The following is a 57,671-nucleotide window of genomic DNA, read 5'->3' as shown; positions in this document are numbered from 1 at the left end:
CGGCGCTGCGGGAACTGGAGCGCCTCGGCGCCGTGTTCGCCATCTCGCATCTGTGGGCGGCCGGTGTCGGCGCCGAGCAGGTCGGCATCGGCCCGGACTTCCTGCGGGAGGTCGCCGCGGACATCACCTCACCGTGCTGCGACGGCGGCGACCGCACGGGGGTCGCCTTCGACGCCTCGCTGCCCCATCACACGGACGAGACTGGTGCCATGGAAGAGGTCAACGTCGTCGTCGCCCACTCCGAACGCGCGACCCTGCGCGTAGGTGACGTGTTCCTGAAGGTGGACGCCGATCAGGCCCGCGTCGACGTCGAGGTCGACGCGATGGCCCTCGCGCCGGTCCCGACTCCGGAGGTCCTGTGGCGCAAGCCGCCCGTGCTCGCGATCGCCGCGCTCCCGGGGACGACGCTCGGCCGCCTCGGCGAGCCGTCGACCGCGTCGCCGGCGGCGTGGTCCGCGGCGGGCGCCGCCATCCGTGAGTTGCACGACGCACCCTTGCCGCCCTGGCCCGGCCGGGCCGGCCGGGGCCGCGACGAGTTGACGGCGGAACTCGACGGCGAGTGCGAGTGGCTCGTGACGAACGGCGTCCTGCCCGCCGACCTGGTCACCCGCAACCGCCGGATCGCCGAGGCCGCGCTCCGGCCGTGGACTCCGGCGTTCACGCACGGCGACCTGCAGATCGCGCACGTATTCGTCGACGGCGACGACGCGATCACGGGCATCATCGACTGGTCCGAAGCGGGCCGGGGCGACGCCCTGTACGACCTCGCCACCTTCACACTCGGCCAGGAGGAACACCTCGGTGACGTCATCGCCGGCTACGGCACCGATGTCGACGTCGACATCGACGTGATCCGCGCGTGGTGGTCGTTGCGAAGCCTGCTGGCCGTCCGCTGGCTGGCCGAGCACGGCTTCGATCCGACCGCGCCGGGCTGTGAGGTCGACGTGCTGAGATCCCGGATGTGAGGCCGGCCGCACGGGCAACCGGAAGAGCCAAAGCCCTGCGACGGCGGGATCCGGACGAGCCCGCGGAATCGGAGGATCGGAGCCCAGAACGTCGCTGTAGTCGCTAGCGTGGCGGCACAGTGGAGGGAGGCAACCAAGCTGATGGCGACGCTGGTTGTGGGATTTCGGCTCGGCAATGACACGACCGGCCGGCAAGTGACGGTACTGGTGACCGAGTCAGGTGTCTTGCACCGCGCCCATGGCCCCTACGGGAAGGCTCCGAGACTGTCCCGGCCCGAACCGTCGAGCGCGCTGATCCACGAGAGCCCCGTACGCAGCGGCGAGAGCCCCTTGGCCCGCCCCATCCTCCACCTGCGGGAGCACCACGCCGACTACACCAAGAGGGGCTATACCCGCCCCCTCATCCCGCCGGGCGTCGTACGCCTCGACACCGAGGAGCACCCACCCCACCACAGGCTGCCGCACCCTGAGTTGATGGAGGCTTTCATCGGGGCGGCTCCCCACACGCCGCAGCCCCTTGAGTCCGCCATCACGGCCTTCCGCGCCAGTTGCCGGTGGGGTGGGCCGTCACCGGCGGGGGAGTGAGACTGCACGTCGGCAGAGCGGGCGAGACCCTCGACCGGGCAGCGGTGATCGAACTGCATGCGGCTCTCAGCGCGTGGTTGCGCTTCACAGAGAAGCCCGTCGGCGGTTAGTCGTTGGGGTTCCGGAACCTCGGCCTGAAGGTGCGGTTGCTGCCGCGGGGTTGGTCCTATCCGTGCTGTTCCGCGTAGTGCGCGCGGAGCAGGTCGATCCCCCAGTCGTGGCGCAGGTGGCGCCAGACCGAGTGGGCGTGGTTGCCGTTGTCCTGAGTGTTGTCGTACTCGATGAGGAAGTCGGGGGCTCGGACGCAGTAGTAGTGCTGATCGCCAGGCGCCCGGCCGCCTGCCCAGGCGAAGGTGAGGGCGTCCAGCCCCCTGGCCACGGTGTCGTCCCAGCACTGCCGCGCGTACGCCGTCGGCGCGCGGTCGAGGTAGCGGCGCACCAGGCGTTCCAGGAGCCGGCGTTGATCTGGCGTCATGTCGCCGTGCGTGAGTCCCGTCGGCAGCCGGGCGGGGTCGGCGAACGGGTCGTCGCGGGTCAGGATGTCGTCCGGCGCCACACTGTCGAAGACCGCGACCGCCTGCCGGTCGGGGTCGAGGTCCGTGACCAGTTCCCTGGCCAGGTCCTCCTCGGGCCCCAGCAACCGACGGCCCGCCAGCGGCCCCTGTGCGACACGCGCCGGCTCCGCACCGATGAAGTGCGGGGTCACCCGGACGCCCGTGCCCGTGACCAGTACGTGTACTGCGAGGTGGTGGCCGTTCATGCGCCACGCCCAAGGGGCGTCGCCGTCCGGGTCGCCGAGCAGCCGCAGCCAGTAGCGGTCGGGGGCTCCCGCGGCGCCGGCCATGGCACGGCGGTGCCGCTCCACCTCGATCGCGCCGCGGGCCAGCTCCGCTCCCGTCGCGCTGTGCGCCGCGGCGAGCAGCCCGTCCACCGCGGCGCGCTGCCCGGCGTCGAGTCCCTCGGTGGACAGCCCCGGACGCGCACCCGGCAGGTACGTCCACTCGCGCAGTTCGGGCGCGTCCAGCCGACCGGGGCCCGCCCGCAACTCACGTACCTGCTCCGGCTCCAGGACGGACAGGAACGCGTGCGCCGCCTCCCGCATGTCCGCGGCCGTCGCCACCCAGGAATCCCCGTCCACCGTGTCTCCTCCGCCTCGCCCGACGTGCGCGTACACGGGGCGGTGTCGCCCCTGTGACCCATGGTGCGTCATTCGGCGGCGACGGGCCCAGCTCTCGGGCGACGGGCCCCGTTCCGGGGCCACGGACCTCGTTCCCACCCATACCGGCGGGCCGGGCATGATGTCCGGCACAGGGCGGCGATCCGTCGCCTCGGCCGAGGAACATCCGAGAGGCGGCTGGCGTGTTCGTCCTGCTCATGTACGGTGCACTGCTTGCCGCGCCCCTCTGGGCCATCGCGGTCGCGGTCAAAGTGGTGTCCGTGGCCCTGCCCGGGCGTCGCCCGGACTGGGGCCGGGATCTGCTGTGCTGGAGCGCGGGCATGGCGGCGGCCGCGGCCGTCATCACCTACACGATCGGGCTCGGTTCGGTCCAGTGGGAGGCGAGCGAAGCCGAGTCGGGCGCGTCGTCGTCGCCGGCCGTTCCCTGCCGTTCGCTCCCGCCCGGCACCCTCGACCGGCTCGCCGGGCACGAACCGTCCTACGTCCCGCTGGGTTTCGACTGCCTACTGGACGACGGAAGCGTGGTCGCGGGAAGCGGCCCCTACACCTTGCTGAACGCCGTGGCGGCCGCCTTCGCCCTCGCGGCGGTGCTGGCGCTCATCACGGTGGGTTTCGTGGACGAGCACCGCGCGAGGTCAGCGCGGCGAGGGGGCGTCCCGGAGGGCGGAAGTACGGGCAGCCTCTCGGCGTGACACGGGTCGCGCGTCTTCGTCGTCTTCGCCGCTGCCCCTCCGGCCAGCATGGTGGCGATGACGTCGCGGCGCCGTCCGGTCTCAAGCTCAGAGGCGGCGACAGTGGAAGATGCCCCAGCGCAGCTGTCCTCGGTGCGCCGCGTCGACCCACAGGGACAGACTGTTCAGTAGCGTGTCGACGTAGTCGGGGCTGATGACCGTGCGCAGTTCCTGTTCGCGGTGGCGGGTCTCCTCGGTGAGGCGCTCGTAGTGGTTGCCGATCTGGTCGCTGAGATCGTCGAAGTCGACATCCGACATGCCGAGCGCCGCGAGCGAACTGCGGTAGAACTCCGGTGTGGCCAGCTCGTCCACCTGCAGCCGGGACACGACGGGGCGCAGCGTCCGGGCGGAAGTGCCCTCGTCGGCCATCAGGTCGGTGAAGACCAGGGCCCCTCCCGGTTTGAGGACACGCACGGCCTCGGCCAGGGTGCGAGTGCGGTCCGGGCTGTGGCAGAAGGCTTCCTGGGACCAGACGACATCGAAGCGGCCGTCCTCATGGGGGATGTCCTGGAACGATCCCGTGACCACGTCGATGAGGCCGTCCAGCCCACGCTCGGTGTTGACGGCGCGGTGGTGTCGGTTCTGTGTCTCGCTGATGTTCAGGGCGGTGACCGGGCAGCCGAAGGTGGCGGCCAGGCAGCGGGCCGGGCCGCCGTAACCGGACCCGATGTCCAGCACTGCGGCTTCGGGTGTGAGGAGGTCGGCGACCTTCTCGGCCACCCGTTCCACCGTGCGGCGGGAGGCGTCCGCGACCGCCTCGCCCGCATGCGTATAGATGCCGTTGTGAATGTCTTCGCCGCCCCATACGTAGGCGTAGAACGTGTCGACGTCGCTGCTCTCGTAATAGTCGCGGGCCACGTCCTCGCCACGCGAACCACCGTGGTACGGCATGGATTTGCCTCCAATGATCGCTGCTGCGGTCCGGTCGTCGGACTCAGTCTCGCGACTGCGCCGCCCGCCTGCACAGGAACCGAATGAGTGACCGGTTCAGGACGCGTGGACCCGGGGCCGGCCCGGCGCCGTCGCGGGGACCGAAACGTCCTGGTGCTCACGCACGGCCGCCTGTGGCGGTTTTCCGATCGAGACGTCTGTGGCCGGTGACAAGGCGCCACGCGTCGATGTCCTGATAGCGCCGCGGGCCCGAGTGGCCCTTTATCGTGCTGCCGACCAGGTGGAGGCGTTCGGTCTGCCAAGGGTGTCCGGTGAAGCCGTCGAGGCAGGCGGCCGCAGCCGTTACGGACGCGTTGTCGTAGCGGCGAGCGCGGGCCAGCGTGAGGTGGGGACGCAGCGGACGGTCGACGAAGGCGACGTCGCAGTCCCTGAGCCGTGCCCGTACCGCTTCGGTGAGCTCGTGCAGTCCGTCGAGATCGCCCTTGATGCCGCTCCACAGCACTCGCTCGTCGAAGTGCCCGCCACCCACCAGCGCCAGTTCGAGTGAGGGGCGGGCGGCTGCCAGGTCGGCGAGGGGTATACGAAGCCGCTGGACGGCCTGCACCGGCACCTCGCCCAGGAACGCCAGCGTGATGTGCCAGTCCTCGATGCGGTTCCAGCGGAGGTCGGGGTAGGCGGCGTAGGCCGGGTTCAGGGCTTGCGCCAGCTCGTTCTTCGCACGGTCGGGCGGGGCGAGGGCGATGAACGCGTGCTGGGTGGGGGACTGGGGCGGTTCGGTCACGCATGCCTTCCTACCTCATGCGCCCGCGGGGCTGAACCCGGACTGTGCCCGCAGCGCCCACAGCCTCAGCCTCAGGAAGCCCGGGCGGCGGGCAGCAGTACCGAGACGTCCGGCTCCGACCGGGTGGCGAAGCCGCCGGTGACGGTCAGGCGGTCGAGGTCGACGACGGCGATCCGGTCGACGTCGAGCAGGGACACGTACGCCACCGCCTCGTCGGGGTGGAGCGAGACGGCGGCCGGGATTCCGTCGAGCCGCAGGGTGCGCAGGGGCCGCAGGTCGGCGGTGGCGCACACCGTGAGGGTGTTCCCCACGATGTCCGTCACGAGCAGCCGGTCCTCGTCGAGGGTGTAGACCCGCAGCGGGTCACCGCCCACCTTCCGGCTCCGCCGCACCTTCATGGTGCGCGCGTCGACGGCGACCAGCGCGGAACTCCTGCGGGCGCCGACGAACAGCGTCTTCTCGTCCGTGCTCAGGCAACTGCTCTCCGGCAGTTGCCCCGGGGTCACGAGGACCGGGGGTACGGCAGCGTCGTACGGCCTGACCAAGCTCACCGTGTGCGACAACAGGCCCGTGACATAAGCCCGTTCGCCGTCGCGGGTGAGGGAGAAGAGGTGGGTCTTCACCCCGTGCGTCGGCACCGCCCTGGTGGGTGCCCGGTCGGTGGCCGGGTCGTCGAAACCGAGCAGCACCGCCTTCTCCTCGCTGAGCGCGTACAGCCGGTCCCGGTCGTCGATGCCCATGCCGTGGACGCGGTTGTAGGGGCGGATGTCGATGGTCCGGGCCAGGGCCCGCTGGTCGAGGTCGATCACGAAGACGGCGGCGCCGCCCTCGCCGACGGTGGAGGCCATGCGGACGCCGTAGTGCCCGACGTAGGCGAAGCGCCGCCGCGAGTCGACGACCATCTCGTGGGGGTAGTCGGGCAGTTGGACGGTCCCCAGAAGCCGGCCCGATGTGACGTCGTAGAAGCTGACCGCGTGGCTGCTCTTCTCCACCACCAGCAGCACGTCACCCCGCACGTCACCCCGCGCGTCACCCCGCGCGGCACCCCGGGAGGCGCTCACGGCGGACGCCGGGAGACCACTTGCGAGCGCGCCGCCGCCCGCTGCCTTGACCACCGTACGACGTGCCACCACGGCCCCACCTCGTTTCCTCGACTCCGAACACTGTGGCCCCAGGAGCCTCTGTAAGGATCCCGCCCCGCAAGGCGTGTGACGCAGGTCATGCATGCGGCTCGATCGGTTCGTGCCGCGCGGTCCAGCCGCGCGTCCCTCGGCCGGCGCTTCGTGCCCCCGCGGCCCACGCCCCGGAGCTCGGCGACGGGTATATAGGCTGATCACGTGGCACCTACCGAAGATCCGACGGACGAGAGCGGCACCGCGACGGACCTGCAGTCGTTCGCGGTCCAGCTGCGCCGCATGAACGGCGAGCTCAACCGCGTCGTGCACGCCTTCGCCGCCGGTCAGGACCTGCACGCCACCGATGTCCAGGCCCTGAGCGCCATCCTGGACGCCGACGAGCCGATGACCCCGGGGCGGCTGCGCACGCACCTGGGGCTGACCTCGGGCGCCGTCACCGCGTGCCTCGACCGGCTCGAACGGGCCGGGCACATCCGGCGCTCCCGGGAGAGCCAGGACCGCAGGGTCGTCCATCTGCACTACGAGGACAGCGCCCGTTCCGCGGCCCGCGCCTTCTTCCAGCCGCTCGCGGTCGCCACGGAGAGCACCCGGGCCCTCTTCGACACCGAGGAACTGGACGTCGTCATGCGGTTTCTGGCGGCGCTCAACGAGGAACTCGCGGACGTACGCCCTCCGTCCCCCTGATCCGAAGACGGCCACCCGACAGGGGCGGCCACCCGTCCCCTCCCGACATTTGGTTCAATCATTGAGATAGTTCATGGTTGAGTCACCTCTAGGAGCCACATGTCCGCCGGTGCACGCCTCGCCCGCTGGCTCGTCCCCGTCGTCCTCCTCGTCGCCTGGCTCGGCGTCGGCGGAGTGCTCGGTCCTTACGCAGGGAAGCTGGGTGAGGTCGCCACCAACGACCAGGCCGCCTTCCTCCCGCAGAACGCGGAATCGACCCAGGTCATCGAAGCGCAACGCGCCTTCGACCAGAAGGAGACCCTGCCCGCCGTCGTCGTGTGGACCGCCGCCGACGACGAGCGGACACAGCGTCTGACCGCCGCGCAGAAGGAGGCGGCTTCCCGGTCCCTGCGCTCGCTGGACGGCTCGCCCGGCACGACGGGCCGCGCCTCGCCGGCCCTGGCCGCCGAGGACGGCCGCGCACTGCAGGGCATCGTGCAGCTACGGCCCGATCTGGGCGACGAGCTGCCCAGGGCCCTGGAGCGGATCGAGAAGGCGGCGGCGAAGGTCCCCGGAACCACCGCGCGACTTGCGGGCCCGGCGGCGAGTCAGGCCGACCTGTCCGACGCCTTCGCCGGGATCGACGGCATCCTCCTGGGCGTCGCCCTGGTCACCGTCCTGCTGATCCTGCTGCTCGTCTACCGCAGTCTGCTGCTGCCCTTCGTCATCATCGTCGGCGCGGTGTTCGCTCTCGGACTCGCCTGCGCGATCGTCTACGCGCTGGCCGACCACGACGTCGTACGCGTCGACGGGCAGGTGCAAGGCATCCTGTCCATCCTCGTCATCGGCGCCGCCACCGACTACGCACTGCTGCTCACCGCCCGGTTCCGCGAGGAACTGGCGCTCGACGGCGACCGGGTGGCCGCCATGCGCTCGGCGCTGCGCCGCTCGACCGGCCCCATCGTTGCCAGCGGCGCGACCGTCGCCCTCGGCCTGCTCGCCCTGCTGCTCAGCGACCTGACGAACAACCGGGCACTCGGCCCGGTCGGCGCCATCGGCATCGCCTGTGCCGTCCTGAGCGCGCTGACCTTCCTGCCCGCGGCGCTGCTCCTGCTCGGGCGGGCCGCGTACTGGCCCGCCAAGCCCCGTGCCGCGCAGGAGGGCACGGCCGGGCACGGCGTGTGGCGCAAGGTGGCGAGGACCGTGGACCGGGCGCCGCGCAAGGTCTGGGCATGGACGCTCGCCGCACTGTGCGTGTGCGCCGCGTTCGCGCCGAACCTGCACTCCAAGGGCGTCCCACTGGACGAGATCTTCGTCAACGACGCGCCCTCCGTCGCGGCACAGAAGACCCTGGGCGAGCACTTCCCCGGCGGCTCGGGGAACCCGGCCGTTGTCATCGCCGACGCCTCCCGGCTCGACCGGGTCACCGCGGCGGTGAAGGGGACGGACGGGGTGGCCGAGGCCTCGGCCGTGACCGCGTCCGGCCGCCCCGGTGCGGGCGAACCCCTCGTGGTCGACGGCCGCGTACGCCTCGACGCCACACTGAAGGACCCCACCGACAGCGACGCCGCCAAGGAGACCGTGGTGCGGCTGCGCGACGCGGTCCACGCGGTGGACGGCGCCGACGGTCTCGTCGGCGGCTACACCGCTCAGCAGTACGACACCCAGCAGACCGCGGAGCACGACCGGGTGCTGATCATGCCGGTGGTCCTCGCGATCATCCTCGTGATCCTCGTCGGCCTGCTGCGCTCACTCCTCATGCCGCTGCTCCTGGTCGCGACGGTCGCCCTCAACTTCGTCGCCACCCTGGGGGTGTCCTCACTGGTCTTCCAGCATGTGTTCGGCTTCAGCGGCACCGACGCCTCCGTACCGCTGTACGGCTTCGTCTTCCTCGTGGCCCTCGGCGTGGACTACAACATCTTCCTGATGTCGCGGGTCCGCGAGGAATCCGTACGGCACGGCACGCGTGAGGGAGTCCTGCGCGGGCTGACGGCGACCGGCGGTGTCATCACCTCGGCCGGTGTCGTCCTGGCCGCGACGTTCGCCGCCCTGGGCGTCATCCCCCTCGCGTTCCTCCTCCAGATCGCCTTCATCGTCGCCTTCGGCGTCCTCCTCGACACCCTGGTCGTACGCTCGCTCCTCGTCCCCGCACTGGTCCGCGACATCGGCGACACGGCGTGGTGGCCCGGACGCGTCTAAGCGCATCTGGAAGAAGCCGAGGCGCCACTTCGACCTCGGGCCATGAAGAACACGGCGTTGCAGGGTGAACCGGCACACCGCCGCGGGCGTTCACAGGACAGAAAGGCAATTCCGCCTGCCGATCAGGGAGTTCATCATGTGGGACCGTCGCTCTCTTCTGTGTACCAGTGGCGTCGCGGCAGCCGGCGCGCTCGGCGCCGTCGCCTCTGCCTCGACCGCCGAGGCATCTTCCACGCCGTCCCGTGGCCATCACTCGCCCGCTCACGACCCGACCGCCGGCGTCACGCGCACCTTGCTCCAGGAGAACCCCTCGCCCGCCAAGGGCTGGAAGACCGTGCAGACCCTCGTCGAGATACCTCGGCGCAGGGAATCGGGCCGCCACAGCCACCCGGGAGTGGAGGTCGGCTACATCGTCCGCGGCGATGTGTCGATGGAGTTCGACGACGGGACCACCCTGCGGCTTCGTACGGGCGACCCCTTCTTCATCCCCTCCGACACCATCCACAACGCCCGCAATATCGGGAAGGTAACAACGATGATGCTGTCCACCTACGTCGTCGACGAGACGAAGCCGCTGGTGACCACACCCACCCCTTCCCGACGTGGTGGTGAGTGATCGCTTACTCAAGACCCCGCGCGAAGTAGTCGCCTCCCTCATCCCGGGGGCCGGAGCCCCACTCCGGCCCCTGCGGAACGGCAAGAAAGCGGCAAGGTCTTGCCAAGTGCTTCCGGCGAGCGTGTGAGCCGTTCATCCGCGCATGCGGCTGAGCACGCCACGGAACACCTGGACAGGAACGAGCACCACGCATGAACGGGATCATGGGAACGCGGACCGCTGCCTCCGCTCCGACTCGGTCGCATGACCGGAACGTCACCTCCGACGCTGACTGTGACGCCTTCATCAGAGACATCTACGACCAGTACGGCCCCCTGCTCGTCCGGTACGCCGCGCGCTTGCTGGACGGCGACTGGCACAAGGGAGAGGACGTCTTCCAGGAGACCGCGGCCCGAGCCTGGAAACACGCGCGTTTCCTGGGCACCCGCAACGAAAGCCTCAGACCGTGGCTGTTCACCGTGGCCAGAAATATCGTGATCGACCATCACCGGGCGCGTCAGATACGGCCGTTGGAGCACATGTCCGTCGACGAGCTGGACGTCTCCAGCGACAACACGGCATCCGCGATCGACTCCCATGTGGTGTCGCAGGCCCTGGAGCAGCTGAACGAGCAGCAGCGAACCGTCATCTGCCTCATGTACTACCTGGAATGCAGCGTCGCCCAGGCGGCCGAACACCTCGGCATACCGGCGGGCACCGTCAAGAGCCGCGCCTTCTACGCCGTGCGCGCGTTGCGCAAAGCGCTGGAGAAGCAGGGGATCTTGGGCGCGTGACCACGGCGTGCCCCCGGTCGCGCACGAGCGACGGAGACACAAGTACGACGAGCGCCGACGGGAGCGTCATGCAGGACCCTCACTCCTCGGAACCGGGAGCTTGTGCTTCCCGACCGCTCTCTCCGGCACGGTGGGCGCGGGGTCCCCATCCTTGTCGAGGGCGGTGAGCCGGTCACGGACCTGCTGAGCGCTGTGTGCCATCGCCCGCGCTTCAGCGCTTTCGAGGGCGTTGACCCAGTCCGTCCGTGCGCCTTCCCGGTCGCCCATGGCCAGCCGGGTGTCGCCGAGCCGCATCAGTGTGCCGATGGCGTTCCTGTGGTCTCCCAGTTCCCCGAACGCCCTCGACGCCCGCTGGTAAGTGGTCACCGAGTCGTCGTAACGGCCGAGCAGACGAAGGTTGTGGCCCAGGATGTCCCACCCCTGGGCCAGCTGCCAGGGCGCGTCGAGGCGGTGGAACAAGGCGATGCCCTCCTCGCTGTACAGAAGGCTCTTCTCCAGGTTCCCCAGGTTGGAATGGAACCAGGCGAGCTCAAGGAGGCACTCGGCCAGCCACAACTCTTCGCCCGTCTCCCGGGAGAGTTCCAGTCCCCGCTCGGAGGCCGTCACAGCGTCCGCCGTCCGCCCGAACAGGAACAGCGCACAGGCCGTGACGTAGTGGGCCCGTGCCTGTTCACCGATGTCGTCGAGCTCTTCGAAGATCGCTGTCGCGTCTCGCAGCTGGCGCAGGGCTTGCTCCTGATGCCCGAGGTAACCGTGGATACCACCCAGGTGCCGTAGGCAACGGCCCTCTTCGAGGCGGTCGTTATGACGCCGGGCCACTTCGAGGGCGGGGGTCAGCGCGGCGATGGCCTCGGGCCAGAACTCCTGACGGTTGAGGTACTCCTTGAGCGACCAGGCGAGCCCGGTGATGTGCGGGTCGAGCTGCTGGCTGACGGCGGTGTGGAGCAGGCCTGTCAGCACCTGGTGCTCGGCGGTGAGCCATCGGGTCGCCTGCTCGACGGTGGTGAGTTCTTCCGGCGTGACGCCCGCGCGGGGCGCACCGAGTTCCAGGTCGTGCGAGGTGTCCTGCTTGAGGAACCGGTTCGCCTCGCAGGCGGTGAACATGTAGTGGTCCAGGACCCGGAGAGTGGCGTGCTGACGACCCTGGCCGGTCTCGTGGGCGTGAGCGAGCTCGGTGGCGTAACCGCGGAGGAGGTCGTGCAGGCTGTAGCGACCGGGCAGCGGTTGCTCCACGAGGCAGGAGCTGAGCAGTTCGGCGAGTGCGCGGCGGGTCCGGGAGAGGGGAAGGCCGGCGAGGCCGGCTGCGGCGGGGGCCGTGATGTGGGGGCCGGGATGCAGGGCCAGCAGGCGGAAGAGCCGGGCGGCGTGCTCATCCAGTGACTGGTAGGACCAGGAGAAGACAGCGCGCACGTCGGTCGTGATGTCGAAGCCGGCGAACGCTTCGAGTCCGCCGTGGGTCTGTTGCAGGTCTTCGACCACGGCGTGGAGGGGGAGCGAGGGGTCGAGTTCCGCGCGGGCCGCGACCACGGCCATGGCCAGGGGGAGCCGGCCGCACAGATGGACGATGTCGGCTGCGGCGGTGGGCTCGGCGGCGAGCCGTTCGGTGCCCAGACGCCGTTCCAGGGCCTCGTGCGCCTCGGCCGGTGAAGGCAGCGCGAGCCGCAGGGACTTGGCGCCGTCGGTGGCGACGAGGCCGGGAAGTTGGTTACGGCTGGTGATCAGGGTCAGGCAGCCCGCGCCTGCGGGAAGCAGCGGGCGCACCTGCTGCTCGTCGCGGGCGTTGTCCAGGACGAGGAGGATCCGCCGGTCGGCGAGGAGACTGCGGAAGAGTGTGCTCCGGTCGGCGGTGTCTTCGGGGATGCGCGGGGCGGGGACGCCCAGGGCGGTGAGGAAGCCGTGCAGGGCGCCACCGGGCTCGACGGCGGGTGCGTGCGGATGGAATCCGCACAGGTTGACGAAGAGCTGCCCATCGGGGAACGAGGAGGCGATGCGGTGCGCGTGGTGCATGGCGAAGGTTGTCTTGCCGACACCGGGAGCACCGCTGATGACCACGGCGGGGGCAGTGGTGGTCCCGGGTCGGCCCGTCGCACCGATGACGGTGGACAGCCACGCGCCTTCGGCCGCCCGTCCCGCGAACACCGGGAGGCTGCGCGGCAGTTGCGCGGGGCGGGCCAAGGGCAGCGGAAGGGATGCTGTTCTCCCGCCGTCCGCGACTGGCGCGCCACGTGCGTCGGACCGGGCTGCCGCATCGTCGGGCGGGCCGGCCGCCGAGGCTGCCTCGCCCCCGTCCCGTGCCCCGGTCGTGGTGGTCCCGGTCGGACGGCGGCCGTGCTGGGCCACCGTGTCGTTCGTCCGGCCGGCCGGGTGCAGGGGCGGCAGGTCGTGGTGGAGGATGCCTTGGTGCAGGGCGCGTAGGGCCGGACCCGGTTCGAGGCCGAGCTCGTCGGCCAAGTGTTGGCGTACGTCGGTGTAGCGCCGCAGCGCTTCGGGGTGCCGGCCGGCGAGGTACAGGGCGCGCAGCAGCAGGGTCCAGCCGGTTTCCCGCAGCGGATGCTGCGCGGTTATCTCCTCTGCCGCGTTGAGGGCTTCGGTGATGCGGCCCAGCAGGAGCAGGCCGGTGGTGCGGATCTCGCGAGTGGTCTGCCGCAGCTCTTCCAGACGAGCTGTCTCCTGGACGGCGAACAGGTGGTGCGCGGCGTCGGCGAACGCCGTGCCGCGCCACATGTCCAGGGCCTTCTGGGCCTCCTCCACGACGCGATCGGGCCGACCTTGGTCCATGAACCGTTGTGCTTGGGCGACGGACCGCTCGAAGCGCACGGTGTCACGGTTCTCGGGCGGCACCCGCAGGGCATAGCCCAAGGGCTCGGTGACCAGCACCTCGAAGGCCCCCTGGCGGCGCAGACGTTGGGGTTCCAGGATCGCGCGTACCTTGCTGATGTGGGCGTGCAGGGAGCCCATCGCCGCGCTGGGCGCCCGCCCCGGCTGCTGCGGCCACAGTTCCTCGTACAGAGTCTGCGGAGAGACCGCCCGGCCGTCGGCGAGCAGCAGGCGAATCAGCAGGAGTCGCTGCCTGCGCCGACCCGGGTCGAGTACCGCCCCCGCCCGCCGTACCACCAGCGGACCCAGCACTCCGAAGTCGAGACCTTGTCCCACAGCTGTCACCGTTGTCCGCTCCCCGCATATCGGACAGGACGATAGCAGGACGGCCTCCGTCATCGACCCCCTCGGGAGCGGCATGCAAACAGATGTCATGACCTGTGGCGATACATGAACCGCTGTGACGTTCAGCCCGTTGAGCGAGCGAACGGTTGTCGTCCGGAGTGGAGAAGAACATGGTCGTCGAGGGAACGAGCACTGACCGGTTCGAACCGGTAAGAGCGGCGCTGACAGCGCACCTCGAAGCCGGCGAGGAGTTGGGGGCGTCCATCGCCGTCGATGTGGACGGGGTCATGGAAGTCGACCTGTGGGGTGGCCACGCGGAGGCGGCACGGACCGTCCCGTGGCAGCGGGACACGTTGGTGAGCATGTGGTCGACCACGAAGACCCTCACCAACCTCGCGGCCCTCGTCCTCGTCGACCGGGGCGCACTGGACCTGCACCGCCCGGTCGCGCACTACTGGCCCGAGTTCGCCGCCCGGGGAAAGGAGCACATCGAGGTACGGCACGTCCTGGCCCACACCTCGGGACTTTCCGGCTGGGAGCAGCCCTTCTCCATGGAAGAGCTGTACGACTGGCCCACCGCGAGTGCCCGGCTGGCCGCGCAGGCACCCTGGTGGGAGCCGGGCTCCGCATCGGGCTACCACGTACAGACCCAAGGACAGCTGGTGGGAGAGCTCGTCCGGCGGGTCAGTGGCCGTACTTTGACGGAGTTCGTCGACACCGAGATCGCCAAGCCGACACGAGCCGATGTCCAGATCGGTGCGCGCCGGGCCGACTGGCCGCGCATCGCCGACCTGGTGGCGCCCTCGCAGCTCTCCGGTATACCCACCGGCCTCGACCCCGACGGGATCTTCACCAAGACACTGTTTGGCAGCCCCGCACGTGACGAGCATGTCGACACCCCGCGGTGGCGCGCCGCCGAACTCGGAGCCGTCAACGGTCACGGCAACGCACGAGGTATGGCCCGGGCGCTCTCCGTCATCTCACGGCGCGGCCAGGTCAACGGCCTCCAGCTGCTCTCCACGGAGACGGTGGACAAGGTGTTCGACGTCCAGGCCGACGGAGTCGACCTGTTCCTGGGCGTCCCCGTCCGCTGGGGCATGGGCTACGCACTCGCCGACCCGAGGACGATGCCGCACATGCCCACCGGCAGGATCTGCTTCTGGGTCGGTCGGGGCGGTTCGATCGTCATGATGGACCTCGACCGGCGCGTCACGTTCTCGTACACGATGAACCGAGTGGGCGACGGGATCCTCGGCTCGGAGCGCACGCACAGCTATCTCAGGCATGTCTACGAAGTCCTGGAGTCCGCGGGCTGAGGTGCACCTTCCGGGTGAACCGACCCGGCCGACCCCTCGTAATACGAGACGAAGGACGCTCCACCACGCGGGCCGCAGCCCGGCAGCCGCTCTCCGCGCCGATGCCTTGAACGCACCGGTCTCCTTCGCCTCTGTCCGGTCCGTCGCGGGCCATCAACCAACCAAGAGGGATTCTCACGTATGCGCATCACCCACCACGTCCGTCCGAGCCGCAGAACCGCGCTGCTTGGTGTCACCGCGGCCGTAGGACTGTCCGCCGCCGCCGTCACCCTGCCCGGCACGGCCGGCGCGGCGCCCCACCCCGCGGTACGCCCGACGATCGTGCTGGAACACGGGGCGTTCGCCGACGCCGCGAGCTGGGACGGCGTCGTCGCCCGGCTGCAACGTGCCGGCTATCCGGTGGTGTCCGCCGCCAACCCGCTGCGCGGTCCGGCGAACGATGCCGCTTACCTGCGCAGCGTCCTCGACCACATCGACGGGCCCGTGGTCCTGGTCGGCCACTCCTACGGCGGCACCGTCATCAGCCAGGCCGCCGCGGGCCTGGAGGACAAAGTGAAGGCTCTGGTCTACATCGCGGCCTTCCTGCCCGACACGGGCGAGAGCTCGATCGGGCTGACGAACAAGTTCCCTGGCAGCACCCTCGGCGAGGCCATCGAGTCGGTCAACTACTCCCTGCCCGACGGCGGTCGGGGCGCGGACGTGTACATCAAGCCCGAGAAGTTCCGCAGCCAGTTCGCCGCGGACGTGCCGGCGGACAAGGCCAGGCTCATGGCAGCCGGGCAGCGTCCGGTCGCCGCCGCCGCACTGGAGGGGAAGTCCACCGAGGCCGCCTGGAAGACGATCCCCTCCTGGTCGCTGGTCACCACGGGGGACCGCAACATCCCCGTGGCCGCCCAGCGCTACATGTCGGCCCGCGCCAAGGCCCGCACGACGACCATCGACGCGTCGCACGCGGTGTCCGTGTCCCGCCCCGAAGCCGTCACCCGCATCGTCGAGCAAGCAGCCCGCACGGTCCGGTGACCGACGGCCCGGCCCTGTCGCCCGTCGCACGTCACCGCATCCGCACCCGCACAGCCATGCCCGCTCGGGCACTTCACCATCAGACGCATTCACCCCGGAAGGCAGCAACCACCATGGCGTTCATCACCGTCGACCAGGAAAACTCCACCAGCATCGAGCTGTACTACGAGGACCACGGCACGGGACAGCCGGTCGTGCTGATCCACGGCTACCCGCTCGACGGCCACTCCTGGGAGAAGCAGTCCGCCGCACTCCTGTCGGCCGGCTACCGCGTGATCACGTACGACCGGCGCGGTTTCGGCCGCTCCAGCCAGCCCACCACCGGCTACGACTACGACACCTTCGCCGCCGACCTGAACGTGGTCCTGGAGACCCTCGACCTCAACGACGCCGTGCTGGTGGGCTTCTCCATGGGCACCGGTGAAGTCGGCCGTTACCTGGGCACCTACGGCTCCGCCCGGATCGCCAAAGCCGCCTTCCTCGCCTCGCTGGAGCCCTTCCTCCTCAAGACCGACGACAACCCCGGCGGCGTCGACGGCACCATCTTCAAGGACATCGAGAGTGCCGTCACCGCCGACCGCTACGCCTACTTCACGGATTTCTACAACAACTTCTACAACCTCGACGAGAACCTCGGCACCCGCATCAGCGAGGAAGCCGTCCGCAACAGCTGGAACGTCGCCGCCGGCGCCTCCTCGTACGCCTCCCTGGCCTGCGTGGCCACCTGGTCCACCGACTTCCGCGCCGACGTGTGCAAGATCGACGTTCCGGCACTGATCCTGCACGGCACCGCCGACCGCATCCTGCCCATCGAGGCCACCGGAGAACGCTTCCACCAGGCACTCCCGCAGGCCGACTACGTCGTCATCGAAGGCGCACCCCACGGCCTGCTGTGGACCCACGCCCAGGAAGTCACCGACGCCCTCGTCGCGTTCCTCGCCAAGTGACCAACGGCCGATGCCTCACCTGCCGCCTCACCTGACGTGAGGCGGCAGGCGCGGGCTTCGGTACTGGGCCTTGCAGTCGCTGCAAGGCTGAGGACGGCAGCATGTTGTCGATCAGTGATTTCAGCGAGATGTGTGACCTGCCGCCGCAGACACTTCGGTACTACCACGCCGAAGGCCTGCTCGTTCCGGCCGACGTCGACGAGTGGACCGGCTACCGCTCCTACACGTTCGGGCAGGTCGAACGAGCCATGCTGATCAATGTACTGCGCGGCACAGGCATGATTGCGGCAGTACGCGAAGGAGGTGGGACAGCAGCGCCAGACCCAGGACGAGGCCATGAGAGACGCACGCGAGTTGCTCGCGTCGCCTCCCGAAGCGGCCCTGCGCCACGTGGACGAGACGACCGTGGTGCCGAGGCCGGTGCCGGGCCCGCCCGCAGGGCGCCACCGCTACGACTGGAATACGGCCGACGCGGCGGTCACTGCCACTGTTCAGGATGTGGTGAGCACCGTGGAGTCGCACGGAGCCGTGGTGGCCGGCACGTCTTGGCGAACCCTGGCCACCGAAACCCCGGAGCAGAAGAGGTGGAGACGTTCGAGTCCCGGGACGAGCTGTCGATCACGAGAATGTCTATACCGGTACCAGCACCTACACCGCCCGCCGCGCTCCGCGCGAGCTGGTGGACTACATAAGGTGCCGGAGTCGCCGGAAGGTGCGCTTCGGCTCCAACTACCCGATGGACGCGTCTCCTCAGGCCCTGGAACATCTCGGCGACCTCGACCTCGACCTCGACCTGGACAAGGAGGCCACCGAGCTGTTCCTGTCCGGCAACGCGCGGCGTGTCTTCAAGCTCTGATCGCACACCGGCCGGGCCGGAACCGCGCCCGTGATCGTGTGGCCAGTTCTCGCTGCCGCCGCACCGCATGCGTCAAAAGACGTGTTGCGTTCGCTCGGCGGGCCGCAGAACGATGAGCCAGCCTCCGGAACGGGTCCGGCGGTGGCAAGTCCATCGGCGCCCCCGGGGGGTGGCTGCACATGTCTGTGCTCGGCTCTGGTTCCAGCAGCCCGTTTCTTGCTGCCGACAGCTTCGAGATGCCCGACGAGGGGGAGAGCCCGGCCGCGTCGGCGCCGCTCGGCCCGGCGGCGTACGAGAGCCCCTTCCTCAGGAGCTATCTCCGCGAGGGTGAGGACCCGGCGGTGGATCCGGAGGCCGAGGAGTTCGCCGCCTTCCTCGCCGAGCTCTACGAGCCGGGGCTCGACGACGCCCTGCTGCGGCTGGCCGGTGAGGCCGCCGCGGAGCATGCGGAGATCGAGTCGGGGGACGGTGGGGCGGTTTATACCGATCCGGCGGCTGTGCGGCAATTGATGGATGACCGTTATGCCCCGCTTGTACGGGAGTTGGAATCGGCCATAGATGCGGTGGCCGACGCGGGCGGCGAGCGCGCGCTGCACGCGATGGAAGAGAACGAGGTGGACACGCTCTTCGAGGCATTCGCCGCGCCGCCGGGCGGCCATCCGCCGGGATCACCCTCCTTCGAGTTCCTGTTCGGCATCGGCAACGTGCTGAAGAAGGTCGCCAAGGGCGCGGTCGGCCTCGCCGGACGCGGGCTCAAGGTCGTCGCGAACCTCGCCCTCGGCCCGCTGCTGGCCAAACTGAAGCCGATCGCCGTCGCCCTGCTCCGCAAGGCGGTCGCAGCCGGGCTCAAGTGGCTGCCGGAGGGGCTGCGCCCGTACGCGCAGAAGCTCGCCGAGCGACTGCCGCTGCTGGGCGCGGGCGAGAGCGAGGCCGGCGACGACACCGGCCGGGAGACGGTCGATGCCACCGGTGATGTCCGCGAGCTGCAGGCCGAGTTCGGGATGCGCGCGGCCGACACGGTGTTCGCCGACACCGAGGCGGCCATGGACCGGCCGGGCGCCGAGTACGCCCGGGAGGCGGACCGGGCCGCCGTCCGGCCCGACCCCGTCGCGGAACTCGACCGCGCCCGCGAGCGGTTCATCGCCGAGCTCGGCGCGGCCGAGGACGGCACCGATCTGACGCCGCAGCTGGAACAGTTCCTGCCCGCGGCGCTGCCGGTGCTGAAGCTCGCGCTGAAGCTGACCGGCGGGCGGTCCGTGCTGGTGAAGACCCTCGCCAAGTTCGTCGCGCCGCTCATCCGGCGGTTCGTCGGGCCGACCGCCGCCGCGGCGCTGTCCCGGGCACTGGTGGACGCCGGGCTGCGCCTGATCCACCTCGAAGCCGGCCCCGAGGACGAACGGCAGGCGGCGGGGGCGGCGATGGCGTCCGTCGTGGAGGACACGGTGCGCGGCGTGGCCGCGCTGCCGGAGCACATCCTCGCCGACGACACCCTCCTCGAAGGCTTCGTCCTGGAGGCCTTCGAGCAGGCCGCCGCCCGCAACCTCCCGCAGATCCTCACCGAGGCCACCTACCAGGACCGCCCGGAGCTGCGCGAAGACCTCACCCTCCGCGGCGCCTGGCTGCCGAAGCCGCTGCGCGGCCGGCACCGCTACCGCAAGTACACCCGCATCCCGTGGGTGACGGTCTCGCCGTACCAGGCGGCACACATCGGCACCTTCTGCGGCCTCAATCTCGGTGACACGCTGCGGTCCAGGCTCGGATACGCGCCCGGCGCGCCGGTCCGCGCCCGCGTGCATCTCTACGAGGCGGTGCCCGGCACCACGCTCGACTCGATCATGCGCGGCGAAGGACTGGAGGACCCCGAAGGCGAGCTGTCCGAGACACCCGCGCTGCACCCCCTGACCCCGGACGCGGCCGCGCTGCTGCTCGGCGAGCCGGCTCTCGGGGAGGAGGCCGAAGCGCGGTACATGGACGGGCAGTTGCTCGGGGTGGGGCAGCGGCTGTACTACCTGGAGGCCGCGGACGCGGGCGCCGCCGCGGCGGCGGACCCCGGCGGAGCCTCGGCGGCGCAACCCGTCGCGGCCCCCGCCCCCGCAGCCCGCCACACCCGCGCCCCCGCGTCCCGCCCCGGCCGGGTCCGTATCAACCTCGGCTGCACCGACGACACCCTGCGGGCCGAGCTCTACCTCACCGAGGCCGAGGCGCAGCGGCTCGCCGCCGGACTGCGCCAAGGCCAGCAGGCCGGACAGCTCCTGGCGCCGCTGATACGGCCGTTGCGCCTGCGGATCAGGGCCGCGCTCACCGGTGGCCACCGGCTCCGCGTCGTCCACGGCGCCGTGCCGTCCGGTGTCGGCGCCGCGGCGCTGCGCCGGCTGCCGGCGGCCGCGCCCGCTCAGCTCGCCGGGGCGGTCGAGGACGCGCTCACCCGCGGGCTCGCCATGCTGCTGAAGGACCACCGGGAGGCGTTCGTCGCCGCCACCGAGGCGCCCGAGGACGGTGCGACCGTACGGGTCGTGCTCAAGGCGGCGCCCGTACTTGCCCGGGTGCGCTCGGCCCTTGACGGCCGACCCGGGCGCCCCGGCCGCCCCGCGGCGCCCGCGACCATGGACGTCACGGTGACCGCGGGCCATGGCACGCGCCGCCGCTGACGCCACGCGGGCCCAGCTCGCCCGCCAGCTCGGCCACTGGACCGCGGCGGCCGACCGGCTCGGCGCCCTGGACGACCTCGCCGCGCCGGCCGCCTGGGCGGGCCTGGAGCAGTACCTCGGCGTCGCGGTGCGCCGCGCCCTGACCGAGGCGGTCAGCGGCCTGCGCACCCGCGGGCACATCCTGCGCACGGCCCTGCGCGCGGCCCACTCGCCCGCCGAACTCGACGCCGTCCGGCGCCGCTTGCTCGCATTCCGGCAGGGCTATCTACGGGCCGAGACCAGCATCGAGTTCTACGCCGACGCCGTGAACACCCGCACCAGCCCGCACATCGCCGCCCTGCTGCGGGCCTGCGACAGCCTCGCCCAGCGCAGCATGGCGGCCGTCCTCGACCCGCTGCTCAAGCCCGTACCGGCGGTGCTGACCTACCTCGACAACGGCGTCGGCGCCGCGATCCTCAAAGCGGGACTGCGGCTGTGGGACGGCAGCACCGAGAGCCCGGCCGCCACCATCAAGGTGACCCGGCACAGCCTGCTCTGCCCGACCGCCGTCCTGCACGAGTGCGGTCACCAAGTCGCCTTCCAGACCGGCTGGAACGAGGAGGCTGCCGCGCTCCTCGCCCGCGCCGCCGCCCCCGCGGGCCCCGACGTCGCCGCGCTGTGGGCGGGCTGGTCCTCCGAGATCACCGCCGACGTCTTCGCCTTCGCGCACGCGGGCTTCGGCGCCGTCGCCAACCTGCACGACGTGCTCTCCGGCGGCCCGGCGTACGTCTTCCGGCTGCTGCCCGGCGACCCGCACCCGGTCGCCTGGCTGCGCGTACCGCTCAACACGGCGCTGTGCCGGCACGCCTACGGACCGGGGCCCTGGGACGCGCTGGAGCGGGAGTGGCTCGCGGTGTATCCGCTCGCGGACTGCCCCGACCCGGAGGCCCGCGAACTCCTCGCCGCCTCACTGCCGCGGCTCCCCGCCCTCGCGGCCGCCGTGCTCGACGAACCGCTCGCCGCCTTCGCGGGGCGCCCGCTGACCGCGCTCGTACCGCCGCAGCGGGTGTCCCCGCAGGCCCTGCGGGAGCTGGCCGCCCGGCTCGGCCCCGCGCTCTACACCTCACCGCACTGGCTGTGGAACGAGGGACTGCGGCTGCTGGCGCTCACCGGCTGGCGGGCGGCGACAGAACCGGAGCCGGCGGCCGGCCCCGCCGCCGGACAGGAGGCCTGGCTGCTGCGGCTCGGAGGCGCGGCCCCGGCTGCCTGACGTAACCGACCGACCCACCACGACCAGGGGGGATCATCAGATGCCCGAGGACAAGGCGTCCCGGACCACCGAGAAGCCACCACCGCAGACGCGCCGCACCACCGCCACCGGCTCGGGGGAGGACCAGCCGACCGCCCGCGGCCCGGTACCGCCCGACCCGCTGCAGGAGATCCGCGACCGCTACCGGCGCATCCGTGACGACCTGCGGGTGGCCACCACCCAAGCGCCGGACGCGGACCGCAAGCTGTGGTGCCTGCCCGACGTGAGCTGTCCCGCCCGCAACCCCGGCGTCGACGGACTGGATGCCGCGCGGGACGCGAACGACGCACTCTGCGGCCAGAGTTTTGAATGACGAGGAGCCCGCGATGTTCCGACAACTGACCCGGCAGATCCCGGGTGGCGCCGAGCTCCTTTTCCGGCTGCACCCCATTGACCTGACCTCCCTGCTGGAGCAGGCCTGGACCTTCCAGCGCAACGACCTCAGCCAGCCGGTCGGCCACCCCGACCACCGCAGCGACATCCCCGGCCTGCCGGAGCGGCTGCAGCAGCTCTTCGAAGGCTTCGACCGCAACCGGCGCGTCTTCTCCAGCACTTCTCCGGACGACTGCCGCCCCGGCTATGTCCGCTGGGAGCACCTCAGCTACGCGTACATGCTTGAGAGCACCCGGCTCTTGGAGATCTTCCGCCGCGTCGTCGCCCTCTACCGCGAGGGCGAGGAGCTGGGGGTGCCCTCGAACGGTGCAGAGCACTGGTTGCGCAACACCGAGGAGCTCTTCTTCCGGGAGTCGGCCCCCTTCTTCATCACGGCCCTCCCGAGCTTGGTCCGCCCGAACGGCGACTCCATCCGGCGCAACGCCTACTACCGCATGTTCGGCATGGACCTCACCCACCCCGCGGCGGAGCCGTATCCGAAGCCGGCCGCCGCCAACACCCAATTCGTCTCCATCTTCGAGGAGTTCCTGCGCGAGACCTGGATCGGCATCATCAATGTCCGCAACACCATCGGGCCCAACCCCACCGACCACGCGAAGATCGCGGACCTGGCGGAGCGGCTGTCCGACATGCTCACCACGCGGAGGCTCGCCTCGAACCTCTCCCGGGAGGAGTTCTGGGCGATCTCGACGATGGCGTGGTTCCATCTGACCCTCGACTTCAACTCGCCGATCGTGAGCTCGCTCCGCGCCGAGGCGACCAGCCCCGAGCAGCGGCTGTTCCGCATCGCTGAGCGGGTGCGGATACCCGCGCATGCGATGTCCAAGAGCTTCTTCGACATAGCCGACGCGATCTCGCGGCTGCTGATCAACATCGAGACCAAGGCGTTCGACGACGCGGCGAACGTCCCGGTGCTCTTCAACGACCCGCTGATCACTCCGGATGTGCAGACGGTGATCACGCACTGGTCGATCACCACCGGGCGAGATCTGAAGGCGCCGAAGGTCGCCCCGAATCCGTAGAGGGGAGCAGGCCATGCCGTACGAGACGGGTGCCCCGTCGCCCTTCGCGGACGAGGGCGCGCTGGAGCTGCCGGAGGGCGCGGCGGGGCCGCCGGCGCCAGTCGGCGGGCCGTTCCAGGCGGAGGGGGAGTGGTTTGAGGGCGAGGCGTACGCGGGCGACGCGTACGCGGGCGAGAGCTACGCGGCGGAGCCGTACGGGGCGGAGCCGTACGCGGCCTCGTCGTACGAGGTTGATGCCGTCGAGCCCGCCGAGCAGGAGTCCGGCGAGGCCGCCGATGAGCCGGTGTCGGAGGCGGAGTGGCAAGTCGCCCAGTGGGAGGCGGAGCTGGAGGACGCCGCCGAGGAGGGCGAAGGGCCGGACGACTTCGCCGGCGAAGGCCCGGACGACCTCGCGGGCGAGGAGCCGGACGCCGCCCCGTCCGGTGAGAGTGAGGAGCCGGCGCGGCCCGCCGCCGCCCTCGGCGCCCGTATCGCGGCGAGAGCGGAGCAGGAGTGCAGCAGCTGGGGCGACGGCGCCCGGAAGGAGACCGACCCGCGGATGACGGCGGTGCTGCAGGACTACTACCGCACCGGCGTCCACCGCACCGTCGCCGCGGCCGATCTGCAGAGCGTCGCGTGGCAGGCGCACGAGCCGTGGAGCGCGGTCTTCGTCTCCTGGGTGATGGCGAAGGCCGAGGCCGCGACCTTCCCGCGCAGCAGCGCCCACCACGGCTACATCAGCGCCATCAAGCGCCGCACCGCACAGGGCGACACGACCAGCGAGTTCTGGCTGCACCGGCTGGAACGTGCCCGGCCGGAACCGGGCGACATCCTGTGCGCCGACCGGCCCTGCGGCCAGTACAAGCCGTGCAACGGCGCCACGTACGACAACGTCGACAACGGCCACGGATGGTGCACGCACGGCGACATCGTCACCGCGGTCGACCTGGACCGGCGGACGGTCCGGGTGGTCGGAGGCAATGTCAGCCAGTCGGTGAAGGCACGTACGTACCGGCTGGACGCGCAGGGCTTCGTACTGCCGAAGCAGGGCAGATGTGGGCACTTCGCCCTGATCAAGGTCCGGGCACCCGGCGGCGCCGCGCCCGGCGGGGCCGGTGCCTCCGGACTCGGCACGGTCTTCCGGCTCTTCGGGCTGCTTCCCCCGGACGCCCTGGCCAAGGCGATGCGGCTGAACCGCTCGTACGGGGAACGGCTCGGCTGGCGCGGCAGGATCGACGCCGTCGCGCGGCTGCTCGGCGACCCGCAACTGGCCGCGGACGAAGTGCGCTTCGCGCATGCGGTCGCCCAGTGGCAGGGGCAGCACGGGATGGCGAAGGACGGCATCGTCGGCCCGGATACGTGGGCGGCGCTGCGGCGGCTGCTCGACGCCGGGCGGCCGGCGGCGCCTGCTACGGGACCCACTCCGGCCCCTGCCGCGACCCCGGCCACCGCGCCGCCCGCGACCGCGCCCGGCGTGCCGCCGCTGGGCGGGGACAGGCAGCCCAGCAAGGCCTACCGGATCGTGTATCGCGGCAAGGGCGCCGCACGTACGGCCCGCGGGCTGGCCCGGTACTCCGCGGACCGCCCGCTCGCCGCAACACTCAACGACCTGCGCAGACGCGGCGTCGTCACCATGTCCGAGGACATCCTCGACACCTTCGTACGCGTGTCGCAGGTGGAGACCGGCGGGGCCGTGCAAGCCCTCAACACCTGGGACAGCGCGGTGGTCAGCATCGGCTTCCTGCAGCTCACCCTGCAGCACGGGAAGGTCCAGAAGTGGATCGACGCGGGGCCCGAGGCGTTCCGCCGCTTCGGGATCGAGGTCGACCGGGGCCGCACGTACCGGTGGGGCAAGAGCACGCAGCAGGCGATCGTCGGAGCCGCCACCAGGGATGAGCTGCGCTGGGACGGCTGGGCCGAGCGCTTCTACCTGGCCGGGCTCGACGAGGCGGTGATCGTCGCCGAATGCACGGTCTCCGTTCGGTGGCTGGAGGCCCATCTGGCGGGCATGAACGCGAGGTTCACCAGGGAGCGCATGGGATGGGCCGTGAACGCCTTCCGGGCGCACTACGACCGGTCGCCCTATGTGCGGGGGATGTTCCAGTCCGCGTACAACAATCTCCCGGCGGTGGCCCAGCGAGCAGTGATCAACGCGATGCACGCGGACCACAAGGCCGGCGGCCTGTCCACGGACCGCTTCGTCCCGGTCCTCGCGGATGCGATCAAGGCGGCGTTTGCGTCGTGGAAGACGCCGCTGCCGGAGCGCGGGGTCCACGTCGTGGAGAAGACGCGGAAGGGGTTGCACGACTGACTGACTCCTAGAGCCTGGTTCCTGACTTCACGGCGATCGAGCCACGTGTGAGGGTGGCCGCCATACAGCAGCTTGGTCACCACCTCCGATCCTTCAGATGCACGCTCGGGCTTGCCCCGACGAGCTTCGCGGCATGCGTGGAGACAGGAGACCCGGCTCTGGAGCACGCCTTGGCGGATCAGGCGACACTCTGTGGCATCTCGCGGCGCCAGGTGACGGTCTATCGGCATCTATTCGTCGCGAAGAGGTTGGGAAGGTGCTCGGACTGCAGGGCGAAGACAGTCGGCGCCTCGTCGAGGCCCTGAGTCAGGCATTTCCTGGCGAGTGGGTGCCCTTGGCTTTCCACGGTCGTGTCCAGATCAGGATGGCTGCGAGGTGGAGTGCACCCTCGTAGGCGATGGCAAGCTTGTCCGTTCGCATGGCCAGGCCGCGCCACTGCTCAGTCTCGTCGAGTTTCTTCAGCGTTGCAGCTCCAGTGTGAGGACGGCCTTGGCGATTGACGTCATGCGGTTGGGACTGCATCAGGACCTGCGGAAGGTCCGCCAGGAATGGAGCTCGCAGCGCCGGTCGCCCTCACGGGTGACGATCAGCATGGTGACCTACTCAACGAGTGCGTGCGGCACGTCGATTGCGGCAGGATGGACGACCAACGAGGCCCCCGGGCAACGTAATTGAGACGTCAGACATCTCGATCAACAGCCCGGGAGCCTCGCGTCCTGCTGGACCGTCCGGCTACTCCTTGTCGGACTTCTCGGCGGTCACGATTCCGTAGGCCCAGTCCTCGTCCGTGTCCGCTTCGAGTGTGAGAGGCAGATAACCCTTGACGCCGCGGAAACGGATCTCCACGCGCACGTACGTCTTCGGGTCGACGGCGAAGTCGGCGACCATCGGCTTCCGCGCCGCCTCACCCCATCTCGCCACCCACTTCTCCGCGCTCTCCTCGGCATCCTTGCCGTCGGACGACAGCTTCGCCAGGCCCTCCGCGTCGTGCCGCTGGATGCGGACGAGTGCCTTCTCCACGAGGGCCAGGGATTCTGAGGACGGCTGCCCGGTCACGGACAGGTCGAGGTCGGCCCTGCCGTCCTTGACGTGCGGCGGCGTGTGGTCGGTCGTGCACGCCGCGAGCAGCAGCAGAGCCGCTGTCACCGCGGCGGCCAGGAGCCCGCGCCCCCCTGTGCGTCCGTGTGTCAACTGCGTCTCCCGGGCCTGATGATGCTCACTGCCGTGATCTTCTTCGGCTTGAGCCACTGGTTGAGCGTGGTGTGGTTCTTGCTGCCGTGCTGGGTGATGGAGATGTTTCCGCGGCTGCCGCCGGTGACGACACCAGCATGGTTCCACTGCCGGTCCTTCTTGTAGTACGCGAAGATCACGTCACCCGGACGGACGTCGTAGCGGGAGATCTCGCGGCCACCCCGGTGGTTCTTGAGGTGCTGGCGCAGATTGGCGGCGCCGGCCCAGGTGTAGCTGTCGACCCGCTTCCAGCCGATGTTGTTGCGGAACCAGCGTGAGGGGTTCCTTCGGCCGCCCTTGCGCTGCTTCATCTTGCCGCCGTGGTGCAGGGCCTTGGACACGAAGTTCGTACAGTCCTGCTTGTACTCCCAGCTGATGCCGACGTGGCGCTTGGCCCAGCTCGATGTGCCGCTGCCCTTGGGGGCGGCGGTGCGCAGCATCGGTGAACCGGCCGGCGGGCCGGCCTCTTCGGGCAGCATGCCGTCGGAGTCCAGTTCGATCGGCGGGGGCTCCTGCTCGCCCTCGGCGACCTCCTCGATGCTGTCCTCGGCGGGCGGCGCCACGGTCGCCAGCTTCGCGGCGTCGGCGGTCGTGGGCAGTGTCACCTCGACGCCCGCGTCGTCGGCCTCCATGCGCAGGGTGCCGCGGGTGAAGACGAAGCGGCCGGCGAGCCGGCCCTCCTCGTGCTCCTCGGTGCCGTCCTTGCCGGTGAGGACGCTCTGTTCGGTGAGCAGGCCGCGCACGACGACGGAGCCGTCGGGCCCGGGGCCGGTGAGCGGGTCGTCGAGCTTGCTGGTGACCGACGAGTAGTGCCGGCCGTGCCGGGAGTACCCCTCGCGCCTGTCGTTGAGCTCGGCTTCCTGGTCGGAGAGGAGGTCACGGAACATCGCACCGTGCTCGGACGCCGCGGCCGCCTTCTCGGCCGTGGTGTAGGTGCCCTTGAGGATTCCGGCCCGGGCGGTGGCGTAGTCGCGTACCGCCTGGGCGTACTTCACCTGATCGGCCACGGTCACCGGCCGCACGGCGGGGGAGTGGGCGGCGGTGGAGGTGCCGAAGTCGGTGGTGGCGGTGACCTCCACGGTGTGGTCGGCACCGTTGGCGAGGCCCGGGACGATGAGCCTGGTGTCCTCTGTGGTGGTGCGGGCGACTTCGCTGTCACCCTTGCGGACGGTGACGGTGTACTTCAGTGCCTCGGTCGCCGCGCCGGGGTCGGCAGGGGCGTTCCAGGTGGCCAGCAGGCCGTTGTCGCCCGGTACGGCTCTGACACTGGTGGGTGCGCCGGGCGCGGCGGCGGCGATGTAGTCGATCACCAGCCTGGGGCGCTTGGCCGGGTCCTCGGCGCGCGAGGAGTGGTAGACCACGCCAGGGGCGGCGTTCTTCTCGTCGCCGAGCTGCAGGCTCAGCCCGTGGTTGTCCTCCGTGGCCAGCCAGCCGTCCACCAGGGAGGCGATGTTGAGGTCGCCGATCGTGGCCGACAGTTCGTCGTCGGCCTCGAACGCCTCGTCACTCGCGGCGGCGGCCAGCGCCGCACCGTCCTGCTCAGGTGTCCACGGCTCGGCAAGGTCGCGCGCCGTCGCGGCGGGCTCGGCGCAGTGGTCGGGGGCATCGGCATCGGCCGGGCAGTCGGCGCGGTGCAGCTTCAGCCGCGCGTCGGTGATCCGGGCACCGGCGGGCACGGCCGAGAGGTCCGCCTTGAACCAGGTGCGCCAGGCCGTGGAGTCCGGGGTGCCCACCCGCAGGAGGCCGTCCTGGACGGCGGCGCAGGCCGCCCCGTCGCAGTCCTTGGCGCCGACGGGAGCGGTGGCGTCGCTGAGCGCGGTGCCGGAAATCTCCACGGTACGGGTCGCCGGGTCCGGATGGGCCTTCGGGGGCCTGGCGGTGAAGGTCTGCTTCCCGCTCCACGGCGAACAGGCCGCGTCACCGCAGGCGCGCATCGCCCACCGGTAGGTGGCACCGGCCGTGAGCGTGTCCTCGGGGACCACCGTGGCGATCCGGCTGCCGCTGTCGGCGTCGGCCGGCACCAGCGGTACGTCGGACATCGCCGTACCCTCGGCGTCGAACAGGGCGAACTCGCCGTGCATCCGCTCCTGGGCGGCAGAGGTCACTACGCCGGAGAGCATGGGCGTGGCCGTGTCCGTCGCGCCTTCCTGCAGCGCTGTCGGCACGTCGGGGACCGGCACAGCGGAGGGCTTGGCGCCGACACCGAACTGGTACGCGGCTGTGCCGGAGAGCAGCCCCGCCGAGTCGACGGTGCGCACGTGCAGCGTGTGCCAGCCCTTGGTGACCTTGACCTTCACCGTCTGCGGCCTGCCGCCCGTACCGGAGGAGTCGTCGACGGACCGGGGCGTCCGCGCGTCGTCCAGGCCCCACAAGAAGCCGCGGCCGTCCGACGACGTGGTGGTGAAGGTGCAGTCGACCTCGCCGGCCGGCTCGTCCGTCCACTGTTCGGCCGGGAACTTCTCACAGCTCACCGCCGGAGTGGCGGGCTTGCTGATGTTGACGCGGAAGGGCACGTAGCCGCTCCAGGCGCCGTAGGCGGAGCCGTCGTGCGCGCGCGAGCGCACGCGGTAGCCGAAGGAGCCGAGTTTCTTGTCCGCCGGGATCGTGAGCTTCGCGATGCCGCCCGAGGCGACACCGGTGCTCGTGCCGCTCCAGCTGTAGCTGCCGGCGTCGTGGAACGCCGGATCGGCACTGACCTCGAACTGCGCTTTGACCGTGCCGCCGTCAGGGTCGGTGACCTTGGCGGACAGGGTCGGCGTGAGGGAGGTGGCGTAGGTGCGTTTGTTGAAGGAGTTGTACGCCGAAGGCGTCAGGGCCACCCCACTCGGCGCGCCCGGCACGTTGTTGTACGTGACCGAGAGGACCGGCACATGGTCGGCCGCGTTGCGCGAGGCGAACCGCTTCCAGGCGTAGGAGTCCTTCTCGTCGGCGGCGCGCAGGCCCAGCGTGTTCTCTTCGTGGGGGTTGGCGGCCCACGCCTGCATCAGCGTCTTGACGTCGGCGCTCACCCATCCCTCGGCACAGCCGCTGCCGCCCTTGGTCTGGGTAGAGGTCGCCCATTTGCGGTTCCAGGTGGGCTGCGCGTTCCAGCGGCTCGCAGGGCCGGCGGAGGTGGTGTCCCACACCTCCCAGGCACGTTCCTGGCACGACCAGGAATGGTGGTTCCACAGCTTCAGCGTGGCCGTCTTGATCTCCCGGCCCTTCACCGGCTTGTTGCCGAACCTCAGGAAGGACCGGGCCACCTGGCCCGAGCCGTTGTTGCCGAGCTTGAGCTCCTTGGAGGTCGACTGGTCGGTGCCGTAGCCCTGCTGCACGAACGTGGTGAACGTGGTCAGCAGGTTCACCGCAGGGTCGACGGTCACCGGGAACTTCGTCGCCGGGTCGGCGAGGAAGGCGGCGTTCGGGGTGAGCGTCAGGTCGACGCGGTCACCTTCCTGGGCGACGGTCATGGCGACCGGCGCGCGGTGCGGGTGTTCGCCGGAGCGTTCGTCGTACCGTGCGTCCCACATGACCGGGGCCGGCAGCGTCCCCGTGGTCTTCCCGTCCGCGTCGGTGAACGACACCCCGCCGTCGGGCGCCGCCTTGGCGCTCAGCCCCTTGGCGGTGAGTGTCATCCGCAGCGTGCCCGCCTCGTCCACGGCCTTGGGGGAGTTGAGGACGACGAACTGCTCGAAGCCGGTTCTGGTGGCGTCCACCACGAGATCCGCGTGCGGCAGGGCGTCACGATAGGTGGCCCTGGTGCCTTCGACGCGCGGCGCGGGCAGCGCCCCCCGCCAGCCGAGTTCGACCCGCTGCCCCCGCGGCGTGGTCAACGAGACCAAGGGTGCGGTGGCCGGGACGGGTGTGGCGGCGCGCAAGCGGCGGGTGGCCGCCGTGTCCGCGCGACGGGGCGAGGCCCCGGCGAGCGTGAGCCCGAGCGGATGCGCCTTGGCCCCGACGCGGCCGTCGGGCAACGTGGCCAGGTCGATGTCGACACCGGTCCAGGACCCGTCATCGGCGCGGAAGCGCACCGGGCCCGCGGCCTGGTCCTCGGTCAGCGTTCCGTCGGGGTTGGCCCATACGGTCCTGGTCTCGCTGCGTTCCCCGACGACCTCGACGCGCTTGTCCGCGAGGCGGGCCCGAAGGACCGCGGCGGTGGCGTCGTTCCCGGCCGCCGGCTCGGCCACGGTCCCCTGGGGTGCGGCGGCCGCTCCGTCGGCGACGGTCGAGACGGCGGCGGCAGCCGGCGCGGCGGCCTCCATGACCAGCATTCCGGCCAGTACGAGACACGTGCCCAACGCCCGTCCAGGTCTGTGCTTGCGACTCTTCGTCACAAGTTCCCCTCCCAGTAAAGAAAAGATCAAGAAGGGGAAAACTAACCTGGGATTTCTGCGAATAAGGAGGGCGTAAGGACTGAAACGGACAGGGCGAAAGTCCCGAAACGGGCAGCCGGGCCGTGCCGTGCGTCACGGTAACGGTGAATACACAGGCGCTTGAAGCACATACGCAGGCGCTTGAACTGGTGCAGCCAAGCGAAGGTGCGGGGTATCGCGTCCAGCAACGGCATCAGCCGGGTGATGTCGTGGCGGTTGCCGCCGGTCAGCAGGACGGCTACCGGGATGCCGTGCTGGTCGACGATCAGGTGATGCTTGCTGCCGGGTCGGGCCCGGTCGGCCGGCGAAGCTCCGGGTGACCCCCCGTTGGGAGCCCGGCCGTGCGAGCCATCGACTGCAGCGTCGTCCATGTCCAGCAAGTCCGCCGCCCGCACTCCTTTCCAACTCGCTGATGGTCAGGTCGGACCACAGCCGACGAGCCACTGGTCTGCCCGCTACCCGAGCGCGTGCCCGCGAGGCAGTCGCCCAGCGGATCCCGAGTCGCCGAAAGACCGTCAACGTGTCTTGTGGACCGCTTCAGTGGGCTGCGACCATCCCGACATGGGCTCGCGAGTAGTCGGAATACCCGACGTGGACGGCACCGAACAGGTGGCTGTTGTCATCGATGTGATGCGGGCGTTCACCACCGCCGCATGGGCCTTCCACCGCGGAGCAGACAAGATCGTTCTCGCTGCCGACGAGGGCGAGGCACTGGCGATCAAGGCGTGTCACCCGGGCTGGCTCGCGCTCAAGGACGGGGCACCGGTCAGTGGGTTCGACCTGGTCAACTCCCCTGGCCTGATCCAGGAGGCCGACTTGACCGGACGCACCGTGATTCAAAAGACCACAGCGGGAACGGTTGGGGCCCTGGCGGTCGTCGAGGCTGAATTGGCGCTGTGCGCCAGTTTCGCCGTGGCCGGCGCCACGGCCCGGGCCCTGACGGATGCCGGCGCCGACTCGGTGACGTTCGTGGTCACCGGCGAGGGCGGCCGTGCCGCCGAGGATCTGGCCTGCGCCGAGTACCTGGATCAGCTCCTGTCCGGGACTCGTATCGACCCCGGCCCCTATCTGCACCGTGCCCGCACCTCCCCAGCCGCGGACGACCTCCGCAGCGGGCGACGCCGCGGTGCTCACCCCACCGATGTGGAGTTGTGTTTGGAGGTCGACCGGTTCGACTTCGCCCTGAAGGTCGGGCTCGACGAAGGGATGGCAGTGCTACGGCCGCTCCGGACCCGACCAGATGCGGTGTCCGCTGTACGCCGCGCACGGTAGTCAATGAGCCGTTACCGCCTCACGCTGACACGAGGTGGAACGTGAGGACGGCCTTGACGATGTCGGTGATCCGGGTGATCCGGGTGATCCGGGTGGTGAGGCAGCGCAGCTTGCGCAGCAAGCGTCAGTCCGGTGGCCCGTGGCCAACAATCGAACGGTCATCGCGAGCCGGGGCGGGCGGAGTTACCGCCGTGCGCTCTGTCAGCCAGACTTGTGGACGGGTGTCGGTCCCGCGGCGGGCTGGGGTGCGCTGGTGGGGTTGGTGGGGGCCGGCGCGCTACTGCCGGTGTAGGAGGGGAGGTCGGCCACCAGCTTGGTGAGGGCCGGGTCGTCGGCGTAGCGTCGCGCATGTAAGTCGGCGATCTTCTGGGCGATGTCGGGGTCGTCGCTGTCGGTGGTGTCGTAGGAGACGAAGGACTCCAGCAGCGGCAGACCGATCCGGTCGGTGTGGGCGTGTGAGGGCGCCATCAGATACTCCCAGTAGCCGTCGAGGTCCTCAAGGACGAAGACGGCGCCGTACTCGAACTCGCCGCCCACGTCTCTGCCGACGACGTACCGTGCGACCGCGTCGATCGACTCGCCCTGGTTGCGCAGGCTGGCGAGGGCCTCCTCGCGCTGTTGGGCGGTGACGGTCGTCTTGAACGTGAAGCGGTTGTGGTGGTAGATCATTTCTCTCCCTTGGTGGTCTTCGGGCGGCCTTCGGGGTTCGCGGTCGCGGAGGACCAGTAGCCGAGCAGTGCTGTCACTGCCTGGTCGGCCAGGCGCAGGGCGCGGTCGAAGCCGATGTCCTCGATCGACCCGATGCCGGCGAGGCCGTGCAGCGTGGCCCACAGCAGGTCGCAGGCGTCCTCGACGGCAACAGGCTCGTCTGCGGTCTCGGCCGCCCACGCGCCGATGAGCTGCCTGGTGAAGGTGATCACGTCGTCGGCGGCGGCGCGGCGGGTGGAGGCGTCGACGGCCGTGCCCGGTGCGCCCGACATGAGCTGGTACAGGCCGGGCCGTGACCGGGCGAACTCCAGGTACGCGACCGCCGCCAGGTGCGGGCCCTGTGAGGCCGGTGCACCGGCTACCGCGGCCCGCATCCGCTGCGCCAACTCACCGTTGGCCTGCTCCAGAAGCGTGTGCAGGACGGCCTCTTTGCTCGGAAAGTGCTGGTAGATCACCGGCGCGCTGTAGCCGATCTCGGCGGCGATCCGCCGGATGGTCACCGCCCGCCAGCCCTCGGCCTCAGCCATCCGGCCCGCTGTTTCCAGGATCTCGGCGAACGTCCGCTGACGTACCTCTTCCCGCTTCCCCACCATGAACCCCTAACGGCGTTATAAAATCTAACGGCGTTAGTGTTCTGCGCGTTCCCGAACCTGTCAAGCCCGCATGGGCAGAGACGTCAGCGGGACCTGAAGTACAGGTCGAGGTCGTTGAGTTGGTGGTGCGATAGGCGCGGTTGGCCCGGGATGAGTAGGTCGGGTCACCCCGCACCCGGAGCGGACGGACGCGAGGACGACCCGCGCCGAGTCGGGGCACGCGAATGGCTCGTGGAGTCGACGTCGACGTTCACTTCCCGAGTAATGAACCCGGCGGTTGCGATAAGGGCTAAAGCGAGGGCCCGTAGTGGTGGCCGAGTGTCCGTCCCGACCGTGCCCAACTCGGAGGCCTGGTGGTGGAGGAGCCAGGCCGTGGTGATACAGGCGATGCGGCGGTGCCGGACGGTGAGGATGCCACCGACGCGAAGAGTGGCGATGCCGCCTTCGCCTCAGACAGGCGTGGAGTCGGTGTCGGCCCTCCCGAAGGGGAGCGGGGTGGCGGCGAAGACGGAATCCGGGTCGAACGCAGACTTCACGGCCAGCAGGCGCTGGGCGTTCGCCCCGTAGGAGTTCGCGACCTGGTCGGGAGTCTCCGGCCCCAGGAAATTCACGTAGCCGCCCGGCAATGAGAACGGTTCGAGCGCCGAGTAAAGCTCTTCCAGCCAGCGCAGGCCTCGCCGCTCTGGGGTTCTCCCTCTCCCAGATCGCGGAGATGCGTGACGGCCCGGGTTCCGACCCGGACCCGCGTGATCTGCGGGCTCTCGTCGACCAGGAGTTGGCCGCCACCATCGAACGTCTGCAGCACGCCCGCGCCGAGGTCGGCGTCCTCATGGGCAGAACGGCCACGGCCGATCTTCCCCTCCGCGTCGCCTCCGTGGACGAGACAGCTGAGCTCCCTGACCCGGACCACTCTTTCGTCACTGTCCTCGGTACGGTCCTCGGCCCCAGGGGGATGGACGCCTACGCGGACTTGCTCCATGAGGAGCCGCAGCCGGTGGCCCGCGAATTCGACGAGCTTCCCGCCCCGGTGATTCCCGGCCGCCCGCGTCGTCACTTCGCTGGCCTGTGCACGCGGTTCCTGATACATACGGTGCGTGCCGAGCGGACACATGGACGTGACCGCGCGCCCCCGAGAGCCGGAGGTCCGTCATAGGCAAGCGTTTCACGCGACAGCACCTCGGCCCAGTGGCCCTGATCGCCCTGATCGCCACCGCCCTGCTCGGTGCGGGCCTGGCTCCGGCCGCATCGGGGACAGTGGAGAGTGGGCGCCCCGGCACCGCTTCCGGCGCCGTCACGGGGGCCACTTCCGGCAGCAGGTCCGCAACCGACCCCACCGCCGACGGCATACCTCGCCTCACTGACGCCCGCGGACGCACACTCACCCTGCGCGGCTGGAACGTCGAGGACAAGATCCACCACGGTCCGGACGCCCTCAGCGCGATCACCGAGCGGCACTTCGCCGACTTGCGGGCCCACGGCTTCAACTTCGCCCGCCTGCTGGTCTTCTGGGACGACCTGGAGCCGCGGCGCGGGCACTACAGCGAGTCGTACCTGCGCAAGATCCGGCGCATCCTCGACTGGGCGCACGAGCACGGCGTCCACGTCGTCATCGACGCCCACCAGGATGTGTTCGGGCCCGCGTTCGGCCACCGTGGGATCCCGGCGTGGGCGACACGGACCGACGGGCTGCCGTTCACCCCGCACCCCGACGACTGGTTCGCCGAGTACTTCGAACCCGCCGTCCAGCGCGCCTTCACCCATCTCTACGAGGACGCGGACCTACGGCGCGCGCAGGCTCGCATGTGGCGCCTGCTGGCGGACCGCTTCGGCGGGCACCACGCGGTGTTCGGCTACGACCTGATCAACGAGCCGATGGGGGAACTGCGCGCGGGCGAGGACCTGGCGACTGCCGCACGCCGCATCGAAGCGACGCAGCTCACCCCGATGTACCGCCGCCTGGCCGCCGCCATCAGCACCCGGGACCGCTCGAACCACCTGTTCATCGAGCCGACCCCGATCGTCGGCGAAGGCGTGCCCACCGGCCTGGGCCGCATCCCCGACGAACGCGTCGTCTACGCCCCGCACTTCTACAACACCGCGATGGAGGCGGGCGCCGATTACGACCCGGCGGCCGGCTGGATCACGGCGTACGAGAACGCCGTCACCGCATACCCGCGCGAGCACTCGGTTCCCGTCGTGGTGGGAGAGTGGGGCCCGCTGAACAGCGGCCTGCCGAACATGCGCCGCTTCCACGACGACGCGCTCGCCTCCTTCACCCGCTACTCCTCGGGCTGGGCCGCCTACGTCTGGTGCTACGGCGGCGGCTACTGCGCCCTCGACCGCGACGGCCGCTTCCGTACGAACAAGGAGCGCACTGTCACGCCGTACGCCCCGGCGGTCGCGGGCACCGTGCGCGCCGACACCCACGACCCGGCCCGCGCGACGTACCGCCTCACCTACCGGGCGACTCGCCGTCCCGGCACCACCGTGCTGTCCCTGCCGCCGAACACCACCGGCTGGCGGATCGAGGTGTCGGGCCGCACGGCACACCCCAGCGCCCGAAGTGTGCCGCCCGGGCAGGCACGACAGGTGCGCGTGTGGGCGTCCGACGGAACCGAGGTGCAGGTGACGGTGCGGCCGGGCTCCGGCCGCCGGGGCTGAGACGCTGCCCTGTTGGCAGACCATTCGGTGATCTATGGGGCACTGTTACATGATCTGCGGTTATCCGTTATGGCGGGTCAACTAGGTTGATTGCGTACTCGCCGCACAGCATGGATGGCGAGAGTGAACAGGACAGCTCCCGGCGTGGGCGCCGCCCGGCCGGCGGAGCTGTGCCGTGCGTGCGAAAGATCCATGACCGTGAAGGGGAACCACGTTATGCGTACCACCACCCACCGCCGCAGCGCCCTGCGTACCGCCGCCGTTTCGGTCCTCGTCGGTACGGCGCTCCTGGCCCCGGCCGCGGCCGCGCTGGCGAACACGCCCACCGCTGAGCAGCGCACTGCTGTACAGCGTGTCGTCGCCGCCAAGCCCGTGAAGATCGATATCGGTGCCGGCGTCACCGTCACCGTGAAGGACGGCAAGCCGTACTACAACGGCAAGGTCCTCAAGCCGGGCCAGACGGTCAACGACGGCATTTACCTGCACCTGAGCGCCGACGGCAAGCGCCTGTACAGCAAGACGCAGGGCGGTGGCACGCCGTACGCCGTCTGGGACGTCGCGACCGGCAAGAGCCTCGGTACCCAGAAGAACAGCCCGACCGCCGCGGTGAAGCCCGCGCTGACAGCCAAGCCTTCGGCGGCCTCCGTGAAGGCATGGCAGGAGCTGCGCGTCAGTGGCAAGGCCACCGGCATCACGGGGGGCACCAAGGTCGGCCTGCAGCAGAAGCAGCGCGGCACGTGGAAGACGCTGCCCGCCTCCACGACCGTCGACAAGTCCGGCGCATACAGCCTGCGCGTCAAGCTCGGCCTGAAGGGCAAGAACGAGCTGCGCATGAAGAGCGGCTCCACCCTGTCGCCCGTCTTCACGGTGACGGTCCGCTGACACCGCGGGAGGCGGCCACGAGAGCGGCCCGCCTGCTCCGTGACGCGGACCAGGACAGCGATGGTGTTCTTCCCCGTCGAGCGGCTGCGCTCGGCCGGTGGACGGTCGACTTCGTTATTCCGCCCATCGACGGTGGTGAAGTTCAGTTTGGAGAAGATCCAGAGGCGGGCTCCCTTGGACCAGATGCGCACGTAGCCGTCGACCTGGACGACCACGCCGACACTGCGACGGCGCAGCAGTCGCTGGGGACGCGCTAGGAGGGCCACCCGCCACAGCGCATGGCCGTCCGCTGCCGGTGTCATGGTGGCCAGGGCAGTCGTCAGCTGCCCCAAGGAGGCCTTCGGAGAGCGGGAGTTGGCGCGGGCAGCTCCACGACACGGCCCAGGCCATGTCGGGCATAGCCGGGGTCTTCGCTGATGGCCACACGGACGACGTTACCGGCGATCACCTCCGCGGAGGTGATCGCACGGATGGGCCGCGTCCACGTCCTGCGCCCGCGCGCGGTACGCGCAGCCCGGCCGTCCTCGCGCCCCCGGGGCGGAAGGGCACCGGGGGCGCGTCGTGCCATACGTGCGTCAGGCCTTGCGGGTTACCGGCTTACGGTGCGGTGCCCCACAGGAGTTGGCCGCCGGAGTAGACGCCGATCTTTGGTGCGTCGGTGTATGCGCTGGCGGTGCCGTGGCTGTAGTCGTCGGTCTCGTTGAGGTTCGACCAGTCGGCTCGGTGCAGCCGTAGTTGGATGTCGCCGGTCGAGGCGCCTGCGGCGAGGGTGCCGCCGGTGACGTTGACCTTCAGGTAACGGTTGGCCCCGGTGGTCGTGCCGTTCGTCGACACCGAGTGGGTGAGGTTCGAGCAGCCGATCTGCGCCCAGTCGCACCAGGTGGTGTACGAGGAGGCCGAGTCGTCGAACCAGTAGCGGATCTCGACGTCCTTCAGACTCTGCGTACTGCTGCCGGTGTTGACCAACTGCAGGTTCATCCCGACGGCGTTGTCCGTGACGCTCGTATTGCTCGTCTTGTACTGCACCTTCAGGTGGCCGGTGCCCGGCCCACCCCCCGAAGTCGTCGTGCCGGTGACCTGCGCGGACTGGGCCGAGGCGTTCCCGGCGGCGTCCCGCGCCCGCACCTTGTACTGGTAGGTGGTGGAGGCGGTCAGAGAGCTGTCGGTGTACGTCGTGCCGCCGGTGGAGCCGACGAGGGTCCCGTTGCGGTACACGTCGTACGACGCGACGCCCACGTTGTCCGTCGAGGCGGTCCAGGACAGTGACACCGACGACGAGGTGGCGCCCGTCGTCTTCAGCCCCGCCGGGACGCTCGGCGCCTCGGTGTCGGGGCCCGGGTCGCCGCCGCCGTTCAGCGGCGGGTAGGCGTTGGTCAGCAGCATCTGGAACTGTGCGGAGAACCAGCGGCCGGCCAGCGGGGCGTTGGGCATGGCACCGGTGGGATTGTTGCCGTTGCGTGCGTTGCCCTCATAGGTCGGGTCGCACATCCGGTCGAAGCCCTTGCCCTCGTCGTTGTCGATGGGCTGGCTGTTGCCGTCCGACTCGCCCGGGGGCTTGGCCCACACGTACGCGTCGATGCCCGGCTCGGGCGCGGTCCGCGGGCGTTCGCCGACTCCGGCTCCCTGCTGGTTGCACCAGTTGCCGGTGTGGATGCGGCGGTCCACCCTGCCTCCGTCGACGTAGGAGTCGACGGAGGTCTGCGGGCCGGGCCCGGTGGGTCGTGCGGTGCCGCCCCAGCCGTTGCGGGCGGTGTCGATGAGCATGCCGAGGCCGGGGTTGAAGCCGCCGCGGCTGACCAGGCGGTCGCGCAGCGCCTGGGCGAAGGACAGCTCGTCGACGTAGTAGTTCCAGTCGACCCACTTGGCCTGGCGCACGGTGGTGCCGTTCACCGAGTCGGTGACCTTGAAGTTCGGCTCCTTCAGCGCACCGTAGTTGGCGGTGTTGACGATGAAGCCTGCGACGTCGTCGACCGTCGCGCCCTCGGAGGTGGCGGCCTTCTTGAACTCGTCCACCGCCGGGTCGAAGTTGGTGTCCCAGCCGAGCCAGCCGTGGTGTCCCGCGTCGATGTAGTTGTAGACGTTGGGTATGTCGCCGAGCTTGTTCAGCGCGTAGCCGACGCCCTTCTGGTACGACCCCAGCTCCTTCACGTGCCGGCAGGCCTCCGTGGAGCCGGCCGAGCTGCCCGCGTTGGTGACCATGTTGGGCAGCGAGTCCGGCTCGATCAGCGCGGAGATCCGCAGTGCCGCGTACTTCGGGTCGGCGAGGATCTCCGCGATCGGGTCGATGTACTCCGACTTGTACCGGCCGAGCTCCTCCGCCTTCAGCTCGCCGTTGGAGGCGAGCGCGGCGCAGTCGCGGCCCGGCAGGTCGTAGATGACGACCTGGAAGAGCGTGGCGCCCTGCGTCAGCGCGGTGTCGAGGTGGGCGCGCAGGCCACGGCCGTTGGAGGTGCCGGTGATCGCGGCGATCCGGTCCATCCATACGAAGCTGGGCTGGTCGGCGATGACGGAGCCGCCGGGCTCGGCCTTCGCCTTGGCGGACCAGTCGGGGTTGACGTACGGCTTGGCGCCCACGTACGGGTTGTCGACGCGGGCCGCCGCGGCCGCCGAGGCCGGTGCGGTGGGCAGCGCGACGCTGAGCGTGGCGCCCATGGCGAGCGCCGGCAGCAGCGCCGCGAGCCTCCTGAAGCGGCTCTTGCGTCTGAGGTGCATGGTGGTGTTCATCGTTGCTTGGTGTTCCTCTCGGATAAGGGTGTCCGGGTGGTGATCAGGGCGCGGTGCCCCACAGGAGTTGGCCGCCGGAGTAGACGCCGATCTTTGGTGCGTCCGTGTACGCGCTGGCGGTGCCGTGGCTGTAGTCGTCGGTCTCGTTGAGGTTCGACCAGTCGGCTCGGTGCAGCCGTAGTTGGATGTCGCCGGTGGAGGCGCCCGCGGTGAGTGTGCCGCCGGTGACGTTGACTTTCAGGTAGCGGTTGGCTCCGGTGGTGGTGCCGTTCGTCGACACCGAGTGGGTGAGGTTCGAGCAGCCGATCTGCGCCCAGTCGCACCAGGTGGTGTAGGAGGAGGCCGAGTCGTCGAACCAGTAGCGGATCTCGACGTCCTTCAGACTCTGCGTACTGCTGCCGGTGTTGACCAACTGCAGGTTCATCCCGATGGCGTTGTCCGTGACGCTCGTATCGCTCGTCTTGTACTGCACCTTCAGATTGCCGGTGCCGGTCCCGCCGCCGGGCTCAGTGGTGACGCTCACCGGACCGGTGGGCGGCGAGACATTCCCGGCCGCGTCCCGGGCGCGCACGGTGTAGCTGTACGCGGTGGACGCCGTCAGTCCGGTATCGGTGTACGTCGTGCCGCCGGTGGAGCCGACGCGTGTGCCGCCGCGGTAGACGTCGTACGACGTGACGCCGATGTCATCCGTGGCGGGATCCCAGGCCAGCGAGGCGGACGACGAACTCGTCCCGGTGGACCGCAGGTTGCGGGGCGCGGTCGGCGGCGTGGTGTCCCCGCCGCCCGAGCCCTTGCGGGCGTCGAACGAGAAGGAGTTCACGCCAAGACCCTGGCCGCCCTGCCAAATCTCGAAGCCGGCCTCGGCGTCGATCAGGTAGTGCGCGGGGTTGATCTGGCCGCGCGCGGTGGCGTCGTCGACGAGGCGCTTCACGTCGAGGTCGGCCACCGCGGTGGCGCCGCCCTGCAACACGTACGAGATGACCTTCCACCCGGACGCGCCGGGACCGGTCCACACGTCCCACGTCCGGCCGTCCGCGGTGATCGTCGCCGTACGGGAGCCGATGGGCTGGACGCCGCCGCGGTGGTTGATCCAGATCATCAACTCGGTGCCGTCCGGCTGGTCGTCGGTGGTGGGCGTGGAGTTGAACCACAGGTCGTACGCGGCGTTCCAGGCACCGGAGGAGACCTGCGTGGTGTCGAACGTCGACCGGGCGCTGCCCAGCTCGCTCACCCGGATCGGCAGGCCGCTGTTCGTCGTGCACGCGCCCCAGTGGCAGCCCTTGTAGCTGGACGGGTAGGTGGCGGGCGGCCCCGCCGTGGTGAGCGAGAAGTTCGCCTCGGTCAGCTTCCAGGCGCCGGTCGCGGTGTCCACGCTGACGCACTGGCGGGCCGAGGAGTTCCACTCGTTCTGCTGGTACGTGTACGCGCCGTCCTGCAGTTCCGTGGTGCCCCACTGGGTGCAGTCGGTGACCGGCGCGGCCGCCGCCGGGCTCGCGCCGGTGAACAGCGCGAGCCCGGCGAGCAGGATGCCCGCGGCGGTGGCGGCGAGGGCGCCGCGCAGGTGTCGGTCCGTCACGGCGCCGTCCCCCAGACGAGCTCGCCGCCGACATACGCGGAGATCTTGGAGGCGTCGGCGAACGACGTGTTGGTGCCGCGGCTGTAGTCGTCGGCCTCGTTGAAGTTCGACCAGTTGCTCTTGTGCACGCGCAGCTGTATCTCGCCGGAGTCGCCGCCCGCGGCGACGCTGCCCGCGCCGGCGCTGAAACCGACCTCCAGGTAGTGGTCCGCGCCGGTCTTCGGGCTGCTCATGGCGACCACCCGATGGGTGATGTTGGCGGCGCCGAGCATCGCCCAGTCGCACCAGGTGCTGTACGTGGACGGGCCGCCGTCGCCGGTGAAGTAGTAGCGGACGGTCACCGTGGAGAGGCTGAGCGCGCCGCCGCCGGTGTTGCCGACCTTCAGGGACATACGGATGGCGTTGTCGGTGGCGTTGGAATCGGTGCTCTTGTACTGGACCTTGGCCCCGCCCGTACCACCGCCGGCCTTGGTGGTGCCGGTGACCTCGGCGGACAGTGCGGAGGCGTTGCCCGCGGCGTCGCGGGCGGCGACCCGGTAGCGGTATGCGGTGGAGGCGGAGAGCCCGGTGTCGGTGTAGGTGGTCGCGGTCGGGGTGCCGACCGGGGTGCCGTCGCGGTAGACGTCATACGCCGCGACGCCGGTGTCGTCGGTGGACGCCGTCCAGCTCAGCGACACGCTGGTGCCGGTCGTCGCCGTCACCGTCAGGCCGGTCGGGACGGTCGGCGCGGTGGTGTCACCGCCGCCGGGCCCGCCCTCGTCGCCGAGGAGCTCGGCGTACGAGGCGAAGGAGAGCGCCAGCGCCGCCTGCGCCCAGAAGCGGTGGTACGTGAAGACCGGCGGGGCGCCGCCGTCGAGGTACGTCTGCACCTTCGACCAGCCCGGCTCCTGCTTGAGCCACGGCCGCATCCCGATGAAGGTCGTGCCGGAGCCCAGCTTCACGCCCTGCGGGGAGGTGCCGGACCAGCCCGCCGGGAAGTACACCGGGTCGTCGAAGCGGTCGTAGTCGCGGCGGGTCTCGGGGACGGCAATGCCCTTGGCGTCGGCGTGCTCGGCCATGGCGTCGAGCAGGGACTTGGCGAGTCCGGCGGCGTCGACGTTCCCGGACTTCGCCGCGTAATAGATCAGCGTCATGGACAGCGCCGCGCCCACGCCGACGTCGTCGCCGTAGTCGACGACCGACACGTGCAGGCCGGTGTTGGCGCCGGGGTTCGTGGCGCTCCAGGTGTCGGGTGCGCCGGTCCAGCGCAGGGTGGCGGGGAAGCGGTAGCTGCCGTCGGCGCCTACGGTGGTCTCCTCGGAGGCCCAGGCCACCCACTTGTCGAGAACTGCCTTGGCGGTCGCGTTGTTGGTGACGTAGTAGTACTGGGCGACGCGCTCCATGCACCAGACCTGGAAGCCGAACCAGTTGTTGCTCGGCGGGTCGTGGTAGACGGGCTGCCAGTCGTACGCCATGCCGTAGAAGGTCGGTGTGCCGGCCGGCGGGGTGCCGTACTGGCCGTCCCAGCTGTTGGAACAGCCGCCGGCGAGCCCGCCCTCGGAGGACTGCAGCCAGCGCAGGAACTCCAGCTGCCGGGTGAGCGACTTCTGCCAATCTCCCTTCGCTGTCGGCGACTTGGGGGTGAGGGCGGGGATGGTGGACAGCGCCCAGGCGGCGAGGGGGTTCTGGTAGCCCTGGTGGGCGATGCCGTCGCCGATGCGCCAGGCCCAGCCGCCGCCGGTGCCCGCGGAGCCGCCCCAGGCGTAGTACCAGGACAGCAGGTAGTGCTGGGCATCGCGACCGGAGGCGGGTTGGCAGCCGGTCGGGCTGGTGCAGTCGCCGATTTTCTTGAAGTACTTGTCGAACATCGAGTAGCGCAGGTAGTCGCCCATCTTCGCGGCCTTGGCCACGGAGGCGGAGACCTGGCTCGCCTTGCCCTGCGCCGTCGCCCACGTCAGCGCCCAGTAGGCGGCCTGCACGGCGCGCGCGTCGGCGTCGGGGGCGTTGGTGTACTTCCACTGCTTCGCGTACGAGGAGTCCTTGACGAAGAGGTCGAGGTAGCCGTTGGGGCCGCCGTACTTGAAGAGGTCGGTGCTGGGCTGCGGGATGGTCTCCCAGACGGACTCCTGCGCGCCGCGCTGGTAGCTGTTGATGAACGACGCCATCTTGCCGGGGCCGAGCTCGTCGCCGGTGCCGGGCTTGTTGCCGAAGCCGTAGACGTTGTCGAGGTCCATCAGCCAGTGCATGCCGTAGACGTCCATCGTCCCGTACGCGGAGGCGAGTTCGGCGGCGATGGGGTCGGAACCGACGGCGACGGAGGAGTTCAGCTCGGACGGGTAACTGGTGACCTGCGGGTGCTCGGGCGCGTAGGTGGCGGGCTTGGAGGGGGTGTACGAGTCGTTGGTGGGCTGGTCGATGTGCGGCGGGATGATCGAGGCCTCGGCGACTTCCCAGGACTTGTTGAACGGGGCCCAGTCGCCGGTGACCCGGCCGTACGCCGCCTCCAGCCAGATCCAGAAGCTGAACGCCTCGGAGGTCGTCTGGTGGCCGTGGTCGGGAGCCTCGACGATCAGGGTCTCGGCACAGTGGTAGGGGATGCCGTCCGGGCTGAAGTAGCCGCTGTCCGGGCTCTTGATCTTGTTGTATTGGGTGAGGAAGGCCTCCGTGTAGGGGCCGTCGGCGGCGCCGGCCGCCTGTGCGGCGGACTTGGTCGGGGCGTCGGCAGCCCGGGCGAACGCCTGCCCGGCGCCGAGGGCGACGAGCGCGCCGCCGGTCACGCCGACGAAGGAACGCCGGGAGAGTAACGCGGATCTTTCGGATCTTTCGGGCATTTCGGGTTGTGCGGACACAGGTCCTCCAGGAGGGGGTCCGGGTGGGAGTGGTGGTGGTGCCGCCGGAACGGTCCGGGCGGGCGGGGCCGGCCGCCCGGACCGGGGTTCAGGGGGTGGTGCCGTAGACCGTCCGGCCGTCGAGGTGGACGGTGATCTTCGGCGCATCCGCGAAGGAGGTGTTCGTACCGCGGCTGTAGTCGTCGGCCTCGCTGAAGTTCGACCAGTCGCTCTTGTGGAACCGCAGTTGCGCCTCGCCGCTCGACGCCCCGGGGGAGAGGCTGCCCGCCGTGGCGGTGAAGCCCACCTCCAGGTAGTGGTCGGCGCCGGCCTTCGGGCTGCTCATCGCGACGACCCGGTGCGTGAGCTTCCCGCAGCCGAGCACCGCCCAGTCGCACCAGGTGCTGTACGTCGTGGCGCCGGACCCGCTGCTGAAGTAGTAGCGGACGGTCACCTTGGAGAGATCGACGGCCGAGTCACCGGTGTTGACCAGCTGCAGTCCGGGCTTGATCGAGTTGTCGCCGGCGGACTGGTCGTTGTTCTTGTACTGGACCTTCAGGGCGCCGTCGCCCGTGCCCGCGGGCTGCGTCGTCGCGCTCACCGGGGCGGACTGCGCCGAGACGTTCCCGGCGGCGTCGCGGGCCCGCACCGTGTAGGCGTACGCGGTGGAGGCGGCGAGCCCGCTGTCGGTGAAGGACGTACCGGAGGCCGTCCCCACCTTCGAGCCCCCGCGGAAGACGTCGTACCCGGTGACGCCGGTGTCGTCGGTGGCGGCGTTCCACGCCAAGGAGACGGAGGCCGAGGTGGTGCCGCTCACCCGCAGCTCCGACGGCACACTCGGGGCCCGGGTGTCGACCGCGCCGGTGTCGCCGAGGGCCTCGCGGATCGCGTCCATGACGACGGGCTTGGGCTGCAGATTCCCGTCCCACGGGAGGGCCGAGCCCTCGCCGTCGAAGACGCCGGGGATCCAGGAGTACTTGTCGGTGTAGTCCCAGACCGTGATCCCGACGCACCGGGTGACGGCCAGGCAGGCCTCGGTGACCCGGCGGTAGTAGTCGGCCTGGGTGGCCTCCTTCGCCGAGTCCTTCGGCAACTGCATCCGCACGTCGAGCTCGGTGATGGCCACGTCGAGGCCGAGGTCGGCGAAGCGCTGGATGTTCTGCTGCATCTGGTTCGGGAATCCGTACTGGATCGCCAGATGCGCCTGCAGCCCGACACCGTCGAGCGGCACGCCTGCCGTCTTCAGATCGCGGGCGAGGGCGTAGAGGGCATCGCTCTTCGCGCCGATCCCCTCGACGTTGTAGTCGTTGATGTACAGCTTGGCGTCGGGGTCGGCGGCCCGGGCCGCGCGCAGGGCGTGGGCGATGAAATCCTTGCCCATGGCGTGGTGGAACGGCGAGTCGCGGAAGCTGCCGTCCTCGTTGAAGGGCTCGTTGACGACGTCCCAGGCGAACACCTTGCCGCGGTAGTGGCCGGCGACCTCGGCGATGTGGTTCTCCATGGCGGGGCGCACCTGCGCGGCGGGCAGCTGCCCCACCCAGCCGGGCAACTGGCTGTGCCACACCAAGGTGTGCCCACGAACGCTCTGGCCGTGTGCCCGGGCGAAGTCCACGACCTGGTCACCGCCCGAGAAGCTGAACTGCCCCTGGGTGCGCTCGGTGCTGTCCCACTTCATGGAGTTGCCGGGGGTGATCGGCCCGAACTGGGAGCCCAGGATCTGGGTGTACGGGGCGTCGGACAGTTCCCCGTTGTCGGTCGCCGAGCCGAAGTACCTGCCCTTGGCGTCGGCGAGCTGATGCAGCGTCGGCGGCTCGGCCGCGGACGCCGGCGACGGCGTGAGCCCGATCGCGGCCGCCGCGAGGGCGAGGGTGGCGATCAGGGCGGCGATGCTCCGAGACGCCCGTCTTCGGGCGGGGGTTATGGGCGCCGGCGACATGCTGGTTCCTCTCTCCGAATGCGGGAGGGGGATGCTCGGGTGTCACCGAAGCCCTGCGACGGGGGTCCAACCGGTCACGGCGCTCGGCCTCCTCCTCGCGACTCCGGTGGCAGATAGTGCAAGTCTTGAAGGTGTGGGAGCGCTCCCAAAGTGCTGTAGTGGGGTGCACCTGTCAAGGAGTTGGGTCGAAACTTGCGGAGCAACTGAAGAAAATGACGACAGCTCGGGTTTTGCCTGCCGTGATCTGCCCTGACGGCTGGGCGGCATGAACGAGGTCGACACGGGCAACGACTGCGTGCAGACCTATGCCACCCGGGTCAAGCAGGGCGAAGGGCACCCGTACGACGATATGTCCGCATGGCGGCTCCGCCCTGGAAAGAGAAGTACGGCCGCTCCGCCATGTCCGGCTGGATCAACTCCACTTCCATCCAAGGCGACCGTGGCCTGCACGGTTCCCAAGCCCTGGGTGGCTGAACGCCGGCGGGGGCGCCCTCAGCCGTTGTGCCCGCGCCGGCCGCACATCCCCGAAAGAGAGAGAGTGGCCATGCCCGACAGCATTGAGTGGATCGCCGATGCATGGAACGCCAGGGGCCTGTACATCACCTGCGCTCGTGGCCTCAGCCCGCAGCACCTGGCTGAGCGCATGGCGGATCACGAGCCCGTAGAGGTCCGATCGGCCGTGACCCTCGATGAAGCATCCAGCCTGGTCGACATGACACAGGTCTACTGCGTGGGGCGCATCGGCCAGGCCGGGGACTGGTCGTTCGTCGTGGAGAGCGGAGGCAGCGAAGGCTGGGCTCTGGACCCGAGCGTGTCCCGTGGCGCCGAGATACTGATCTTCGATCCGCGCCCGGACGACCCGCCCGCCTTCTTCAGCTACCACGCCAACGGCGAGGTACAGCTGCACTTCGAACTGGGCGCCGACCACGACCCCGCCGGAGCCCAGCCCGATCTGCTGCGTCCCGACCTCGAAGCCGCCGGAGTCATCCCGCCACAAGACTCGATCGACGACATGCTGGGGGCGGACGAGGAACTGTCGGCACACGCACAACAACGCCAGGTGCTGGCGTTCTGCGGAGCGGCGCCCTGGCTCCTCAGCCCGCCTCAGCGGGCTTGTGTGCAGTCCTGGTAGCAGCCTTCTTCGAGACAAGCCTGGGAGGCATTGCCGGATCCTCAACACCCCCGTCGGGGGCCATTACCAGGGCAGAGAGAAGTGGACTGTCGCTTCCCGAGCGGTCCTCGATCTGTGACAGGAGCTTGAGACGCATTTCCTGGGGGAGGGAGGGAAGTTCTTTCCGCCGGCCAGCAGGAGCCAGTGGGTGGTGCCAGCGGCTTGTGCAACTGCGATCAGCAGCTGGCGCACATCCTGGCTGGGCTGAGGTCGGTCCGTTGTCCGTTGCCCGTTTGGCCTTTGGTGGCCGGGCCGTGTGCTTTTGCTATGCCGGCTTCGACGGCGCACCAGGGCAATTCAGCCTTCTGTCTTCGCCGGACGTCTTCTGGCGTCGCTGCTCCGCCTTCAGGCGAGTATGGCTCTCGCCGTGTGTGTCACCGAGCGGTTGCTGCCCTTCGGTGATCAGACGTTGCAGCCGCTCCCGTGCGTCGGGTGCCAGACCGAGTGCCCGAGGTCCCCCGTCGCCCCTCTCCCTCCACGCGCCGAACCTTCTCGGTGCCAGACCTGCCTGGCGCGATACGCCATGTGCCACCCGTCGGTCGAGCCATCGAAGAGGTGGCCGTCGTCGGTGGAGGTACGGCGGTTCTCCTGCCGCGCACGGTTGAGGGTGCCGTCTGGGACCTCGCGGCCCAGGGAGTGTTGATGCCCCGCAAATCGACCGCGTTCGGGCCGAAGCCCGCGGTTCGAACTCTGCTGCTGGGCCGGGCATCGGGCGGGGCCTGACTGCCGAACTGAGGCGTAAGGAAGGCACACGCCCAGGTCTGTTGTATACCCCCTAGGGGTATGCTACCTTCGCGCTCGGAGATACCCCTACGGGGTACCTGAACAAGGGGATGGAATCATGCCAACGGTCAACCCGAGGCGCTGGTGGGCGCTGCTCGTGCTCGCCACCGCCCAGTTCATGGTGATCATGGATACCAGCATCATCGGAGTGGCCCTTCCCGAGATGCGGCGTGAACTCGGCTTCTCGCAGGGCGAGTTGCAGTGGGTCTTCAATGCCTATGTCATCGCCTTCGGTGGTCTCCTGCTGCTCGGCGGCCGACTCTCCGACCTCCTGGGCGCCCGCAAGGTGTTCAACACGGGGTGGGTCGTCCTGATGGCGGGCTCCGTCGTCGCCGCGGCCGCGCAGACCGCCTGGGTCGAGGTCGTGGGTCGCGCGGTGCAGGGCGTGGGCGGCGCGCTGATCGCACCTGCCGCCATGACGCTGCTGATGGTTCTCTTCGCCCATGACGCGAAGGAACTGGGCAAGGCGATGGCGCTCTATGGCGCTGCGGCCCCCGCCGGCGGCACGGCGGGAGTGTTCCTGGGCGGTGTGTTCACCGAGTGGCTCAGCTGGCCATGGATCTTCATCATCTACGTCCCGATCGGCGTCGCCACCCTCGCGGCAACCAAACTGCTGCCCGCCGTCGAGCCCCGCCGGGGCCGAGTGGACGTGATCGGTGCCGCATCCGTCACCGCAGGTCTCGCTCTCGCCGTCTTCGCCATCGTCCGTGCGGAGGACGTCGGCTGGGGGTCCAGCGCCACTGTTCTCCAGCTCGTGGGCGCCGCCGCTCTACTGGTCCTGTTCTTCGTCATCCAGAAGTCTGTGGGTCAGCCGCTGATGCCGCTCGGCATCTGGCGGGTGCCGCGCCTCGGGTCCGCCAACCTCGCGATGGCGCTGCTCGGTGCCGCATGGATCCCGATGTGGTACTTCCTCAACCTGTATCTGCAGCAGGTGCTCGGCTACGGGGCATTCGCCTCCGGCGCGGCGCTGCTTCCGATGACTGTGCTCCTGATGATCTTCATGACGGCGATCACCGCGAAGCTGCTCGCGAAGTTCGGCGCCAAGCGGCTGATCGGTGGCGGATTGCTTGTCCTTGCGGCAGGTCTGCTGTGGCTGTCGGCCGTCGGGCCGACCGGTTCGTTCGCGGTCGACGTTCTGCCCGCCTCGCTGGTCGCGGCCCTCGGCATGTCGCTGGCGTACATCCCGGCGATGATGGCTGCCATGTCCGGCGCCCCGCAGGAGCAGGCGGGCCTGGCCTCCGGGATCGTGAACACCACCTACCAGGTCGGCTCGGCCCTCGGCCTGGCAGCCCTGACCGCTCTTGCCGCGTCGCAGGGCGCGGGACAGTTGGACAACCTGCCGGCGCTCACCGACGGCTTCAGCGCCGCGTTCCTGGGCGCTGCCGCAATCGCTGCGACAGGGGGCCTCGCCACGCTCCTCCTGATGCGTGGCGACAAGGCTGCGGCCACCGTGCAGCAGGCCGACGCACCACAGTCCAGGGGTGAGCAGATCGGCGTGTAGCCGGTGGGCTGCCTGTCGGCCGCACGCGACACTCTTCACAGGGGCCACTCGATGTCTCACCGGACATTGAGGCGGCCCCTTTCTGCTGTCGAATGCACAGCCGAGTTGGTCGCCGGTCACGTACTCAAGTGACAGGACTCGGCAGTCGCACGGCATTCCGACCTCGGCAGCTGCGCGTCCGTCGTCCCGGCTGCGGCAAGAGGCGGGGCTGGTGAAGTTGACGCGAGGAGCGCGGTGTTGTTCGGGGTGCGCTGAGAGTCGGCGAGGATGCTGTCAATGGTGAGGGCGCCTTCGGAGGGGTTGGGATCGCGGCAGGCGCATGCCGCCGTGTCGCCCTGTGTGTTCCTGCTCTGACTGGATCGCTCACCAGTGGCTGGGGGGTTGCCTTCGCTCGGTGAACCGCCCATCTTCCCGGGGTGACGTGGTGACGACGCCGTGATGGAGGACCTGGAGCGCCCATCAGTGCCGGCCTGGCTGCTGCGGCAGGCCCGGCCGTGGCGGGCGTTCATCTGGCACAAGAGGCAGTAGCACTCGGGCATTTACTCACGGGGTCCTGGCCGGGTGGGCCGTCACTACCGATACGGCGTCGAGCGCACGAGGCGGGCGATGACGTTCTGCTCGACGTGCTCGTCTTTCCCCTGGTGCGGACGCGTGCGCCCGCATGCGCGCGGGCGGTGCCGGTTTCCCTCTCGTGCGTCGGCAGGTGCGCTGACCCGTTCACGCCGCCCGGCTGTGGCATCCACTGCCCGGGCAGACGTGTTGACGCGCCGGCGCCACGGGTCGGCAGGCGGGTGGCCCCACGTGATCCACGTGATGGATCTCGGCGAGCTCGTCACGAGATTTCCACCACGGAGGCTCGCCATATACCCCCCGGGGGTATATGGTTCTGATCGTTGGACGGAGCGGAACGGTGCCGGAAGGCGCCATACACCCTGGGAGACGTCATGACGAACCACGCGGACCACGGCCAGACCGACCACAGCGCACACGGCGGCCACGGTGGTCACGCCGACCACAGTGCTCACGGCGCTCATGGCGGAGCTCAGCCCGGCGGCCTCTCGGTCTCGGCGAACGGCTACACCGTCGAGCTCGACTCGACGATCCGCACCGCCGGTGTGCAGCAGGTCAGCTTCCGGGTGATCGGCCCCGACGGGTGGCCAGTGACCGAGTTCGTGCCCGAGCACGAGAAGGAGCTGCACTTCATCGCCGTACGGCGCGACACGGCCGGGTTCCAGCATGTGCACCCGGTGCGGGACGAGAAGGGAACCTGGAGCGTCGAGCTCGCCCTGGAGCCGGGGGACTGGAGGTTCTTCGCCGACATCCACCCGGCAGGACACGACGGGACCATGACGCTGGGGATCGACGCGGCGGTCGCCGGGCACTACGACCCCCGGCCGCTCCCCGAGGCCACCGGGATCGCACGGATCGGCGCCTACACCGTCGCGCTCGACGGCAAGCTCCTGCCCGGCGAGGCAAGCGAGCTGACCCTCACCGTCAGCAAGGACGGCCGCCCCGTCACCGATCTCCAGCCCTACCTGGCCGCGTACGGGCACCTGGTGGCCCTGCGCGTCGGCGACCTGGGCTACCTCCACGTCCACCCGGAGGGCGAGCCCGGCGACGGCGTCACCGCGCCGGGCCCCGACATCGCCTTCATGGCGGTTGCGCCCACGGCGGGCACCTACCGCCTGTTCCTGGACTTCCAGCACGGCGGCGTCGTCCGGACGGCCGAGTTCACGGTGCGGACCGGCGAGGCGGCGCCCGAACACGGGACCCACGACGACCACGTGCACCACGCACACCAGGGCCACCACGCCCACCACTGACCGACCACGTCGATCACTACTGACCGACCACCACTGGTCGACCACACCGGAAGGAGCGTCATGCCCCGCTTGACGCGACTCACGCCTGACACGGCGGTCGGCGCCTCGCGCGACCTCCTCGCGGACCTGGTCTCCCGCCATGGCCAGATCGGCGACATGGTCTCCACGATGGCGCACTCGCCGGCCGTACTGGGCGGCTACCTCCAGCTCAGCAGGGCCATGGGACGAGCCAAGCTCGACCGCAGGATCAGCGAACGGATCTCCATCGCCGTCCAGGCCCTGCAGGGTTGCGGGCTCTGCCTCGCAGCGCACGTGAGTGCCGCCCGCGCCCTGGACGTCGACGAGGAGGAGATCGAGCGGGCCCACGCGGGCACCTCGGCCGATCCCGCCGCTGCGGCGATCCTCACCCTCGCCCTCCAGGTCTACCGCGAGCCGACGTCGATCACCGACGAACAGGTCACCGCACTGCGCGAGCACGGCTACAGCGACCGCGCGATCGCCGATGTGCCCGGCGTCGTCGCGCTCAACATCCTCACCGGCGCCTTCAACCTCCTCGCGGGCCTCACCCACGGAGGCGACACCGATGCCTAGCCAAGACACCCCCGCCTGTACGCGCGGGGCACGGCCTCCGCCCCGGGGCCGTGCCCCACCGCATGGACACGGAAGGAACCCGTCATGCGACTGTTCGCCATCCGCGACTACCGCCACCTGTTCGGCGCCCAGGTCATCGCCCTGTTCGGCACCGGACTGACCACCGTGGCCCTCGGACTCCTCGCCTACGACCTCGCGGGACCGCGCGCCGGCCTCGTCCTCGGCACCGCCCTCACCATCAAGATGGTCATGTACGTGGTCATCGCCCCGCCGGCCGCCGCGTACGCCGACCGGCTCCCCCGAAGAACCCTCCTGGTCCTCCTCGACGTGATCCGCGGCGCGGTGGTCCTCGCGCTGCCGCTGGTCACCGAGGTCTGGCACATCTACGTACTGATCGGCCTGCTCCAGGCCGGATCCGCGGCCTTCACCCCGACCTTCCAGGCCGTCATCCCCGACATCGTCACCGACGAGTCCGCCTACACGCGGGCCCTGTCCGCCTCCCAGGTCGCCTCCACCATGGAGAGCCTGCTCAGCCCCGTACTCGCCGCCGTCGCCCTCACCCTCATGAGCTTCGACCGGCTGTTCCTCGGCACCTCCGTCGCCTACCTCGTCTCCGCCCTGCTCGTCCTGTCGACGCGCATCCCGGACGCCCGCCCCAGCACCCACACCAAGGCCTGGGACAAGGTGGCATCCGGCATCAGGACCTTCCTCAGGACCCCGCGGCTGCGCGGCGTCATGGCGCTCAACCTGGTGGTCGCGGCGGCCGGATCGATCGTCGTCGTCAACACCGTCAACCACGTCCGCGACGAGCTCGGCGGTACGCAGTCCGACGTCGCCTGGATGTTCGCCGCCTCCGGCACCGGAACCCTCGTCGCCGCCCTCGCACTGCCCCGCGTCCTCGACCGGATCGCCGCCCGCACCGTCATGATGACCGGCGCCGCGGTCCTCGTCGGCGCCACGACCGCCGCGGTGACGCTCATCGCGACCGGCCTGGCCACCTGGACCGCCACGGCGATCATCTGGACCGTGACCGGCGTCGGCATGGCACTGATCATCACGCCGACCGGCAAGGTCCTGCGCGCCTCCGCCGCACGCAACGCGATTCCCGAGGCATTCGCGGCCCAGTTCTCCCTCTCCCACCTGGCCTGGCTGATCACCTACCCCGTCGCGGGCCGGCTCGGCACGAACGCGGGCCTCACCACTGCCTGGTCCGTCCTCGCGGTCCTCGCCGCGGCCGGAGCGACCGGCGCCCACCTCCTGTGGCCGCGCCACGACGGTCAAGGAGCCACGACCAGCCCGGTGATGCCCACCCGGCATGCGGCAAGCACGGACCGGTCCACCCTGTCCAAGGCCGCGTGAAGCGCCATACTGCCGGCGCCCTGCACGGCACGCGCTGCTGGCCGGACACAGAGAAGACCGTGGCCGCCGTCCCGCTTCGCGCGGGTGGCGGCCACGGCCTTCTCGTGCGAGATCGAACGGGAAATGGACATAACGGTAGGGCGATTAGCTATGGACATCCGATGGGGAGGGAACGGAAACCGAAGACCAGGGCGATGCCTGTGGACAATACGATGCGGAACTTACAGCAGCATCACAAAGCGCCCCCGCCGTCATTCCGAGCGGGCGCAAATGACAGTGCGTTGCCCGATTGGCACTCACGCAACCGTGCGCCATCACCGTCGCCACCGCCAAGACCTACCTGACCCGCCTGAGTGCACAGGTTGACCAAGGTTCTGGCTCACCGCCGACTGCCACCGGGGGCCAGCAGACTGGTCAGCACTCGGAGCTCTACAGAAATCGAACAGTGCGTGGCTTGAGGCAGCACGGGCCCCTGCCGAGAATTCAGCAGGGGCCCACAGCGCAGAGAGCTGCGGAGGGCCGGCACCTGTCCTCGATGAGCGGCATGCCGACCGACCTCAGCTACCGCACGCTGTAGATTCGACGGCCCGGCCTCACTTCAGGTGCCGGGCAAGAAATCGGCCCGCTTCGTCGCCTGCGGACTGCGGGACGCCGGTGTGCCCGCCCATGTTGGCGTGCAGGGTCTTCTCCTTGGAGCCGAAGGAGTCGAACAGGTCCAGGGCTGCCTGCCGGTCGTTCCCTTCGTCGTCCCACTGCAGCAGGACGTGCAGCGGAATGGTGACCTGGCGGGCCTCCTCGAACATGGCCCGGGGGACGAAACTCCCGGCGAACAGAACGGCGGCCGAGATCCGCGGCTCGACCACCGCCAGCCGGGTCCCGATGGAGATCACTCCCCCCGAGTACCCGACCGGGCCGCCGATCTCAGGCAGCGACAGGAGGGCGTCCAGGGCGGCCTGCCATTCCGGAACCGCCTTGTCGACCAGCGGGAGGATGAGGGCGTCGATGATCTCGTCGCTGACCGGCTCGCCGGCCTCCATCGCCCGGCGCAGGTCAGCGCGGGCTTCCTCGGCGGCGGGCCAACGGGGCCGGTCGCCGCTTCCGGGGAGCTCGATGGTGGCCGTGGCGAAGCCGACCGCTGAGCAGGCCCGGGCTCGGGGCACCAGTCGGGGGTACATCTTGTGCAGTCCGAGCGGGGGGTGGCCGAGCAGGATCAGCGGCGCCGGTACGGATGCGGATGCGGGCGTCCACAGGATGCCGGGGATCTCACCGAGGGTGAATTCGCGTTCGAGGACGCCGTCGTCGACGCGTTTTTCGGAAGTGAAGTGAAGGGCCATGGTCGTGCCTTTCGGGAGTGCGCTTGAACGGCGCTCCCGGACGACCTATCGCCCGACCGTGACCCCGGAGGGGAGCACCCATGTCGATACTGCGTTCACGGGTACCACCTCCTCGATCTCTCGCACGGCCGCCGGAAACGTAGCAGTGGTCGTCCTCGTCCGCCAACGGGTTTCTGCGGAGTCTCCGTGGCGGTTTCCAGCAGCCGACCGATCTGCGGCACGCCCAGGGAGGCCGAGTTGCATCCGGTCGCGCAGACCTGGTGTGGTCCGGCCGGCGGCGTCGACGAAGGAGTGGCAGGCGGTGACCGGGTGCAGGAACTGTGAATTCTGGCGTGTGGGTGGGGAGTTGGGTGGGTAGGAACGGCATCTTCGAGCAGCTCAACGCCCTGCTGCGGCGCCGGGTGCGCGAGGGCGAGGGCCGCACACCGGAGCCGACTGCGATGGTGCTCGACGCGCAGAGCGTCAAGACCTCCACCAACATGCCCGGCACGGAACAGGGCGTTGACGACTCCACAGCCGGTGAGGCCCGGCTCAACCGGATCGCGGCGACCCACCCCACCCTCCGCAAGGGCTGGGCAGACCGCAGCTATCGCGAATGCCTCGTCGACCACGCGGCCCGCCTCGGCGTAGACCTCGGCATCGTCCGCCGCACCCCGGCACCCGCCGGTTCAGCGTGCTCCCGCGCAGGTGGGCGGTGGAAAGAACGCTCGGCCGGCTGATGTTCCACCGCCGTCTGACCTGCGACTACATGGCCCTACCGACCCGCTCCGCCGCCATGATCTATCTCGCGATAGTCGCCCTGATGGCCCGCCGGCTCACCATAGAATCCACCCCGACCTGGCGAGACTCTGATACCTCGACAAAGCCCCGACCCGGGACGAAACATTGGGAGAAAACGCCCTCTGAATCCGGCAGTAGATGTCAATGCCGTGTCCGGTGGTGACCGCGTCGATGAGGGCCTGGAGTTCGGTGGGACGGTCCTTGTCCGTCCGGCTCACCACCGGATGGGGGTAGTGGCAGGGGTTAGCCAGGAACGGGCGGCCCGTAACGCCTTTGGCCAGCAGGGCGGTTGGGCCAGTAGGGCACGGTTGGGTTCCCTCTCTGCGTGGGGTGCGTCAGGGAGGGGCAGGTCTGGAACTTGTAGGCGATGGCGCGATCATCACCTCACGGTGATCCCGTCAGCGCCACCCCGCTTCGGTCACCGGTCCGGAAGCAATGGCTCGATCCGTGCCTCCTGCGCGTCAGCCAATGGCACACCCGTACCCACGACTGACCGATCCCATTACCGTCGCGGCGTCTGTGACGAGGTCTGGCTCAGCGGGGTCGCTTGTGCGAGGTGCGGGCGCGGCGGCGGCGCGCGGGGAACCTGCCGCGGCCCCCATTGCGATGGTCGTGCCGATCGGCCGGGGAGACCGCCGGGGGTGGCTGATGAGGCGGCGCGTCCCCAACCTTGGGTGTGCCGGGGGTGAGACTCCCGGGCAGTGTGCGGCTGTAGGTGCGCAAGGCGATCCTTTCGGCGTGCTGTGCGTTGAGGCGGTGGGTCACGTATGCATGGGCGGCGATCAGGAGCAGGAAGGCGGTTGCCGTGAGTGCGGTGTCGACGCTGGTCACCGCCCTACGGCCGTGGGGCGGGTGCGGGTGACGGTCGCGCCGCCCTCGCACTCCCACGCCTCCTGTGCGCTCAGTGGGAGGTCGTCGTGCGTGGCGTCGAGGTGGCGTGCGATCTCGGCGGCGACGAGAGCAGTGGCGGTCAGCGGAGGTCCGTTCGGGTCGCCGGCGGCGGCCATGAGTCGCGTGGCGCTCGCGGAATCCGTTTCGGGCGGGATCACCAAGAGGTCCCAGCGGCCGGTCCCATAAGAGAGCAACAGCACTTTGTGCGGGTCCAGTTCGGGGGTGAACCAACCGATCTTGAGTACGTGGTCGTGGAGGGTCACCTTGCGAGGGACGACGGGCCAGAGCATCGGGTTGACGGCGATGCGGGTGATGCGGCCCCACAGGGGGTCGAGTACGTCCGCCAGAGCGGGAAGTTCGGCGGTCAGGTCGCGCGAACGGGGCCACCAGGCGCCGTCGAGCAGCCCGCGGCCTGTCGGGGACCGCAGGGCCACCCGGGCGGCGGGAGGCACAGGGGGGCGGGTGATGCGGGTGAGTGTGGTGGTCGCAGTCATGACGCGAACCCGTCTTCGGAGCGACACGGTGGTCGTCCCCGTTGCCGTTGTTCACCGAGGACGAGACCCGCGTGGATGCCGGAGTACGAAGTGCCCCTGGTACATCCACCGTACTCCTGCGCTGGAGGCCGGTGGCCGATCCGGCGCCGCCAGTCTCGTCCAGGATGCGCATAGGGCATCAACGAGTTCCGCCCCGGCAACTCCTTGGTGATCGGCAAGTTCTAGGGGGCCGTGGTCGTAAGGGCCGGTCAGGACGGACCGCGTACGACGGAAAGCGCCCGGCTTACTGGCTCTAACAAAAGCTGCTGATCATGAGACTGACGGCTCGTCTGTACGTAGGTGTGGGTATGGGAATCCGTCAGTCGCGGCCGTGGATCGTGTCGGACGAACTGTGGTCGCTGATCAGGCCGTTGCTGCCGAAGCCAGGTCCGAAGAAGGTAGAAGGCAGACCGCGGGTGCCGGACCGGCAGGCGTTGTGCGGGATCTTGTTCGTTCTCTACACCGGTATCCAATGGGAGTACCTGCCGCAGGAGCTGGGATTCGGCTCGGGCATGACCTGCTGGCGGCGACTGGCCGCCTGGAACGAGGCCGGCGTCTGGGACCAGCTACACGTCGCGCTGCTGAAGAAGCTGCGGTCGGCCGACCAGCTGGACTGGTCGCGGGCGGTGATCGATTCCTCGCACGTGCGGGCTGCTCGGCGAGGCCCAAAAGTGGGCCCAGCCCGGTCGACCGTGCGCGGCCGGG

At 70.0% G+C, this 57,671-nt stretch carries 42 protein-coding genes and 6 pseudogenes; 27 read left to right on the top strand and 21 right to left on the bottom strand.

Going from position 1 to position 57,671, the window contains the following annotated elements:
• Positions 1-209: 209 nt before the first annotated feature.
• Both AB0H82_RS07210 and AB0H82_RS07205 read left to right on the top strand, forming a co-directional pair.
• A complete protein-coding gene (locus tag AB0H82_RS07210; protein WP_362990052.1) occupies positions 210-965 on the top strand; it encodes a phosphotransferase in 756 nt (251 codons plus the stop codon).
• Positions 966-1,190: 225 nt separating this feature from the next.
• Positions 1,191-1,550 carry a hypothetical protein gene (locus AB0H82_RS07205; RefSeq protein WP_362989739.1) on the top strand — a complete coding sequence of 120 codons (360 nt, stop codon included), beginning with the start codon at positions 1,191-1,193 and terminating at the stop codon, positions 1,548-1,550.
• A 166-nt stretch (positions 1,551-1,716) separates the two neighbouring features.
• Here the strand turns inward: AB0H82_RS07205 and AB0H82_RS07200 are convergent, their stop codons facing one another.
• The gene (locus AB0H82_RS07200; protein WP_362989737.1) at positions 1,717-2,688 is read right to left on the bottom strand and encodes a DUF3500 domain-containing protein; all 972 of its coding nucleotides are present in this window, start codon (positions 2,686-2,688) and stop codon (positions 1,717-1,719) included.
• Between the two features lie 236 nt (positions 2,689-2,924).
• Here AB0H82_RS07200 and AB0H82_RS07195 point away from each other — a divergent pair, with 236 nt between their 5' ends.
• The gene (locus tag AB0H82_RS07195) at positions 2,925-3,419 is read left to right on the top strand and encodes a hypothetical protein (RefSeq protein ID WP_362989735.1); all 495 of its coding nucleotides are present in this window, start codon (positions 2,925-2,927) and stop codon (positions 3,417-3,419) included.
• An 87-nt stretch (positions 3,420-3,506) separates the two neighbouring features.
• On the opposite strand, the gene AB0H82_RS07190 is transcribed toward AB0H82_RS07195, so the two are convergent.
• The 3 genes from AB0H82_RS07190 to AB0H82_RS07180 form a co-directional block, all read right to left on the bottom strand.
• Complete coding sequence (locus tag AB0H82_RS07190) at positions 3,507-4,349, bottom strand: methyltransferase domain-containing protein (protein ID WP_362989733.1); 843 nt, start codon at positions 4,347-4,349, stop codon at positions 3,507-3,509.
• Positions 4,350-4,506: 157 nt separating this feature from the next.
• On the bottom strand, positions 4,507-5,130 hold the full coding sequence (gene thpR / locus AB0H82_RS07185) for an RNA 2',3'-cyclic phosphodiesterase (protein WP_362989731.1): 624 nt from the start codon (positions 5,128-5,130) through the stop codon (positions 4,507-4,509).
• Between the two features lie 71 nt (positions 5,131-5,201).
• Entirely contained in the window at positions 5,202-6,260 is a 1,059-nt protein-coding gene (locus AB0H82_RS07180) for a YncE family protein (protein WP_362989729.1), read from the bottom strand.
• Positions 6,261-6,467: 207 nt separating this feature from the next.
• On the opposite strand from AB0H82_RS07180, the gene AB0H82_RS07175 reads away from it, so the two are divergent.
• The 4 genes from AB0H82_RS07175 to AB0H82_RS07160 all read left to right on the top strand — a co-directional run bounded on the left by AB0H82_RS07175 (position 6,468) and on the right by AB0H82_RS07160 (position 10,517).
• Positions 6,468-6,950, top strand: coding sequence for a MarR family transcriptional regulator (locus tag AB0H82_RS07175; protein ID WP_362989727.1), 483 nt, complete (start codon positions 6,468-6,470; stop codon positions 6,948-6,950).
• Between the two features lie 99 nt (positions 6,951-7,049).
• On the top strand, positions 7,050-9,128 hold the full coding sequence (locus AB0H82_RS07170; RefSeq protein WP_362989725.1) for an MMPL family transporter: 2,079 nt from the start codon (positions 7,050-7,052) through the stop codon (positions 9,126-9,128).
• 136 nt (positions 9,129-9,264) lie between these two features.
• Entirely contained in the window at positions 9,265-9,744 is a 480-nt protein-coding gene (locus AB0H82_RS07165) for a cupin domain-containing protein (RefSeq protein ID WP_362989723.1), read from the top strand.
• A gap of 203 nt (positions 9,745-9,947) precedes the next feature.
• On the top strand, positions 9,948-10,517 hold the full coding sequence (locus AB0H82_RS07160) for a sigma-70 family RNA polymerase sigma factor (RefSeq protein ID WP_362989722.1): 570 nt from the start codon (positions 9,948-9,950) through the stop codon (positions 10,515-10,517).
• Between the two features lie 66 nt (positions 10,518-10,583).
• Here AB0H82_RS07160 and AB0H82_RS07155 read toward each other — a convergent pair whose 3' ends face one another.
• Entirely contained in the window at positions 10,584-13,679 is a 3,096-nt protein-coding gene (locus tag AB0H82_RS07155; protein ID WP_362989720.1) for a BTAD domain-containing putative transcriptional regulator, read from the bottom strand.
• 170 nt (positions 13,680-13,849) lie between these two features.
• Here AB0H82_RS07155 and AB0H82_RS07150 point away from each other — a divergent pair, with 170 nt between their 5' ends.
• From AB0H82_RS07150 to AB0H82_RS07105, 10 genes and pseudogenes are all read left to right on the top strand, one after another.
• Entirely contained in the window at positions 13,850-14,995 is a 1,146-nt protein-coding gene (locus AB0H82_RS07150) for a serine hydrolase domain-containing protein (protein WP_362989718.1), read from the top strand.
• Between the two features lie 180 nt (positions 14,996-15,175).
• On the top strand, positions 15,176-16,015 hold the full coding sequence (locus AB0H82_RS07145; RefSeq protein WP_362989716.1) for an alpha/beta hydrolase: 840 nt from the start codon (positions 15,176-15,178) through the stop codon (positions 16,013-16,015).
• A 113-nt stretch (positions 16,016-16,128) separates the two neighbouring features.
• Positions 16,129-16,962 carry an alpha/beta hydrolase gene (locus AB0H82_RS07140; RefSeq protein ID WP_362989714.1) on the top strand — a complete coding sequence of 278 codons (834 nt, stop codon included), beginning with the start codon at positions 16,129-16,131 and terminating at the stop codon, positions 16,960-16,962.
• A 101-nt stretch (positions 16,963-17,063) separates the two neighbouring features.
• The gene (locus tag AB0H82_RS07135) at positions 17,064-17,654 is read left to right on the top strand and encodes a MerR family transcriptional regulator (RefSeq protein WP_362989712.1); all 591 of its coding nucleotides are present in this window, start codon (positions 17,064-17,066) and stop codon (positions 17,652-17,654) included.
• Positions 17,579-17,818: pseudogene (locus AB0H82_RS07130) on the top strand (amidohydrolase family protein); the annotation flags it as partial. The gene AB0H82_RS07135 and the pseudogene AB0H82_RS07130, both read left to right, overlap by 76 nt.
• 179 nt (positions 17,819-17,997) lie before the next feature.
• Complete coding sequence (locus tag AB0H82_RS07125) at positions 17,998-20,466, top strand: hypothetical protein (protein ID WP_362989710.1); 2,469 nt, start codon at positions 17,998-18,000, stop codon at positions 20,464-20,466.
• A complete protein-coding gene (locus AB0H82_RS07120) occupies positions 20,447-21,715 on the top strand; it encodes a hypothetical protein (protein WP_362989708.1) in 1,269 nt (422 codons plus the stop codon). The genes AB0H82_RS07125 and AB0H82_RS07120 overlap by 20 nt, the downstream gene beginning before the upstream one ends.
• A 40-nt stretch (positions 21,716-21,755) precedes the next feature.
• Entirely contained in the window at positions 21,756-22,067 is a 312-nt protein-coding gene (locus AB0H82_RS07115; RefSeq protein WP_362989707.1) for a hypothetical protein, read from the top strand.
• Between the two features lie 13 nt (positions 22,068-22,080).
• Positions 22,081-23,169, top strand: a complete 1,089-nt coding sequence (locus tag AB0H82_RS07110; protein WP_362989705.1) for a hypothetical protein — start codon at positions 22,081-22,083, stop codon at positions 23,167-23,169.
• A gap of 13 nt (positions 23,170-23,182) precedes the next feature.
• On the top strand, positions 23,183-25,459 hold the full coding sequence (locus AB0H82_RS07105; RefSeq protein ID WP_362989704.1) for a DUF2272 domain-containing protein: 2,277 nt from the start codon (positions 23,183-23,185) through the stop codon (positions 25,457-25,459).
• A 306-nt stretch (positions 25,460-25,765) separates the two neighbouring features.
• Here AB0H82_RS07105 and AB0H82_RS07100 read toward each other — a convergent pair.
• From AB0H82_RS07100 to AB0H82_RS07080, 5 genes and pseudogenes are all read right to left on the bottom strand, one after another.
• Positions 25,766-25,924 (bottom strand): annotated as a pseudogene (locus AB0H82_RS07100) (IS5/IS1182 family transposase); the annotation flags it as partial.
• An 86-nt stretch (positions 25,925-26,010) separates the two neighbouring features.
• A pseudogene (locus AB0H82_RS07095) lies at positions 26,011-26,109 on the bottom strand (IS5/IS1182 family transposase); the annotation flags it as partial.
• Between the two features lie 82 nt (positions 26,110-26,191).
• Positions 26,192-26,650, bottom strand: a complete 459-nt coding sequence (locus AB0H82_RS07090) for a hypothetical protein (protein WP_362989702.1) — start codon at positions 26,648-26,650, stop codon at positions 26,192-26,194.
• A complete protein-coding gene (locus AB0H82_RS07085; RefSeq protein WP_362989701.1) occupies positions 26,647-30,939 on the bottom strand; it encodes a DNRLRE domain-containing protein in 4,293 nt (1,430 codons plus the stop codon). The genes AB0H82_RS07090 and AB0H82_RS07085 overlap by 4 nt, the downstream gene beginning before the upstream one ends.
• A 218-nt stretch (positions 30,940-31,157) precedes the next feature.
• A pseudogene (locus tag AB0H82_RS07080) lies at positions 31,158-31,436 on the bottom strand (transposase); the annotation flags it as partial.
• A 166-nt stretch (positions 31,437-31,602) separates the two neighbouring features.
• Here AB0H82_RS07080 and AB0H82_RS07075 point away from each other — a divergent pair.
• Positions 31,603-32,313: a 2-phosphosulfolactate phosphatase gene (locus tag AB0H82_RS07075; protein WP_362989699.1), complete on the top strand. Its 711-nt coding sequence runs from the start codon at positions 31,603-31,605 to the stop codon at positions 32,311-32,313.
• Positions 32,314-32,514: 201 nt separating this feature from the next.
• On the opposite strand, the gene AB0H82_RS07070 is transcribed toward AB0H82_RS07075, so the two are convergent.
• From AB0H82_RS07070 to AB0H82_RS07050, 5 genes and pseudogenes are all read right to left on the bottom strand, one after another.
• On the bottom strand, positions 32,515-32,982 hold the full coding sequence (locus AB0H82_RS07070) for a Dabb family protein (protein WP_362989697.1): 468 nt from the start codon (positions 32,980-32,982) through the stop codon (positions 32,515-32,517).
• Positions 32,979-33,614 (bottom strand): TetR/AcrR family transcriptional regulator, encoded by a 636-nt coding sequence (locus AB0H82_RS07065; RefSeq protein ID WP_362989695.1) that lies wholly within the window; start codon positions 33,612-33,614, stop codon positions 32,979-32,981. Before AB0H82_RS07065 ends, AB0H82_RS07070 begins: the two co-directional genes overlap by 4 nt.
• 130 nt (positions 33,615-33,744) lie before the next feature.
• Positions 33,745-33,840: pseudogene (locus AB0H82_RS07060) on the bottom strand (IS5/IS1182 family transposase); the annotation flags it as partial.
• A 223-nt stretch (positions 33,841-34,063) separates the two neighbouring features.
• Entirely contained in the window at positions 34,064-34,225 is a 162-nt protein-coding gene (locus AB0H82_RS07055; protein WP_362989693.1) for a BBE domain-containing protein, read from the bottom strand.
• On the bottom strand, positions 34,222-34,701 hold the full coding sequence (locus tag AB0H82_RS07050) for a hypothetical protein (RefSeq protein ID WP_362989691.1): 480 nt from the start codon (positions 34,699-34,701) through the stop codon (positions 34,222-34,224). Before AB0H82_RS07050 ends, AB0H82_RS07055 begins: the two co-directional genes overlap by 4 nt.
• A gap of 107 nt (positions 34,702-34,808) precedes the next feature.
• Here AB0H82_RS07050 and AB0H82_RS07045 point away from each other — a divergent pair, with 107 nt between their 5' ends.
• Both AB0H82_RS07045 and AB0H82_RS07040 read left to right on the top strand, forming a co-directional pair.
• Positions 34,809-36,275 carry a cellulase family glycosylhydrolase gene (locus AB0H82_RS07045; RefSeq protein WP_362990050.1) on the top strand — a complete coding sequence of 489 codons (1,467 nt, stop codon included), beginning with the start codon at positions 34,809-34,811 and terminating at the stop codon, positions 36,273-36,275.
• Between the two features lie 216 nt (positions 36,276-36,491).
• A complete protein-coding gene (locus AB0H82_RS07040; RefSeq protein WP_362989689.1) occupies positions 36,492-37,157 on the top strand; it encodes a hypothetical protein in 666 nt (221 codons plus the stop codon).
• 597 nt (positions 37,158-37,754) lie between these two features.
• On the opposite strand, the gene AB0H82_RS07035 is transcribed toward AB0H82_RS07040, so the two are convergent.
• From AB0H82_RS07035 to AB0H82_RS07020, 4 genes are all read right to left on the bottom strand, one after another.
• Complete coding sequence (locus AB0H82_RS07035; protein WP_362990048.1) at positions 37,755-39,809, bottom strand: glycoside hydrolase family 6 protein; 2,055 nt, start codon at positions 39,807-39,809, stop codon at positions 37,755-37,757.
• 115 nt (positions 39,810-39,924) lie between these two features.
• Positions 39,925-41,457 carry a cellulose binding domain-containing protein gene (locus tag AB0H82_RS07030; protein WP_362989688.1) on the bottom strand — a complete coding sequence of 511 codons (1,533 nt, stop codon included), beginning with the start codon at positions 41,455-41,457 and terminating at the stop codon, positions 39,925-39,927.
• Positions 41,454-44,213 (bottom strand): glycoside hydrolase family 48 protein, encoded by a 2,760-nt coding sequence (locus AB0H82_RS07025; protein ID WP_362989686.1) that lies wholly within the window; start codon positions 44,211-44,213, stop codon positions 41,454-41,456. Before AB0H82_RS07025 ends, AB0H82_RS07030 begins: the two co-directional genes overlap by 4 nt.
• A 160-nt stretch (positions 44,214-44,373) precedes the next feature.
• Entirely contained in the window at positions 44,374-46,200 is a 1,827-nt protein-coding gene (locus AB0H82_RS07020; RefSeq protein WP_362989684.1) for an endo-1,4-beta-xylanase, read from the bottom strand.
• 544 nt (positions 46,201-46,744) lie between these two features.
• On the opposite strand from AB0H82_RS07020, the gene AB0H82_RS07015 reads away from it, so the two are divergent.
• The 5 genes from AB0H82_RS07015 (at position 46,745) to AB0H82_RS06995 (ending at position 53,428) form a co-directional block, all read left to right on the top strand.
• A complete protein-coding gene (locus tag AB0H82_RS07015; RefSeq protein WP_362989682.1) occupies positions 46,745-47,332 on the top strand; it encodes a DUF6461 domain-containing protein in 588 nt (195 codons plus the stop codon).
• A gap of 880 nt (positions 47,333-48,212) precedes the next feature.
• Entirely contained in the window at positions 48,213-49,655 is a 1,443-nt protein-coding gene (locus AB0H82_RS07010; protein WP_362989680.1) for an MFS transporter, read from the top strand.
• Between the two features lie 944 nt (positions 49,656-50,599).
• Positions 50,600-51,478, top strand: a complete 879-nt coding sequence (locus AB0H82_RS07005) for a hypothetical protein (RefSeq protein ID WP_362989678.1) — start codon at positions 50,600-50,602, stop codon at positions 51,476-51,478.
• Between the two features lie 60 nt (positions 51,479-51,538).
• The gene (locus tag AB0H82_RS07000) at positions 51,539-52,069 is read left to right on the top strand and encodes a carboxymuconolactone decarboxylase family protein (protein WP_362989676.1); all 531 of its coding nucleotides are present in this window, start codon (positions 51,539-51,541) and stop codon (positions 52,067-52,069) included.
• 84 nt (positions 52,070-52,153) lie between these two features.
• A complete protein-coding gene (locus AB0H82_RS06995; RefSeq protein ID WP_362989674.1) occupies positions 52,154-53,428 on the top strand; it encodes an MFS transporter in 1,275 nt (424 codons plus the stop codon).
• Between the two features lie 593 nt (positions 53,429-54,021).
• On the opposite strand, the gene AB0H82_RS06990 is transcribed toward AB0H82_RS06995, so the two are convergent.
• The gene (locus AB0H82_RS06990; protein WP_362989672.1) at positions 54,022-54,762 is read right to left on the bottom strand and encodes an alpha/beta hydrolase; all 741 of its coding nucleotides are present in this window, start codon (positions 54,760-54,762) and stop codon (positions 54,022-54,024) included.
• A gap of 350 nt (positions 54,763-55,112) precedes the next feature.
• Here AB0H82_RS06990 and AB0H82_RS06985 point away from each other — a divergent pair, with 350 nt between their 5' ends.
• On the top strand, positions 55,113-55,481 hold the full coding sequence (locus AB0H82_RS06985; protein WP_362989670.1) for a hypothetical protein: 369 nt from the start codon (positions 55,113-55,115) through the stop codon (positions 55,479-55,481).
• Positions 55,482-56,369: 888 nt separating this feature from the next.
• On the opposite strand, the gene AB0H82_RS06980 is transcribed toward AB0H82_RS06985, so the two are convergent.
• On the bottom strand, positions 56,370-56,927 hold the full coding sequence (locus AB0H82_RS06980; RefSeq protein WP_362989668.1) for a DUF5994 family protein: 558 nt from the start codon (positions 56,925-56,927) through the stop codon (positions 56,370-56,372).
• Between the two features lie 347 nt (positions 56,928-57,274).
• Here AB0H82_RS06980 and AB0H82_RS06975 point away from each other — a divergent pair.
• Positions 57,275-57,671 (top strand): annotated as a pseudogene (locus AB0H82_RS06975) (IS5 family transposase); the annotation flags it as partial.

Origin of the sequence: Streptomyces sp. NPDC050732, from assembly GCF_040654255.1 — a bacterium.
Taxonomy (GTDB): domain Bacteria; phylum Actinomycetota; class Actinomycetes; order Streptomycetales; family Streptomycetaceae; genus Streptomyces.
Note: the sequence above shows the minus strand (reverse complement) of the source record. Positions and strands in the feature narration are given on the sequence as shown.

Coding starts and splice junctions, on each gene's coding strand:
- AB0H82_RS07005 (WP_362989678.1), top strand. CDS start 50,600: ATGACGAACCACGCGGACCACGGCCAGACCGACCACAGCGCACACGGC.
- AB0H82_RS06995 (WP_362989674.1), top strand. CDS start 52,154: ATGCGACTGTTCGCCATCCGCGACTACCGCCACCTGTTCGGCGCCCAG.
- AB0H82_RS07145 (WP_362989716.1), top strand. CDS start 15,176: ATGCGCATCACCCACCACGTCCGTCCGAGCCGCAGAACCGCGCTGCTT.
- AB0H82_RS07150 (WP_362989718.1), top strand. CDS start 13,850: ATGGTCGTCGAGGGAACGAGCACTGACCGGTTCGAACCGGTAAGAGCG.
- AB0H82_RS07040 (WP_362989689.1), top strand. CDS start 36,492: ATGCGTACCACCACCCACCGCCGCAGCGCCCTGCGTACCGCCGCCGTT.
- AB0H82_RS07050 (WP_362989691.1), bottom strand. CDS start 34,701: ATGTATCAGGAACCGCGTGCACAGGCCAGCGAAGTGACGACGCGGGCG.
- AB0H82_RS07165 (WP_362989723.1), top strand. CDS start 9,265: ATGTGGGACCGTCGCTCTCTTCTGTGTACCAGTGGCGTCGCGGCAGCC.
- AB0H82_RS07125 (WP_362989710.1), top strand. CDS start 17,998: ATGTCTGTGCTCGGCTCTGGTTCCAGCAGCCCGTTTCTTGCTGCCGAC.
- AB0H82_RS07035 (WP_362990048.1), bottom strand. CDS start 39,809: ATGGGCGCCACGCTCAGCGTCGCGCTGCCCACCGCACCGGCCTCGGCG.
- AB0H82_RS07010 (WP_362989680.1), top strand. CDS start 48,213: ATGCCAACGGTCAACCCGAGGCGCTGGTGGGCGCTGCTCGTGCTCGCC.
- AB0H82_RS07160 (WP_362989722.1), top strand. CDS start 9,948: ATGGGAACGCGGACCGCTGCCTCCGCTCCGACTCGGTCGCATGACCGG.
- AB0H82_RS07020 (WP_362989684.1), bottom strand. CDS start 46,200: ATGTCGCCGGCGCCCATAACCCCCGCCCGAAGACGGGCGTCTCGGAGC.
- AB0H82_RS06990 (WP_362989672.1), bottom strand. CDS start 54,762: ATGGCCCTTCACTTCACTTCCGAAAAACGCGTCGACGACGGCGTCCTC.
- AB0H82_RS07195 (WP_362989735.1), top strand. CDS start 2,925: ATGTACGGTGCACTGCTTGCCGCGCCCCTCTGGGCCATCGCGGTCGCG.
- AB0H82_RS07115 (WP_362989707.1), top strand. CDS start 21,756: ATGCCCGAGGACAAGGCGTCCCGGACCACCGAGAAGCCACCACCGCAG.
- AB0H82_RS07190 (WP_362989733.1), bottom strand. CDS start 4,349: ATGCCGTACCACGGTGGTTCGCGTGGCGAGGACGTGGCCCGCGACTAT.
- AB0H82_RS07070 (WP_362989697.1), bottom strand. CDS start 32,982: ATGATCTACCACCACAACCGCTTCACGTTCAAGACGACCGTCACCGCC.
- AB0H82_RS07135 (WP_362989712.1), top strand. CDS start 17,064: ATGTTGTCGATCAGTGATTTCAGCGAGATGTGTGACCTGCCGCCGCAG.
- AB0H82_RS07140 (WP_362989714.1), top strand. CDS start 16,129: ATGGCGTTCATCACCGTCGACCAGGAAAACTCCACCAGCATCGAGCTG.
- AB0H82_RS07085 (WP_362989701.1), bottom strand. CDS start 30,939: ATGCTGGTCATGGAGGCCGCCGCGCCGGCTGCCGCCGCCGTCTCGACC.
- AB0H82_RS07000 (WP_362989676.1), top strand. CDS start 51,539: ATGCCCCGCTTGACGCGACTCACGCCTGACACGGCGGTCGGCGCCTCG.
- AB0H82_RS06980 (WP_362989668.1), bottom strand. CDS start 56,927: ATGACTGCGACCACCACACTCACCCGCATCACCCGCCCCCCTGTGCCT.
- AB0H82_RS07065 (WP_362989695.1), bottom strand. CDS start 33,614: ATGGTGGGGAAGCGGGAAGAGGTACGTCAGCGGACGTTCGCCGAGATC.
- AB0H82_RS07170 (WP_362989725.1), top strand. CDS start 7,050: ATGTCCGCCGGTGCACGCCTCGCCCGCTGGCTCGTCCCCGTCGTCCTC.
- AB0H82_RS07075 (WP_362989699.1), top strand. CDS start 31,603: ATGGGCTCGCGAGTAGTCGGAATACCCGACGTGGACGGCACCGAACAG.
- AB0H82_RS07210 (WP_362990052.1), top strand. CDS start 210: ATGGAAGAGGTCAACGTCGTCGTCGCCCACTCCGAACGCGCGACCCTG.
- AB0H82_RS07015 (WP_362989682.1), top strand. CDS start 46,745: ATGCCCGACAGCATTGAGTGGATCGCCGATGCATGGAACGCCAGGGGC.
- AB0H82_RS07105 (WP_362989704.1), top strand. CDS start 23,183: ATGCCGTACGAGACGGGTGCCCCGTCGCCCTTCGCGGACGAGGGCGCG.
- AB0H82_RS07120 (WP_362989708.1), top strand. CDS start 20,447: ATGGCACGCGCCGCCGCTGACGCCACGCGGGCCCAGCTCGCCCGCCAG.
- AB0H82_RS07110 (WP_362989705.1), top strand. CDS start 22,081: ATGTTCCGACAACTGACCCGGCAGATCCCGGGTGGCGCCGAGCTCCTT.